Consider the following 57,671-nt stretch of genomic DNA (forward strand, 5'->3'; position numbering starts at 1 on the left):
AATTCTATAATGTCAAAAAAAACCGCCGGCTCAATTGCCGGCGGTATCCTTGCGCTCAGTCGCCGTCCTCTCCGGCCGGGCTAGAATAGCCTGTCGCCTTACCGAGGACGGTAATGCTCGTTGAAATAATGGATCAAAAAGTCGTGGAACAGCCTCACGACAGTCGAAGGCTTCTCGCCGGCCCGCCGGATCAGCGCGATCGTCCGGTTGACGCCGGGCTCCTTCAGCCTGACAATGGCGGGCATGAACGTGCTGGTATGGCTAAGCGCCATCTCGGGAAGCAGGCTCACGCCCATCCCCGCGGCGACGAGGCCGCGGATCGTGTCCGTCTCCTCGCCCTCGAACCCGATCTTCGGGATGAAGCCGGCCGCCCGGCAAGCCTCCCAGACGATCGGGCGGAGCGAATAGCCGCTGCGGAACAGGACGAACGTATCGTCCTTGAGCTGGGCCAGATCGATCTCCGGCTCCTTCGCGAGCGGGTGATTCGCCGGAAGGATCGCGAACAGGTTCTCCGTCAGGACGACTTCCCCGCATACCTGGTCGGTCTTGTCGGGCATCGGCGAGATGAAGGCGAGATCGACTTCGGCTTCGAGCACGTCCCGGATCAACGAGGGGAACATCCCCTGCCGGAAGCGGAACTTGACGTTCGGATGCTTCGCGCGGAATTCGGCGATGACCTGCGGAATGAGGTGGATCCCCAAGCTGTGCGGGAAGCCGAGGCGAATCTCCCCGACCTCCGGATCGAGGAATTCGTGAATCTCGTTCACCGCCCGATCCAGATCCTCCAGAATGCCTTCCGCCCGCTTCAGGAACAGCTGCCCGACCGGCGTCAGTTGCACGTTCCGTCCGCGCTGCATGAACAGCCGGACGCCGAGCTCCTCCTCCAGCCGGTGAATCTGCCGGCTGACGGCGGACTGCGCGACGTGCAGCTCCTCGGCCGCCTTGGTCACATGCTGCATCCTCGCCACGTGAACGAAATATTGCAATTGTCGAAGTTCCACCTCGCCAGACTCCTTCCTCGTCGACTGCCCTTCATTTTCCCGCAAATTCTAATGTTCGCGTTATTCCCTTAGCTTCACCGTAACTCCCTATCGCCGTTCAGGAACTCGCCCATCTGGAGCCGAGAAGCCGGTACAGGACAAATCCCGCAACCAGACCGCCTATATGCGCCATGTAGCCGATGTTCGGCACGACGAAGGAGTAGATCAGCCCCGACGCCAGAATGCCGTAGACGGTCGTTCGCGAGCCCGGATCCAGCCGATGCCTCTGGAACAGGCAGATGTACAGGTAAGCTCCGTAGATGCCGTAAATCGCGCTGGATGCCCCTACGCCGTACCAATAGCCTCCCGCCAGCCAGGCGGACGCCAGGTTGCCCAGAACGCCGGAGACGAGGTAGAAGAGGGCGTAGCGCCAGTGTCCGAATATTCTCTCGAGCGGGGGAGCGAAGACGAACAGCCCGAACAAGTTGAAAATCAGATGCGGCCAGCTTCCGTGAAGGAACAGCGCGGCGAAGTAGCGCCACCATTCGTTGTAGGACGGGTCGCCGACGAACGCTCCCAGACGGTACAGATTGTCCCCGGAGAAGCCGCCGGTTCCAAGCTCGACCGCGAACATGAGCACGCATAATGCGATTAGGATGGTGTTGATCGGATAGAGCCGGACGTACTGCCGCCAGCTCTCGTACCGGACGAAGATCAAGGCTCGTTCCTCCCTGAGGTCGGTAGCCGCGCCGTTGCCGTATATTGGACAATGGCGAACGCTACGGATTATAATAAGTTCGGCAAGCCCATTCCCTGAAGGAGGTAATCCAAGTTATGAGCCAAGAACGCGCTAACGTAGCTACTTTTAAAGGCAATCCCCTGACGTTGATCGGACCCGAACTGAAGGTCGGCGACCAAGCTCCGGACTTCCAGCTGCAGAAGAACCTGCTCGAGACGGCTTCCCTGAAGGACTATGCCGGCAAGGTGAAGCTGATCAGCGTCGTGCCTTCCATCGACACCGGCGTGTGCGACGCTCAGACTCGCCGCTTCAACGAAGAAGCTTCCAAGCTCGGCGATAACGTCGTTATCCTGACCGTCAGCGCCGACCTGCCGTTCGCCCAAGCCCGCTGGTGCGGAGCCGCCGGCGTCGACCGCGTCGTCCTGCTGTCCGACTACAAAGAGAATGCCTTCGGTAAAGCATACGGCGTACTCATCAAAGAGTTTCAGCTCGACATGCGATCCATCTTCGTGCTCGACGCGAACGACAAGATCGCGTACGTCCAAGTCCTGAACGAGATGACCGAGCATCCGGATTACGAAGCGGCCATCAACGCCGTCAAAGCTCTGGTCTAATCAGGCTATATGGCGCCCCAGGCGCAACAAAAGCGAGGCAAGGCGCGCCGCCTTCCTCGCTTTCTTATGTTGGACGGATATTATTGCTTATAAGCGGCGAGCTTCTTATCGAGTACGGCGTAGATCTCCTGAATGACTCGATAATTGGCGCCTAAGTCCCCCAGCGAACCGCGGGAAGCGGAATAGATGTCGACCGCGGAGGATCCGGGACCCGTACCGACGATCTGAACGGTGATGTCCATCGTCCGGCCCGCCATCGTCCTCTTCTCCATCACGATCTCGCCGATCGTCGGAACTTCGTGCAGCACGCGATAACCTTGCATCTTCTTCAGGATCGATCCGACTTCTTCCCACGCCCGGTCTTTCGACAAGCGGTAATAATGGGATTTCAACTTCGGATCCTTCGCCTTGTCGCCCGTGTGTTCCTGGCTGCGAAATAATCCGATGAGCATTCGCTTAAGCAATACACTCTCTCCCTCCGGGTGCCAAATGCGCTATCAACTATCATACCACGCTTGTCCCGGGGATAAAAGCCAATATACAAAGAAAAACCCGCCTATGCCGTTCGACGTGCACGTTTCTGAACCCGCTCTCGCAGGTGGGTGTCCGCAGCGAAGCTTATTGACTTCCCCTTTCGAGGGCGTGCCAGCCGCTTGGCAATGTAGGACTCCCTTTGAAACAGCATTGGTTCAAAACATTATTCGCCGTGACGAACATCGCAGGAGGTAAGACCATTATAAGCATGTCGCGGGCAAAAGTAAACCCGCAAGACGAACCAATATCCGGTTCGCCTCCTCAAGGCTTGCCGGGCTCGTCCTTCGTCGGCGATTCTTCGATCGGAAGGTCTTCGTCCGGGTCCGCGCCGGCCGCCTGGGCCTTGGCCTGCATCTTCTGAATCGTGTGATAGAAGTTGAAGAAGGCGACGACGGCGATGATGCTGCCCATGAAGAACGGTATCAGGAATTGGAACTGGAACACGCTGATGTAAAGCACGAAAGCGCTCACGATCGCCGTCGACAAAGAGCGAAGCGGCCGGCCGATCGTAAGGATGACCGCGTTCTTGAGCAACTGAAGCGTCTTCATATGGAAGTGCGACAGCATCGAGAAGAACTGGAACATCGAGATAAACAGAAGAACCATGAGGGCCAGGAACAGAATCGCCAGCACTCCGAAGCCTTTGAGGTTCTTCAGATATACCTGGTAATCGATGATCAGAACGGCGAACAAGACCGCGTACAGAATACCTCCGACCATCGCTTGCAAGTAATTCTGCTTGTAGCTGCGGAAGAACGTCTTCAGCAGCGGCGCGTCCACTTCGCCCATGACCCATTTCCGGGCGACCGAGAACATGGCCGAGGTCGCCGGAAACAGGGTGAACGGGGACACGATGGAGATCAGGATGATGGAAAAGGTTAGCTGGTTCGTATCTGCCGCCGGCAGCAACGTGGCGAGCACGAGGAACCAGACCGGCAGCGAACACAACACCCAGAGGACGTTGGTCACAGACAACCTCATAATCCATTCGGATATCTTGTAGAAACCGCCCATCATGCCCCGCATTTCCATGGGAAGTCCTCCTAGGTGATGTCGTTATCGACGATTAAATGTTGACGAAATCTTCGTTGTGCGAGCGGGTGCCGCGGGAATCATCCCGGCGGTCTCCGCGCGGCGATCCGCCGCGGTACCCGCCGTCGTCGCGCCGGTCTCCGCGATAGCCGCCGCCTTGGCCGCCTTGGCCGCCGCTATAGCTGCGCCCCTGGCCGCCGTAGCTGCTGCGCCCTTGGCCGCCGCCGCCGTAGCCGCTGCGTCCTTGACCGCCGTAGCCGCCGCGCCCTTGGCCGCCGCCGTTGTAGCCGCCGCGGCGTCCGCCGCCGCCCCCGCGTCCGTCGAACTTGCGGCGCTTCGAGCGGATCGGGTCTTCCGGCGTCAGCTCGACGTTGACGTCCTTCTTGTCGCCCGTCAGCAGCTTCATCGCCGCGGACAGCAATTGAACCGAATCGTACTGCTCGAGCAGCTGGGCCGCCACGTACTTGAACGCCGACGTGTCTTCCTCGCTGCCGACCGCGTCGATGAGACGCTCGGCGAGGACGCGCTGCTTGCCTTCCATCGCTTCGGCCATCGTCGGCAGAGGCTTCTTGGAGATGCGGTGGCGCGTCACCTTCTCGATGAAGTGCAGGTGGTCGATCTCGCGCGGCGTGACGAACGTCCAGGAAGTACCTTCCTTGCCGGCGCGGCCGGTCCGGCCGATCCGGTGAACGTAGCTCTCGGGATCCTGCGGCAGGTCGAAGTTAATGACGTGCGTGACGCCGGAGATATCGAGCCCCCGCGCGGCCACGTCCGTCGCGACGAGCACGTCGATGCTGCCGTCGCGGAACTTGCGCATGACCGCGTCGCGTTGGTTCTGAGACAGATCGCCGTGCAGGCCGTCCGCGGCGTAGCCCCGCTTCATGAGCGCTTCGGACAGCTCCGCCACGCGGCGCTTCGTGCGCCCGAAGATGATGGCCAGCTCCGGCGGCTCCATGTCGAGCAGGCGGCATAGGCCGTCGAACTTCATCCGCTCTTGAACTTCGATGTAGAATTGCTGAATGTTCTTGTTGGTCGTCTGCGTCTTCGGAATCATGGAGATATGTTCCGGTTCCTTCAGGAACTGCTGGGCCAGCTTCTGGATGTTCGGCGGCATCGTCGCCGAGAACAGAAGCGTCTGGCGCTGCTCCGGCACGAGGCTCAGAATCGACTGGATGTCGTCCATGAAGCCCATGTCCAGCATCTCGTCCGCCTCGTCCAGCACGACCGTCTGGACGTCGTCCAGGCGGATCGTCTTGCGGTTGATGTGGTCGAGCAAACGTCCGGGAGTGCCGATGATGATCTGCGGCTTGCGGCGCAGTCCGCGGATCTGGCGGCCGATGTCCTGGCCCCCGTAGATCGGCAGCGAGCGAAGACCCTTGAAGCGTCCCAGCTTCTCGATCTCTTCGGCTACCTGGATCGCGAGCTCGCGGGTCGGCGTCATGATCAGGGTGACGATACGGTCTTCGGAGGCTTGGATCTTGCTGACGAGCGGGATTCCGAACGCCGCAGTCTTGCCGGTGCCCGTCTGGGCCTGGCCGATCATATCTTTACCGCTCAGAGCGACGGGAATCGCGTGAGATTGAATAGGGGTCGGTTCTTCATACCCCAGCTCCGTAATGGCTTGAAGAACGTCGGGCTCCAAGCCGAATTGTGAGAATGTACTCAAATTTTTTTCAAACTCCTTCTGTATTGGGCCTTCAATGTGAACGGCTTCCAAAAAAATATACAGTCCATTATAGCACAAAGGACATTGGAAACTCCAGTCATTCCGACAAGCCCCTTGTGCCAACCCTTCCCTTCCCCGTATGGAGGAGTTTCGCCAGGGTACCCTACTCACGAAAACCGCGAATATTTCGGAATCGAGGTGCGCTCCCGTGAACAAGTGGGTGACCCAGGGACTGTTCTTCCTTCTCATAGCGGGATGTTCCGCCGTCATCGCCGCCGGCTTCCAGCTCCTTCTCATCCCCGAAGGCCTGCTCAGCGGCGGCGTCTCGGGGGTGGCGATGGTCGTCGGATATATCGCCGGCTGGAACATCGGGTGGTTGTATTTTGTCCTGAACGTCCCCATTTTGATGTGGGGGTGGCATGCGCTCGGCAGACGGTTCGTCGTCTACAGCATCGTCTGCGTCGGCTGCACTTCCCTCTTCATGCAGGTGATCCCGACGGCCGACATGACGGACGAACCGCTTCTCGCCGCCGTCTTCGGCGGCGTCCTGGTCGGAACGGGCACCGCCGTCGTCCTGCGGTACGGGGGCTCCTCGGGCGGATTCGACATCGTCGCTTCCATTATTTCCCGGCACCGCGATCTCCCGGTCGGCATTCTTATCTTTATTCTGAATGCGGCGGTGGTGATCGCCCTGTTGTTCTACAATCGGGATTGGGATGCCGCCCTCTATTCTATGCTGTCGATCTTCGTAACGGGAAAAGTAATCGACGCGGTCCACACGCCGCACCGCAAAGTGACCGCGTTCATCGTGACGAACCGGACCGAGGAGCTGGCCGCCCGCCTGCTGCGGATTCCCCGCGGCGCGACGATCCTGAAGACGCGCGGCGCCTTCACGAGCGCGGAGAGGGACATGCTCATGACCGTGACGACCCGCTACGAGCTGGCCGAGCTGCGCAGGATGGTCCGCGACCTCGATCCGAAGGCGTTCGTCAACGTCGTCCAGACCGTCGACGTCATCGGAGAATTCCGCAAACGTCCCGATCGTTAAGCCTTCCCTCCCCTTCCTCTCTCCCCCTTCTCCACCGACTTCATTCCGCAAAATCCTACAAAATACCCCTGTCTCCCCCTGCCTAACTCGTTTATAATCGGGTCAAAGAGCTTATGGGGAGAGAATTCGATGAACGTCCTGCTTGCCTTGTTTCTTCTTCTTCATGCCTCCGGACACGATTCGACCGGGTCCGAAGCCGGGGACGGCGCCGGCCCCGCGCACGCGCGGAAGGCCCCGCTCGAGAACCTCGTGCGCTCCTTCTACATAGCCGCCCACGGGGGACGGCAAGGAACCGGGGCCGCGCCCGGCGGCGCGGAGTCCTCCGCGGACGACGAAGGCTTCTCCGATCCTCAACCCGACGCTCCCGAGGTGAAGGGCATTTACGTAACCGCGTACAGCGCCGGCGGAGCGCGCATGGCGACGCTGCTCGACCTCGTCGACAAGACCGACCTGAACGCCATGGTCATCGACATCAAGGACGACAACGGCTTTATCACATACAAGACCGACAACGAGGAGCTGCGCAAGCTCGGCACGCCGCAGCCGTTCATCAAGGACGTCGGCAAGCTGATGGATACTTTGCAAGCGCATCGGATTTATCCGATCGCCCGCGTCGTCGTCTTCAAGGACACGGTGCTCGCGAAGAAGCGCCCCGACCTGTCGTACGTGACCGGCGACGGCAGCGTATGGAAGAACGGCAAGGGCGACAGCTTCGTGAACCCTTACCGCAAGGAGGTATGGGAGTACAACGTCGCGATCGCCAAGGAAGCCGCCAAGCTCGGATTCAAGGAGATCCAGTTCGATTACGTCCGGTTCCCGGAGGGCTTCGAGAAGAAGGCGGATTACCTCCAGTTCGCGAAGTCGGACGAGTCCCGCGTCGACATCGTCTCCGACTTCGTGAAGTACGCCCGACAGGAGCTCGCTCCGCTCGGCGTCCGGGTGTCCGTCGACATCTTCGGCTACGCCGCATCGGTTCCGGCCGCGGAAGGGATCGGGCAGGACTTCGTCAAGATCTCGGAAGGCGTCGACGTCATCAGCCCGATGATCTACCCGAGCCACTACAGCGCGGGCTGGTTCGACCAGAAGAACCCCGACCTGGCTCCGTACGCGACGATAAAGGGAGCGATGGCGGACACGCACGAGAAGCTGGATCCCCTGGGCGACAAGCAGCCCGTTATCCGCCCCTGGATCCAGGACTTCACGGCGACCTGGCTGGGCAAGGGGCACTACGCGAAATACGGGGCCGCCGAAGTGTCGGCCCAGATCAAGGCGCTCAAGGAATCGGGCGTGACGGAGTTCCTGCTGTGGAACGCGGGCAACAAGTACAGCGCCGGAGCCCAATATACGCAATGACGGCGGCGTGACGAAAAAGCTGCAAGAGACGGGTCCGCGATCGGACCGTTCTCTTGCAGCTTTTTTCGTTCGCGATGGCGGTCTCGTCGACCGCGACCGCGCGTATCCGGCGAAGCCGGATGGAGGGACGGTCCGTTATTGCGCCAGCCGGATGGCCAGATTGTATAAGTCCATGTCGAAGCCCTTCTTCGTGGAGACGACCTTGTCGATATCCGTCGTGACGAGCTCGCCCTTGATGATGCCGCAGCCCTTCGCCGAATCGCCTTCCGTCAGCTTCTGCACCGCGAAGTCGCCGAGCCGGCTTGCCAGGATGCGGTCGTTGTGCGTCGGGGTGCCGCCGCGCTGGATATGGCCGAGAACCGTCACGCGCGGTTCGATGCCGCTGTATTCGGTAATCTCGCGGGAGATGTCCTCGCCCTTGCCGGCTCCCTCCGCCACGATGACGATACTGTGGCGCTTGCCGTTCTGGAAGTTCTCCTTCATGCGGCTGGAGATCTCCTTGATGTCGAACGGCACTTCCGGAACGAGGATCGACTCGGCTCCGCTGGCGAGGCCCGCGTAGAGCGCGATGTCTCCGCAGTGGCGGCCCATGACCTCGACGACGGACGAACGCTCGTGCGACGTCATCGTGTCGCGAAGCTTGTTGATCGCGTCGACGACGATGCTGACCGCCGTGTCGAAGCCGATCGTGAAGTCGGTGAACGGGATGTCGTTATCGATCGTTCCCGGGAGACCCATCGTTTTGATGCCGAGCTTGCTAAGCTTGTTCGCCCCCTGGTAGGAACCGTCGCCGCCGATGACGACGAGGCCGTCGATGCCGTTCTTGCGGAGCACTTCCGCTCCGCGCTGCTGGCCTTCGGGCGTCAGGAATTCCTTGCAGCGCGCCGTCTGCAGAATCGTCCCGCCGCGTTGGATGATGTCGCCGACACTGCGAAGATCCATCTGCCGCAGGTCTTCGTTCAGCAGCCCTTGATAGCCGCGCTGCACTCCGTAAACTTCCAAGCCGCGGAACAGCGCGCTCCGCACGACGGCCCGAACCGCCGCGTTCATCCCTTGGGAATCGCCTCCGCTGGTCAATACGGCAATCTTCTTCACTGCGCTCATGAACCTTACCCCTTTCAGCTGTCTCGTTGCTCCTCGGTTACATCGCCTTGCGTATCCAATTGGTGTTTAACCAGAAAAACACGCGCGTCCAAGGACTGCCCTTCATGAGCAGTCTCGCCGTCCTTCGCACGCTCTGCTGTCCGCGAACCTTCGGATCGGACAAATACAGGGCGACCAGGCCTTCCACGATCATCCGGTGGAACCGGGCGAACGGCAGCCGGTCGGCCGACTCGCGGGCGGCCCGAACCATGCGGAGCATCCGGTCTTCGAGTTCCTCCTGGCTGTCGTAGTAGCTGCAGAAGTTCAAGTCTCCCCCGAGCTCGTCTTCCGCCTGGTCGATCAAGTAATCGAGCAAAATATGAAGCCCGTTGATCGAAGGGAAGTACGACTCCCGGATCGTCCTGCCGCGGGACGGATCCAGCGTCTCGTCGCTCGCCGCCAGGAACAGCATGAACATGCCCAGCGTCGAACCCGTCGCGGCGGCGAATTCGTTCCACTTCAACTCGGGAAAATGGACCGAATGCCGCGACCACCATTCAAGCAGGCGCGCCTCGCGCTCGTTCTTGTCGATGTGCTTATACACCTGCAAATCTCCGTACAGAGAGACCAGATACCGGACTTCCTCTTGAACGAGCGGATAGGAAGGAAGGCGCTCCGCGCAGGACTGGCAACGCTTCACCAGCGCGTGAAGATAACCGCCGTCGTCCTGTTCGTCGCGAAGCTCGTAATAATTGGCGAGCGGCGCTCCGGGAGTGACGGCGTCCAGCATGCTCCGGTGGAGAAGCCGGAAGTCGTCCGGGTCCAGCGAGGTGCTGCGGTCGCACAGGTTGTCCAAGTAATCGCTGATCGTCTGCAACGCCACGATCAGGGGAATGAGCACGTCCCGGCTGCCTAGGTTCGCCGCGGCGTACACGGCTCCGCCCTGGCAATGGAACTCCTTGGCCGTCATGCTGTCCAGCGCCTGCTTCCTCAGCTCGGGATCGGGAATCGATTCCGCCATCTTCCGCCAGCCGCCCAGCTCCTCCCGAACCTCCGGAAGAATATACCTGTAGACCCGAACCATCAGGGAGACGGGTCCGCGGGGCGAACGGCCGGCGAGCAAAGTGTTGTCGGTCAATGCGGTACCTCCGGTTGCTTGCGAGACTTCAGCCGTGCCTGCGAGTCTCTTCTTCGAAATCTTGTTCGGTGCGATACCAAATATTCAAGTCGTTGATTCGGCTGGCCAGCTCCGCGATCTCGGAATTCAAGCGGCACGATTCCGCGAAGTCTTCCTCTTCGAAGAGATCGATCTGCTTCTTCCGGATCCTCTCTTCGAAGACGGCGATCCGGTCGGGAATCCGTCCCCGGATGGTCTCCCACTTCGCCAGAACGGCGGCTTGCTTCTCGCGGCTCAGGCGCTCCCATGGCAAGGTCAGGCGGGGAACGGCGATGCCCAGCCGGCCGTCCAACGCGAATTGACCGTCCGCCCAGCTTCTCTCGTTAACCCATTCTCCCATATTCAGCCCCTGTTCCATACATCATTCTCTAATTTATCATTTCGACAAAGCTAAATCCAGTGAAAAAGTGTTGAAAACAGCCCCCGAGCGTGGCCAGACCTGCTATAATACACGGGTACGCAGAAGGAGATGAAGCCGTTGTCCGCCTCCGCCGAACCCGTCGCCTTGAAGCGGCTGTTTTTCTTTTTTATCCCGCTCGGCTTATCCGCTCTATTAATCAATCTATCGCACGTGGTCATTAACGGGACGCTGGCCCGCGCGGAAGAGCCGGAGCTGATCCTGGCCGGGTACGCGACCGCCATGAGCCTGCTTACCGTAACGGAGAAGCCGGCCGTGCTGTTCCGCGAGACGTGCTCCGCTCTCGTCCGGGACCGGGTGTCCTTCTCGGCCATCCGCCGCGTCGCGTTCGTCGTATTCGGCGGCTCGCTCGTGTTCGGCGGGATGATCGCATACTCGCCGGTCGGGGGATGGATCTTCTCGGGCGCCTACGGAGCCGATCCCGAGGCGGCCGAAGCCGCGACGGACGTCTACCGCGTCCTGATGTTCCTCAGCCTGTTCTCCGGAATCCGCTGCCTCTATCAAGGCGTTATCATCTACCGAATGCGCACCAAATGGCTGACGATCGGCATGATCTTCCGTCTCGGCGGAATGGTCGCGTTGTCTCAATATATATTGCATGCCGGCGTGACCAGCTCCAGGCAAGGAGCCGTCATCTTCGTCTTCGGCATGATGATCGAAGCCGCCGTCAGTTGGCTCGAAGGCCGCAAGCTGGCCAAGGAGCTTCCGAAGCTCGATCCGGAGAGCGAGGTCAAGCGTCCCAAGCAGGTGCTTCGCTTTTACGGCCCCTTGCTTTTCTCGTCGTTCGTCGTCCTCTGGGTGCCTCCGGTTCTGAACGCCCTTCTCGGCCATACCGACCGCGGCACGCTGGCCATCGCTTCCTTCGCCGTCGCGGGAAGCTTCATGAATCTGGTGCTCGGCTTCTTCAATTACTTCCACCAGATCGCTCTGCAATTCTACCGTACCGACCCGATGCAGGTGATTCGCTTCGTCCGGATCATGGCCTTCATTCCGGGGGCGTTGATCGCGTGTATGGCGTTCACGCCGGCCGGGCCGTGGATCTTCGTTCATCTGATCGGCATCGAAGATCGGCTGCTCGATTCCAGCATCCACGCGCTGCGGGCATATCTGCCGTTCGTTCTCGTCTTCCCTTGGCTGGATACGCTGAACGGCATCATTCTGTCGAGCGGGCAGACCAAGCTCATGTTCGGCTCGCAGACGGCCAACGCGCTGACGACCATCGCGCTGATCGCGACGCTGACGCTGGCGCTGCCGGATTGGACCGGAACGCTCGGCGCGCTGGCCCAATCGGGAGGCATCGCGGCCGAGCTCGCGTTGCTCTACGCGCTGTACCGCCGAAGCCGGCGAAGCGGACGAATGGACCGAATCTCGACCATTGCACCAGGGGGATGACTTCAAAATGAACTTCTTGCGAACCGACAACGGACAGATCGCGGTACTTCGGAGCCTGCACTTCATGAACTACGCGACGATGGTTCTTGTCGTTACTTTTTTCCCGCTGTACTTCGACGATCTCGGCTTCTCGAAGCTTCAGATCGGGGCGGTTTATTCGATCGGGCCGATGCTCTCGATCTTCTCCAACCTGCTCGCGGGCTACGCCGCCGACCGGTCGAAAGCGCTTCGCCGCGTGCTGAACCTGATTTTCCTCGGGCAGATTATCGCTCTCGCCCTGCTGCTGCCTCAGAAGGAATTCGCCGTCATCTCCGTCCTGATGGGCGTCTTCTACTTCTTCCAGACGCCGGTCAACTCGATGATGGACAGCCTGACGCTGCTGGCGGCGAGCCGGACGAACCGTTCGTTCCCATCGATCCGGATGTTCGGATCGCTCGGCTACGCGACGTGTGCGCTGGCCTTCGGCTTCCTGCTCAAGTCGACAGGCTCCGACTGGACAATGTGGCTCGGCCTTGCGACAGTTGGCTGCTCCCTCGTCCTCTCGCTCGTGCTCGGCAACTTCCAGGCGAGCCTGAGCAAATTCGATGTCGGCGGGCTGTGGGTCATTCTTCGCCGGAAGGAGACTCTCGTTTTCTTCGGGCTGGTCGCCCTCGTCTCGGTCTCGCACCGCATCAACGAAGGGTTCCTGGCGGTCGCCATGCGCGAGCTCGGCGGCAGCAGCTCGATGATCGGCGCGGCTTCCCTCGCCTCTTCGGTCAGCGAGATCCCGATCTTCTTCCTGCTGGCCCGGTACGGCCACCGCTTCCGCGAGATTCCGCTGCTCGCCGTCGCCAGCCTGATGTACATGGTCCGGCTTTTCCTGCTCAGCATCGCGAATGAGCCGATCGCCTTCGTCTTCCTGCAGATGATGCACAGCGTGACGTTCGGCATCTATTACATCACCGCGCTGCGCTATCTGCAGTCTATCGTTCCCGACGAGTTCCGCTCGTCCGGACAAGCGCTGTTCGGCATGGTGTGGACCGGCGTCGCGGGATTGATCGCCGGCACGCTCGGCGGCTGGCTGTACGACGCCTTCGGCCTGAGCGCGGTGTTCCGGTCGGGCTCGATGTTCGCTCTGGCCGCGGCGGTCGGCTTCCTGTTCGTCCACTTCCGCCGGGCGAACGGATAAGCCTCCGCCGATCGCTGTCGCTGCTGGTTCCGCGACTGTCGTTGCTGCTATCGTTGATGCTGCTATCTCGTTGCTGTTATCGTTGATGCTGCTTTCGTCACTGTTATCGTTGTTACGTCGCCGCGGCCGCGCCTCGCTTCGCATTGAAGCGTGCCGCAGCCCTTTTTGCGCATTTTAGGCATATCCCCATACGTCAGGCGCGTCTTGGCGTCCTGCCTGATTTTTGGGCTTATCCCCATACGTCAGGTATACATACCTCATGAGTTCCCGACTCTTACGGATTCTTAAATCCAATTTTCCGATAAGTCCGCTTATCAAACCGATCCCATCGTCTTATACTCACTATATCTGCGTTTTGGCTGAGAGCGGTGCGGCTGGTCCTCCATCAAGTTTACGAGTACATGCCATAAACGCGTCTGAGCAGCGGGGATAAGACCGGTAGTCGGTGCAAGTCCCTGTGCTGAGCCATGGGGATAAGCCCAAAAAGCGAGGCAATCTCCATACTGAGCAGAAGGGATAAGACCGGTAGTCGGCGCAAGTCCCTATGCTGAGCCATGGGGATAAGCCCAAAAAGCGAGGCAATCTCCATACTGAGCAGCGGGGATAAGACCGGTAGTCGGCGCAAGTCCCCATGCTGAGCCATGGGGATAAGCCCAAAAAGCGAGGCAATCTCCATCCTGAGCAGAAGGGATAAGACCGGTAGTCGGCGCAAGTCCCTATGCTGAGCCGTGGGGATAAGCCCAAAAAGCGAGGCAATCTCTATACTGAGCAGAAGGGATAAGCCCGGTAGTCGGCGCAATCCCCCCATGCTGAGCTATGGGGATGAGCCCATAAACGGTGCAAACTCGATACCGAGCAGAAGGGATAATACCGGCAGTCGCCGCTAAAACGATCAAAAGCTCCGTTCCGCTGCCCGCAGGCAATGGAACGGAGCTTTATTCTCGCAATTGATTACTCTCAGCCGGTCTCCGCCTGAGGCGGCTCCCATTCGTTGGCCTCGTCCCGGATCACCTGGATCCGGGAGATCCGCAAGTGGTCGGTCTCCTCGACGACGAACCGGAACCCTTCCTCGAGCTCGACAGCCTGGTACCGCTTCGGCGGAATCTCGATCTGCGAATACATCCAGCCGCCGATCGTGTCGTAATCCTCCGTTGGGATATCCAGTCCGAAGAAGCTGTTCACTTCCTCGATCAGCATCATGCCGTTGATGGAGTAGGTCGAATCGTCCTTCTTCTCCAGGTTCGGCCGCTCCTCGTCGAATTCGTCCTGAATCTCGCCGACGATCTCTTCCATAATGTCTTCCAGCGTGACGAGGCCGGACGTTCCGCCGTACTCGTCGATCAGGATCGCGATCTGCGACTTCTTCTTCTGCATCAGCTTCAGAAGCGTGCTGATCGGCATGCTCTCCGGCACCGTCGTCAGAGGACGAAGCAGCTGCCGGATGTCCTGCACGGAATTCTCGGGGACTTGGAGCAAATCCCGGATATGGATGAAGCCGATAATGTTGTCCTTGTCGTTCTCGCACACCGGATACCGGGTATGCATCTCCTTCAAGGCGATCTCCTTGTTGGCTTCGAACGATTGATTCGCGTACAGGCAGATCATCTCGGTCCGAGGAATCATGATCTCGTGCGCGTTGGTCTCGGCGAATTCGAAAATATTGTCCACCAGAGTGAGCTCCGTGTTGTCGATGAGGCCGCTCTTGTGGCTCTCCTTCATAAGAATGCGGATCTCTTCTTCCGTATGCGCCGACGAGATCTCGTCAGCGGGCTGAATGCCGACCATCTTCAGAATGAGATTCGCCGTTCCGTTCAGAAGCCAGATGAACGGGCTCATGATCTTGCGGAACACGATCAGCGGCCCGGCCGCCCACAAGGTGACCGTCTCCGATTGCCGGATGGCCAACGTCTTGGGAGCGAGCTCGCCGAGAACGATATGCAAGACCGTAATGAACGAAAAGCCGATGACGAACGAGAGCGGATGAACCCAGCTCTTCGAGAGACCCATGCCTTCGAATACCGGCTCCAGTGCCTTCGCGATCGTCGGTTCGCCGATCCAGCCTAGCCCCAGCGACGCCAGCGTGATGCCAAGCTGGCAAGCCGACAGATAGGCGTCGAGATGGCCTGTCAAATGCGATGCGAGCTTCGCCCGCTTGTTGCCCTCCTGCACCAACGTGTCGATTCGGGTTCCTCGCACTTTGACCATGGCGAATTCGACCGAGACGAAAAATCCGTTCAAAAACACCAACAACATAATCAAGACCAAGTCCACCGCTAGCGGAAACGGGTCATCGCCCAAACGATTCCTATCCTCTGCGGGAGAGGATAGGTACACCTCCTTTATATCGAAAAAGATAAATTATGGAAAATGAACGAGATTAAACTTTATTCTAGCTTAGTCGAAGATGAGCCGGATCGTCAAACGACGGTTCGCCCCGTAAAAGGACGCAGTACCTATCTCTATTCGCGCGTACCCGCCTCTCATGCCGATTTTCCCGGCTCAATCGGTCTATATCCGCCATTACCCGCTCAGATGGCCTCTCTAACCCGCAAGGTTTGGCCGCTTCGGTATTTTTCAGACCTTGCACGGAGCATGAACGACGCGGGAATCTTCGATCTGGACGGTGGCGTGCAAGACGCCGAACCGCTCCTCCAGGAGTCGGAGCGCCTGCTGCAGCAGGCGCTGCCCGTCCGCTAGATCGTCGATTCGCAGATGGCAGCTGATCGAATCCATCCCTGATGTGATCGTCCAGATGTGCAGGTCGTGAACGTCCAGCACGCCGTCCAGGTTCGCGAGCGCCTGCTTGACCTGTTGGTGGTCGATCGAACCGGGAGCCCCTTCCATCAGAACGTGCAGCGTGTTCTTGATGACGCCCCAAGCGCTGCGCAGGATAAGAACGGCCACGACGACGGAGATGATCGGATCCGCGATCGTCCAGCCGAAGGCGTAGATGACGAGCCCGGCTACGATCGCCCCGATCGAGCCGAGCGCGTCACTCAGAACGTGCAGGTACGCGCTTCTCAGGTTGACGTTGTTCTTCACGTCCCCCTTGCTCATTAGAGCCCAAGCGCTTGCCAGGTTGGCGAACAGGCCGACGGCGGCGATCGCCATCATGGGCAGGCTGCTCACTTCCGGCGGCTCGAACATCCGGCCGACCGCCTCCCAAGCGATAAAGCCGGCCACGACGAACAGGGCGACAGCGTTGAGCAGAGCGGCCAATATCTCGAAGCGATGATAACCGTACGTCTTGCTCGGAGAGGCCGGCCGGGTCGCGAAGCGAGCGGCGAGCAGGCTGAGAGCCAAGGCGGTCACGTCGCTCAGCATATGCCCGGAGTCGGACAACAAGGCCAAACTGTTGGTCAGAAGCCCGCCGACGAATTCCAGGATCAGAATTCCCGCGGTGATCGAGAGCGCGATGATGAGCCCGGACCGGTTGCCGGCGGCATCGTAATGATGGTGGTGTCCGTGATGGCCATGGCTGTGACGATGTCCGTCATTGTGATTATGACCATGGTCGTGACCGTGATTGGGGCTGCGACCGTGACTATGGTTATGATCGTGACTTTGGCCGTGATCGTGACTTTGGCCGTGATCGTGACTTTGGCCGTGATCGTGACTATGGTTGTGATTCTTGCCGTGATGATGTTCGCCGTTCATGCGGATTCCTCCTAAGGATGCTCGGAATGGTCGATCGCTTGCTTCAGCAGGGAGATGACGTGGCTGTCGTCGCAGGAATACAGCATCGCGTTCCCCTCTCTCTTATACTTCACCAGCCGAATATTCCGCAGGTAGCTCAATTGGTGCGAGACCGCCGATTGGGACATGTCGAGCACCTCGGAGACGTGGTTAACGGAACACTCTTCTTGGGATAATAAGTACAGAATCCGGATTCGGGTCGGATCTGAGAACGCTTTGAAGATCAACGACACGTTCTCGACCGTTCCCGCGGATAGAAGCCGATGCTCCTCTTCCCTCACGGGCTTCAGCTCCTTAAGTCAACCCTTTAATTATATGAACATATGCTCATATAAGATTATGTTCGAAATTTCTACTGATGTCAACACGGCGAGAAAAGAAAAAAGCAGACGCCGAACGATCGGCGACTGCTCTCTTTCGTTATTCTTTTCCCATTCCCCTGCCCGTCCTGCGCCGAAGCCCTTGGTTGTGCCGGATCTTGTCCTCCATTCCCTGCTCGCTCGCTTCGTAGAAGAAGCGATCCCGAATTGGGTCGGGCAAGTATTGCTGGTCCACGTAATGCCCGGGAAAATCGTGCGGGTACTTGTAGCCGACATGCCCCAGCTTCTTGGCCCCGCTGTAATGGGCGTCCCGCAGATGAAGCGGGACTTCCGCCGACTTCAGGGAGTCGAACGATTCCATGATCCGGCCGATCGCTACGGCGATGGAGTTCGACTTCGGACTCTCCACGGCGAACAGAATGGCCTGGGCGACGATATATTTGGCTTCCGGCCAACCGATCCGGTGGTACGCCTCCATCGCGCTGACCGCTTGAACCATCGCTTGCGGATTGGCGAGGCCGATGTCCTCGCTGCACGCGACCGTCAATCGCCGGAGGAAAACCATCGGGTCCATGCCCAGCTTCTCCACGGCATAGAGGAACCAGAACAGCGCGGCGTCGCTCGAGCCGCGCACGCTCTTATGGAAGGCGGACAACACGTCGTACTGCGTCGACTCGTCCGCCTGGACGGTCGGCTGCCGGATCGATTCCTCCGCCACCTCGAGCGTGACGCGCACGGTGCCGTCCGGCTCGGAAGGCGTCGTGACGGCCGCCAGCTCCAGCGCCGTCAGCGCGCGGCGAATATCTCCGTTGGCCATGGCCGCGATATGCTCCAGCGCCTCTTCGTCCACGCTCAGCTTCATGAAGCCGAGCCCCTTCGCCGAATCGGCGAGCGCTCTTCGCATCGCCAGCATCGAGTGTTCCTTCGTCAGCGGCTGCAGCCGGAACAGCGTGGAGCGCGAAAGCAGCGCGCCGTTCACCGAATGGTACGGGTTCTCGGTCGTCGCCCCGATGAAAATAATGGTGCCCTTCTCGACGGCGGGCAGCAGGGCGTCCTGGCGCGCGCTGTTGAAGCGGTGCACCTCGTCGAGGAACAGGATCGTCTTGCGTCCGTACATGTTCTTGTTGCTCTCCGCCTGCTCGATCACCTCGCGGACGTCCTTCACCGAGGCGTCGACCGCGTTCAGCCGGACGAAGTCTCCTTCGGTCCGCTTCGAGATAATGTGGGCCAGCGTCGTCTTGCCGCAGCCCGGGGGACCGAACAGCACGATCGAAGAGACCGCGTCGCCCTCGATCGCCCGCCGCAGCAGCTTGCCCGGTCCCACGATATGCTCCTGCCCGATATATTCCTCGAGCGTCTCCGGCCTCATGCGGTCGGCCAGAAGCCTGGCCCGAGGCTCGGTCTCCGCCCGGAAGCTGAACAAATCCATCGCTCTCCCGCCTTTCTACTCTTCCATCATAGCAGAACGCCTGCTCGATCGGAAGACGAACGGGAACGGGCGTTCCTCAGGGAGCGGCTACATTTTCCGAATCGCCGACGAGACCAGGGAGCGCCTCTCCCGGATGTAATCGCGAATGATATCGGCCTCGCCCAGGAACTCCCCGTACGACCAGCGGCGCATGCGGTCTTCCCGAATGTAAGGGGCCAGCTTCGAGATCATCTCGTCGACGACGGGCATAATCTTCCGTTCCGTGAACGGCCCCTGAAGCGCCCGGCCCAAAATCGCTTTATAGCGAGCCCGGAACGAATCGTGCTCCAGCAGCTTGCGGGTCAGGTGGTTGTAGCCCGTCACTTCGACCAACCCGCTGGACACGAGACGGCCGTAACAATTGCGCCCCCATGTCCCTTCGTAGTCCCAAGGGATGATCCGAAATTTGCCCGTCTTGCGGCTTCGGTACAGGGCGTAATTTTGCTCGAAGCCGTCGTAATTGCCGGTGAGCACCGCCCCCGCCAACCAGCGCAAGTAGTTGTCTACGTCCAGTCTCTTGTTCAGGAATGCCGCCGCGCGGCTGCCGGTGCGTTCGTTCAAGCCTCGGATAAAGGCCGTTAACCGGGTTCTCTCGCGTGCATCCCCCGCCCGATGCTCGTAACCGGACATCAGAGACGACTTGTTCCGGTTCGTCTCGGGATTCCGGATCCCGAAGTCGGCGTTGTTGTTCACCGCATAGAATAACGAAGAGTAACCGATCCCCCTGCGACGGAAAAACTTGCGCTCCACCCCCTCGATCTCCAAATAGACGCCTAGCGGCTCCCCGTTGCGGGTCAGCCGCACGTGCTTCGTGCGGGGGCTGGGTACCCCGATCTCCGAGAAGAACCGGAAGGACAACGCGTTGCGGATCATGGAGGGGTCGTCGAATTCCGCGTTGTAATGGAAGGATTGGCCTTGGCGGACCACTTCGTACGACCGCTTCGGATATCCGCGGGTATGGCCTCCCCGGTATCGAACCGATATCGGAACGGATCGTCCGTTCGTATGCATGACAGCGGGAACGAACCGGTCGTTCCATAAATTCCGCTCCAGCTCTTCGCTCTCGGACTCCCCGAGTTGCAGCGCTCGCACCGGTAATGACATGCCGTCTCCGCCTTTCCTTGGGCAGGGCTAACGTTCCTGTATAAGGTATGAGTACCGGTCATACGCGGAAACGGCGTTCGTCTAGTTCGGAGGCGCGAGCCGAACGCGGAGATCGACGAATCGAACGATAGCAGAAAAAACCGCCCCGGGAACCGAGGCGGTTAATCGCTTTACGATTTTTTCTCGTTATCGCTTGCCGGAGCGGCCTCCCGAACGCTTGCCGGAGCGACCTCCCGAACGTCCGCTGGAGTGGCCTCCCGAGCGCCCGCTGGAGTGGCCTCCCGAACGTCCGCTGGAGTGGCCCCCCGAACGCCCGCTGGAGTGGCCTCCCGAACGTCCGCCAGAGCGGCCTCCCGAACGTCCGCCGGAGCGGCCTCCCGAACGCCCGCCGGAGCGGCCTCCCGAACGTCCGCCGGAGCGGCCTCCCGAACGTCCGCCGGAGCGGCCTCCCGAACGTCCGCCGGAGCGGCCTCCCGAACGCCCGCCGGAACGGCCTCCCGAGCGTCCCCCAGAGCGCCCGCCGGAACGGCCTCCCGAGCGTCCCTCAGAGCGCCCGCCGGAGCGGCCTCCCAAAGTCTCCGCGTCCCAAGCGCCCCAGCTGAGATCGGAAGCCGCTGCCCCATTGCCAAGTTCGTTGCTCATTTAAGAAACACCTCCTAATCGTTAGGATGGTTCAGTCTATGAACAACCCGTCCCCCCCGATAGAGACAAGCGCAGAAGCGACGGCAAAAGGGGCATTCTTTCCCTATCATTTCGTGGAATTTCGCGTGGAATCGGACAACCAACCGTATCTCATCGATTCCGGTACACATAGGAATAGATTACAAATACACTTCCTGCACAGGTTCAAAGGAGGGATAAATCCAAGAAGAACAGATGCCTCTCCATCGGTATAACAGCGTCTTGTCGTCAAGCCGCAGGCCTATCGGGCATCCACCCAGCGGCGACAGCTTGCGAGAATCTCAACTATTGGAAGGAGAATGATCTATGTATATGGGATTCTATCCGGTTCAAAGACAAAACGCGGGGTATTATCCTGTACAAAATCAGACGAGCGGCGGCCAACACGCTCGGCGGAGCGGCGGCAACCGCACTCACCGCAGCGGGGCCCAAGCCCAGCAAGCGGCCAACCTGGTCGGCCACCATGTCAAAATTAACCGGGGCGGTCCGGACAGCGTCGAAGGAACTCTCATCGCCGTTCCTGGCGACTATCTGGTTCTCTCCGGCGCCGACGGAGTCGTCTATGTCAATGGAAGCCACGTCAAGAGCATCACGGAAGGGAACCGCTCGCAGAACCGCAGCCGTTCCGTCGACTTCGTCTCCGCCTCGAGCTTCCAGTCGCTGCTGAGCAAACTTCGGCTGCAATTCGTTCAGATCAACCGCGGCGGACCCGAGAAAACCGAAGGCTTCCTCGCCGAGATCAACTCGGACTTCCTGCTGCTGATCGTCGGGCGTGAATTCGTCCGCGTCCCGCTGTTCCATATCAAAACCATCAGCGTGACGAGCAACAAAAGCGGCAACAACAAAAGCGGTAGTAACAATAATAACAAAAGCGGAGGCAATAAAAGCGGCGGCAACAAGAGCGGAAGCAACAAGAGCGGCAATAAATCCGGCAACAGAAGCGGCGGTCGCAGCGGCGGAAAAAGCGGCAGCGGGGGTCGCAGCGGCGGAGGCCGTTCCGGCGGTCGCGGCGGCAGCGGACGAAGCGGCCGGTAAGTTAGCACCTCCTGTGCATCCGAACGAGAGGGGTTGACCAATCGGGATGAGTCCACAATAAAGGAGGTGCCCCCGCGAAGCTCATGGACACTTATTTGAATAAACCCGTCGTCATGACGGTATCCGGCAAAAGAATCCCTATCAAGGGCACGCTGATCGACATCGGCACGGATATCCTAGTCCTGCACAACGGCTTCCAATTTCTATACGTCCCTCTGATCCACATGCAGCAATTGACGCGGCTTCCCGCCTTCGATTCCGACTTCGGAATCGCGCCGGAGCCGCCGCTCGACCCGACGACGGAGCTGTCGTACCGCAAAGTTCTGCTGAATGCCAAGGGCATGTTCTCGGAACTGTATATCGTCGGCAATCACGCCGTTCACGGCTACGTCACCAGCATCATGAACGATTTTTTTGTCTTCTACTCGCCCATGTTCCGATCCCTCTACGTCTCGATGCGCCACCTCAAGACCCTGATTCCCTACGACCCCGAGACGACGCCGTACGCGCTGGAGCAGGAGAAGTTCCCGGTCAATCCGTCGCCTACGTCCTTAGCCCGCACGTTCGACCAACAGCTCAAGAAGTTCGAGGGCGAATTCGTCGTGCTCGATCTTGGGGAACATCCGGGCAAGATCGGGCTGCTGAAGTCGGTCAAGGGCAATCTGATCGAGCTGGTGTCCGCCGACGGCTACAGCACGTTCATTCACCTCGATCACGTCAAAACGATTCATCGTCCCTAGTCGCCGACCCCGCCGCGGGAGCCGAACCGGCTTCCGCGGCGCTTGGCGTCTGCCAACATTTACTTGCCGGCGGCTCTTGTCCTATAATAGGGCATGGAGGTGATCGCCATGATCAGCCAAGCATTGATCGACAAACTGAACGATCAAATGAACTACGAATTTTACTCGTCCCAGGTCTACCTGGCCATGGCCGCCTATTGCTCTTCCGAGAGCTACGACGGGTTCGCGAACTTCTTCATCGTGCAATCCGAGGAAGAGAAGTTCCACGCGATGAAGATCTTCCACTTCATCAACCGTCTGGGCAAGCGCGCGATCGTCAGCGGAATGGAACATCCGCAGAACGAATACTCTTCCCTGCTGGAGACGTTCGAACACGCGTATTCCCACGAGCAGACCGTCACGAAGCGGATCTACGAGCTGTCCGACGCCGCATGGGCGGAGAGGGAGCACGCGACGATCAACTTCCTCCAATGGTTCATCGACGAACAGGTCGAAGAGGAATCGACCTTCGACGGCATCATCCAGAAGCTGAGAAGGATCGACAGCGACAGCAACGCCTTCTACATGCTGGATGCCGAGCTCGCGAAGCGCACCTTCTCCCCGGAAGCGGAGGAGTAAGGCAAGAGCATCCCGCAACGAAGACAAGGGTTGGAAGGGGAGACCGTCTCCCCTCCAACCCTTGTTTGGCGTTGCGTAACGAGCTCAAGCCTTGTCCGAAGGACGCTTCAAGCCCAACGCGAGCTTATCGACCGTCTTCTCGATCCGGCTAGCCCGGGTCTCGGCCCGCTTCGCTTCCGTCACCCATTGGATATATTCCTTGCGATGGGAAGGAGCCAGCTTGGCGAAGACGGCCTCGGCGGCCGGATGCTCCCGGAGCGCCCGCTCCAGGTCTTCCGGCACGGGCAGAGGCTCGGCGGACGCGGCCGGCTTCGCCTGGCGCCGTTCGGCCGGGGTCGGACGCGGCTGCGACTCTTCGCCGCGCGGACGGAACCGCATCGCCGACCAGGTGTCGTCGACGGAGATGAGAGAGACGCCTTCCCAGCCGCCGCCGTCACGACGTCCCAGCCCTTGTCCCGGTTCAGGTCCGTCTTCAGCTTGGAGGTGCCCTTCGGATAACAGAGCCAGAGCAGGCCGTCCGGCTTCGCCGCCCGGATCGCTGCCGGCGCCAGGCTCTCGACGTCGGCGACGCCGCTCGCGAACAGCTGCACGAAGTCGTACGAGCCCGACTCCGCCGCTTCGTCCAGCCGCGTCTCTCCCTCCGTCCGTCCGATCTTCTCCGCGTACCCTTCCGGCGCCAGGAGAAGGGCGACTTTGCCTTCCGCCGGCACCCTCAGCTTGCGAACGAGAGCCTCATCCATTGGCCTCGCGCTCCTTCTTCCCCTTCTCGAGCAGCTCCCGGAACACGACGCTCACCATGATCAGCCCCGCCACCGGCGGCACGAAAGCGTTGCTCGAAGGCGGCTGCTGCGCCTTGCGGATCTCCTTCGGCGCCGTATCCGGAACGATCCGCTGCGTGACGTCCTCCAGCGGCTTGATCGGCTCCTCCTTCGAGAAGACGACCTTGACGCCCTTCTTGATGCCTTCCTTGCGCAGCTTCTGACGAACGACGCGGGCGATCGGGTCGACGCTCGTCTTCGAGATGTCCGCCACCTCGAACCGGGACGGATCCATCTTGTTGGCGGCTCCCATGCTGGAGATGACCGGAATGTCCCGCTTGAGGCATTCCTTGATCAGGTGGATCTTGTAGGAGATCGTGTCGGAGGCGTCGATGACGTAATCGAGCTCGTACTTGAACAGCTCCTCGTACGTCTCCTCCGTATAGAACATCTTGAGGGCGATAGCGTCGCATTCCGGATTGATCAGCTTGATGCGGTCGCGCATGAGATCGGCCTTCGGCTGGCCTACGGTCGTCGTCAGCGCGTGAATTTGCCGGTTGATGTTGGTGATATCCACGACGTCCTTGTCGATAAGAATAAGCCGGCCGACGCCGGATCGGGCGAGCGCTTCGGCCGCGATCGCGCCGACGCCGCCGATGCCGAGCACGGCGACGGTGCAGCCCTTCAGAATATCGAGCCCCTCCGGGCCGATCGCGAGTTCGGTTCTCGAGAATTGATGTAGCATGCTTCGTGTCAGCTCCTTCTCCATAGGCAGGAAAGACGCCGCGCCCCGTCTAGGGACGGGAAACGCGGCGCTTCCTGCGATTAGGGACTGTCCTTAAGCTTGGCCGGCCGTCTCGGCTTCGGCATCGGCGGGCGCCGCCGACTTCGCTTGGGCGGCGAGCGCCTTGCCCGCGAGCCGGATGTGCAGATCGTCGAGCTGGCGGTCGGCGACGGCGGACGGAGCCTCGCAGAGCAGGTCGGTCGCGCTGGCCGTCTTCGGGAAGGCGATCGTCTCGCGCAGGTTCGTCCGGCCGGCGAGCAGCATGACGAGGCGGTCCAGGCCGAACGCGATGCCGCCGTGCGGCGGAGTGCCGTATTCGAAGGCGTCGAGGAAGTAGCCGAACTCCTTCTTCGCTTCCTCCGGCGAGAAGCCGAGCGCCGCGAACATCTTCTCCTGCACGTCGCGGCGATAGATCCGCATCGAGCCGCCGCCGACTTCGTAGCCGTTCAGCACGATGTCGTACGCTTGCGCGCGGATCGCGCCCGGGTCGGTGTCGAACAGATGCAGATCTTCGTCGTGCGGACGGGTGAACGGGTGGTGCAGAGCGACGTAGCGCTTCGCCTCTTCGTCCCATTCCAGCAGCGGGAAGTCGACGACCCACAGAAATTTGTACTGGCTGTTGTCGATCAGACCGAGCTCGCGGCCGACCTTCAGGCGAAGGTTGCCCATGACGTCGGCGGCCGTCTTCAGCTTGTCGGCGGAGAAGGTGAGCAGGTCGCCTTCTTCGACGTTCAGCCGCTCGGTCAGCGCCGCGATCTCTTCCGGCTTGAAGAACTTGACGATCGGGCCGCGCCATTCGCCGTCCTTGACGGTAATCCACGCGATGCCCTTGCCGCCGTAGCGGGCGGCGAACGGCTGCAGATCGTCGAGCTCCTTGCGGCTCCAGCTCGCGCAGCCCTTGGCGTTAAGCGCCTTGACGACGCCGCCGGAAGCGGCGACGGACGCGAACACCTTCACGTCGCTGTTCTTGACGATGTCGGTCACGTCTTCGATCTCGAGGCCGAAGCGCAGGTCCGGCTTGTCGGAGCCGTACTTGTGGATGGCATCGTGATACGTCAGCCGCTGGAACGGAGTCGGAATCTCGACGCCGATCGTCTCGCGGAACAGCTTCGCCGTCAGCTCTTCCATCATGCCGAGAAGCTGGTCCTGAGACAGGAACGACGTCTCGATGTCCACCTGCGTGAACTCCGGCTGGCGGTCGGCGCGCAGGTCCTCGTCGCGGAAGCAGCGGGCCACTTGGTAGTAGCGCTCGATGCCGCCGATCATGAGCAGCTGCTTGAACTGCTGCGGGGATTGCGGCAGGGCGTAGAATTCGCCCGGATGCACGCGGCTCGGCACCAGGTAGTCGCGCGCGCCTTCCGGCGTGCTCTTCGTCAGAATCGGCGTCTCGACGTCGATGAAGCCGTTGTCGTCGAGGTAGTCGCGGAATACCTTCGTCGCCTTCGAACGGAGCCGCAGCGTCTTCTGCATCTCCGGCCGGCGCAGGTCGAGGTACCGGTACTTCAGGCGGAGCGCCTCGTCCACCTCGACGCCGTCCTCGATCGGGAACGGAGGCGTCTTCGCGCTGTTGACGACTTCGACTTCATGCACTTGAATCTCGATCTCGCCGGTGGCGAGGTTCGGGTTGAACGTCTCGGGATCGCGCTCGACGACTTTGCCCTTGACCGCGAGAACGTATTCGTTCCGCGCCCGGCTGCCGATGTCGAGAGCCTGTCCGGAGAATTCCGGGTTGAAGACGATCTGGACGATGCCCGTCCGATCGCGCAGGTCGATGAACAGAATGCCGCCGAAGTCGCGCCAGCCTTGGACCCAGCCGTTCAGAACGACCGTCTCTCCTACGTGTTGTTTCGTTAACGTGCCGCAATCTCGGTTTTTGAGCATCATGATTGACGTTCCCCTTTTCCTATTCCGTAATAATGGACTTGATCGTCTCCGCCAGTCCGCTGAGCGGAACTTGCCGCTGCTCCTGCGCGGCCATGTTCTTCAAGGCGATCTCGCCGCGGTCCAGCTCGTCGTCGCCGAGAATGGCCGCGAACTTCGCGCCCGCGCGGTCCGCCGCCTTGAACAGCGCCTTCGTCTTGCGGCCCTGGTAATCCCGCTCGACCGCGAGCCCCGCTTCGCGCAGCCGGTGCACGATGCCCGGCGCTTCGCGCTCGGCGCGTTCGCCCATCGCGATGAAGTAGACGTCGACCCCGGAGCCCGCGTCCGGCTTGACGCCCTGGCTCTCGAGCAGCATCAGCGTGCGCTCGAGCCCGATGCCGAGACCGACGCCGGGGCGGTCGTCCCCGCCGACCTCGGCGACGAGGCCGTTGTAGCGCCCGCCGCCGCCCACCGTGTCGATGGCGCCGATGCCTTGCGCCTTATACTCGAACGCGGTGTGCGTGTAGTAGTCGAGCCCCCGCACGAGACGCGGATTGATCGCGTACGGGATCCCCATCGCGTCGAGGCACTCCCGCACGCGGGCGAAGTGCGCCTCGCACTCCTCGTCGAGGCTGTCGAGAATCGAAGGCGCGCCTTCGAACTTCGCCTGGTCGACCTTGCAGTCGAGCACGCGCAGCGGATTGCGCTCCATGCGCGACTGGCAATCCTTGCACAGACTGTCCTTCATCGGCGTCAGGAAGTCCAGCAGCTTCGCCCGGAACGCCGCCCGCACCTCGGGCGTGCCGACGGAGTTGATCTCGACCGTGACGCCGCTAAGCCCCAGGTCCTTATAGAAGCTGAAGCCGAGGGCGATCACTTCGGCGTCGAGCGCCGGATCGGCGGAGCCGATCGCCTCGACCCCGAATTGGTGGAACTGGCGGTAACGCCCGGCCTGGGCGCGCTCGTAGCGGAACATCGGGCCGATGTAATACAGCTTCGCGATGTCCGGCTCGCCGTACAGCTTGTTCTCCACGTAGGAGCGGACGACGCCCGCCGTTCCTTCGGGCCTCAGCGTCATGCTGCGGTCGCCGCGGTCCGTGAACGTGTACATCTCCTTCTCGACGATGTCGGTCGTCTCGCCGACGCCGCGCTGGAACAGCTCCGTCGTCTCGAAGATCGGCGTGCGGATCTCCCGGAAGCGGAAGCGCCGGCACAGCTCTCTCGCGGTCTTCTCCACGAATTGCCATGTCTCGGAGTTGCCGGGCAGCACGTCCTGCGTGCCCGGCGGTTTCTGGAACGCCATGTTGAATCACCCTTCCTTCGTCTTGCCTGCAACCGTAGGCGCGTCCGCCGCACTAAAAAAGCTCCCGTCCCCGGCATGCGATAGAAGCATGTCAGGGACGGAAGCCTTCGATTCGTCTTCCGCGGTGCCACCCGTCGTTCGACGCCGTTCTCCGCGACTAAGGGTTCCCCATCGTCCGGAGCGGCCATCGCTCTCGTCCGGTTAACGCCCGGCCGCGCCTCCGCGCTACTGATGCGGCCGCCCAGGGGCGGCTGCCGTTCGCGCGAGGTTCTCGGGGAGGTCGTTCGTCCGGTCATCAACGGAGAGCTTGCAGCCGAAGGCTCTCTTCTCTGGAGATGTGGGGCCGGAGTACTGATTCCCGTCATCGAATCATGGCTAGATACAGTTGAGTCCTATTCTAATCCATCGGCAGGAGACCTGTCAACTTGCGCTTGCCCGTCTTGCGCTTGCCCGTCTCCCCCGATGGGCAGCGCTTCCAATTCCGGGACGGTGTGCTATAATACGGGGCAAACGCTTCCATCGCGAGGGAGAAGATGCGACCGTGTCCTCCGTTCAAGCCGCGCGCGTCCCCAAAGTCCGGTCCCTGCGCCGGACGCTGGTCGCGTACCTGATGATCGGCTGCCTCATTCCGCTTCTGTTCGTCTGCCTGCTCACCTACTCCTCCATCTCCTCGATCTTGACCGGCAAGATCCAGACCGGCATCGGAGCCGGCCTGAAGCAGGAGGCCGACCGGCTCGAGAACGCCCTGAACAACCTCGACTTCGCCTCGAAGCAATTCGCTCTCGACGGCCAGATCGTGGACGAGCTGTCGGCGTATCTGCAGGAGAGGAAGATCTACCGGAAGTCGCAGCTGATGGATTCCATCAACGCGAAGATGAACCTCGTCAATTTCACCAATCCGTACCTCGGCCTGACCGCTTACATCCTCCCGGACGCCTCGGATTCCGTCCTGTTCTCGAACCTGAGCATGGAACGGAGCTTCGACGCCGGCAAGCTCCCCCTCTTCGTCGAGAAGAACGGCGCCAAGTATTACGGCCCGCACAAGACGATGTACTACAACAGCAACAACCTCGTCTTCTCCGAGATCCGGAGCGTCCAGGTGCAGGGCGAACGGCAAGCCTACATTTACCTCGAGACCAATTACGATCTGTTCGTCAAGGTGCTGAGCCGCCAATCCTACGGCATGAACGTCGTTCACCTGCTCGTGAGCCAGCAGGGCACCGTGACCGCCGTCGAGAACGAGCGCCTTCCGGACTCGGTGCTCGAAGCCGTTCGCGCCGAGCGGACCCGAAGCCTGTTCCGGGCCGGAGACTACCACCTGTTCCGCTACGTCAGCCCCCAGGGCTGGCAGCTCGTCGCGGCCGTGCCGGAATCGTCGTTCAACGGGGAGATCTACTCCTGGATCCGGAAGATGATCGTCCTCGGCCTGTCCACTCTCGTCTTCGCCGCCCTGCTCGCGTTCCTCATCTGGAAGCAGGTGTACCGCCCGCTGCGGAAGGTGAACGTGGAGATCGTGCGGCTCGCCGAGAACCGGACGTCCCCCGTGGCGTTCACGCAGGTCGAGGAATTCGACTTCGTGCTCAGCAACTTCCAGACGATGAAGGACAAAGTCAACGAGCTGATCGCCGCCGTCGCGCGCAACGAGAAGCAGAAGAGCCGATTCGAGATCGAGAAGCTGCTGAGCCAGATCAACCCCCATTTTCTGCACAATACCTTGAACACCGTCCAGTGGCTCGCGCGGATGAACGGCCAGAAGGAGATCGACAAGCTCGTCACGCTGCTCGTCAAGGTGCTGCATTACAACCTGGGGAAAACGAGCCTGATCGTAACCGTGCGCGACGAGATCGACGCGATGAGCAATTACATGGAGCTGCAGCGCATTCGCTACGACTACGAGTTCGAATTCCATGTCATCGCCGAGGAGGAGATCCTCCGGATGCCGGTGCCCCGCTTCCTGCTTCAGCCTCTCGTCGAGAACGCGATCTATCACGGGCTGAGCGAGCGCAACGGCCGCATCGAAGTGTCCGTCGTCCCGTCCGGTCCGGACCATGCCCTGCTCAAGGTCGAAGACAACGGAGCGGGTCTCGATCCGCAGGAGATCGCGCGGCTGCTGTCGGAGGAGAACGAAGGCGTCAAGCGTCGCGGCATGGGCATCGGCCTCTCGTACGTGAACGGCATGCTCCGCCGGTTCTACGGGGAAGGAACGAGGCTCATGATCGAGAGCGAGCCCGGCCGCGGGACGTCCGTCTCCATCCGGATCCCGAGACGGATCGCCGACGACCTCGAGGAGGAGCGGCTGTCCGGGTAGAAAACGGTTCGATCCGAAGAGACTTTGGTTCGACAGAAGCAGACAGCCCTCCTTCGACGGAGGGCTGTTTTCGCTCTCGGCGGGGGCGGGGCCAGGGGTACAATGTAAACGCATTCGAATCCCGCAGTTAGGAGAGACCCCTATGGCCGCAACGTCCGGCAAGCTCGAGCTGGAAGCCCAAGCCCCTTACTTCCGCCGAGGCTTGCCCAACAAGTACAAGCTGTTCCTCATGGCGTTCCCGTTCCTCGTCGTCACGTTTCTCTTCTTCTACCTGCCGATCTACGGCTGGATCTACGCGTTCTACGACTACTTCCCCGGAATCCCGTTGTCCAAGACGCCGTTCGTCGGCTTCAAGTGGTTCCGGACGATCGCCTCCAACCCGATCCAGACCGAAGAAGTGCTGCGCGTCATGAAGAACACGCTCGCCATGAGCGGGCTCGGCATCGCCACCTCCTTCTTCCCCGTCGTCTTCGCGATCCTGCTCACCGAGGTGAGGACCGGCTGGTTCCGCAAGATCGTCCAGACGCTGACGACGATTCCGAACTTCATCAGCTGGATTCTCGTCTACTCGATCGCCTTCACCCTGCTCTCGGTCGACAACGGCCTCGTCAACACGCTGCTCGTGAAGCTCGGCATCGTAGACCAGGGAATCAATTTTCTCGCATCCAATTCGAACGTATGGGGTCCGATGATTCTGTGGTATTGGTGGAAATCGCTCGGCTGGACCGCGATCATCTACCTGGCCGCCATCGCCGGCATCGACCAGGAGCTCTACGAAGCCGCCGAAGTCGACGGGGCGTCCCGCTTCCGCAAGATCTGGCACATCACCGTCCCGAGCCTCGTGCCGACCTTCTTCGTGCTGCTGCTGCTCGCCATCGGCAATCTCGTCAACAACGGCATCGAGCAATACTTCGCGTTCCAGAACGCGATGAACAAGGACACGATCGAGGTGCTCGACCTGTACGTGTACAACATCGCCTTCAGCAACAACTTCCCGTTCGCCACCGTCGTCAGCATGCTGAAGTCGATCATCAGCGTATTTCTACTGTTCCTCGCGAACGGCCTGTCCAAATGGGTTCGCGGCGAATCGATCCTGTAAGCGGAGGTGCGGCCGTCCGATGAGATCCTCGCGGCTCAGCGCGGGAAGCGCTGTTTTTCAAGTCGTCAATTACACGTTCCTCGGTCTCTTCACTCTGTCCTGCGTGTTCCCGTTCTATTACCTGTTCATTAACACGATCAGCGACAACAGCTTGTCTTCCACCGGCTATATTACGTTCTATCCGCGCGGCGTTCACTTCAACAATTACATCGACGTGCTCAAGATCAGCGGACTCGGGCAGGCCGCGCTCGTCTCGCTGTACCGGACCGTCGTCGGCACGCTGCTGACGGTCGGGGCTTCCGCCTTCCTCGGCTACCTGTTCACGAAGCGGGAGATGTGGGGGCGCACCCTCTCGTACCGCGGCGTCATCGTGACGCTCTATTTCAGCGCGGGGCTTATCCCCTGGTACCTGACGATGCACAATCTGCACCTGACCAACAACTATCTCGCCTACGTGCTGCCTTCGATCATCTCTCCGTTCAACATCATCCTGGTGAAAACGTACGTCGAATCGCTTCCGGCTTCGCTCGAAGAATCGGCGGCGATCGACGGCGCGGGCTACCTCCGGATCTTCGGCAGCATCGTGTTCCCGCTCTGCATGCCGATTCTCGCGACGATCACGATCTTCTCCGCCGTCTATCAGTGGAACGCGTTCGTGGACACGGCCTTCCTCATGACGGACACGAAGTATTACACGCTTCAGTATTTGCTGTACCGGTACCTCAACGAGGCGAGCTCGCTCGCGAACCTCATCAAGAACTCGTCGGACTTGTCCGCCGTCAACGTGCAGAGCATGCAGACGCCGACTTCGATCCGGATGACCGTCACGATGATCGTCGTGCTGCCGATCCTGCTCGTCTACCCGTTTTTCCAGCGGTTCTTCGTGAAGGGCATTCTGCTCGGCGCCGTGAAGGGCTGACAAGCTTTCCCATTCCGGGAATCCGGAAGTGGGAATCCGAAAGCGGGAGTCCGGAAATTCGACTATCGGGTCGTTCCCCGTTACCGGCGGGGTGGACTAATAAATGATCAAGGGGTTAACACCACAAGGGAGGCAACGAATCGATGAAATTCAGAACTATCGCGGCTTCGCTGCTCGCGATCAGCCTGGCCGGGGCGATGACCGCATGCAGCGGGAGCGGAAACGGAAGCGGAGGCGGCAAGAATGGGGCTTCTTCCGGAGGCAAGGAGCCGGCCGCCGCGACGGCGACCGCTTCGGGATCGGGCTCGCCGGAGACTTCGGCTTCCGGGCTCGACCGTTCGAAGGAGCTCAAGCTGACCGTCTTCTCGACGACGGCCAACTACGCGGGCGAACAGACCGGCTGGTTCGCCAAGATCATCAAGGACAAGTTCAACATCAAGCTGAACATCATCGCCTCCAACCTGGACGGCGGCGACAACAAGATCGCGGCCATGATGGCCTCCGGCGACATGGGAGACATCATCGTGTTCGGGGACGACAAGGGCAACTACCCGAACGCGATCAAGGCGGGACTGCTGCTCGACTGGACGAAGGACGGCCTGCTCGACAAGTACGGGCAGGACATCGTCAAGAGCTTCCCCAAGGCGATCGAGAAGGCGAAGATCTCGTTCGGCGGCGGCAGCGCGGTATACGGCATCGGCAACAACGTGGCGACCAACCAGCCGGGGCCTTCCGAAGGCAAGGACATGACGTGGGGGCCGGATCTGCGCTGGGATCTGTATCAGAAGATAGGCGCGCCTCCGATCGATTCGATCGAGGACTACCTCCCCGTTCTGAAGAAGATGCAGGAGCTCGAGCCGACCAACGAGCAAGGCAAGAAGACGTACGCCTTCTCCCTCTGGTCGGACTGGGACGGCAACTACAAGTTGACGCTCGCCAAGCAGTTCGCGAACATGTACGGCTACGACGAGATCGTCGACACGGCCGTGTACGTCAAGGCCGACGAGCCGAAGTACTACGACTTCCTCTCCGACGAGAGCTGGTACATGAAGTCCCTCAAGCTCTACTTCGACGCCAACCAGATGGGGCTCGTCGACCCGGACTCCCTGTCCCAGAAGTTCGACGAGGTGACGGCCAAGTACAAGGACGGCCGCCTGTTGTTCTCCTGGTTCCCGTGGCTGGGCGCGGCCAATTACAACACGCCGGAACGCACCGCCCAAGGCAAAGGCTTCGCGCTCGTTCCGTTCAAGGGCGAGAAGGTCTGGTCCACCGGCTTCAACCAATACGGGGGCAACGGCATCCTCTCCATCGGCGCGAAGGCGAAGGATCCGGAGCGGATCATGGAATTCATCAACTGGTTCTATACGCCGGAAGGGGCCATGATCTCGGCGGGCGGAGGCACCTCGATCCCGAACGGCCCGAAGGGACTGCTCTGGGATATCGGCTCCGACGGCAAGCCCTACGTGACCGACCTCGGCTGGCAAGCCTACCAGGATCAGAAAGGAACGCAGATGCCGCAGGAGTACGGAGGCGGCAGCTTCGACAACGGCATGAACAAGATCAACTTCTCGTTCGTCGTTCCGTCGCTCACCAATCCCGAGACGGGCGAGCCTTACGACCATAACCTGTGGGAGACGTCTCTGAAGCGCAATCCGACAAAGCTGGACAGCGACTGGCGCGAGAAGATGGGCGCCCTGACGGCGAAGGAATACTTCGTCAAGAACGATATGGTCGCCGTCGCTCCCCAAGGCTTCACCGGCAAGGAGCCGCTGCAGATGGATCAGGCGCTTCTGCAGAAGAACAAGCAGATCGGCACCGTCATCCAGCAATATTCCTGGAAGATGGTGTTCGCCAAGAACGAAGCGGAGTACGAGAAGCTCAAGGCCGAGATGCTCAAGAAGGTCAAGGGACTCGGCTACGACGAGGTCATGGCGTTCTCGGTCAAGAAGGCCGAGGAATTGTTCGAAGCCCGCAAAAGCGTAAGTCCGTAAGCCGCCGGCGCCCGACGGCGAGCAGCCGCTCGTTATCTTCGGATAACGGGCGGTTTTCGACCTTTATCCGCTTTTATTTATGTTATAATCCAAATATATCCATCCCCATATCCGCCTAAGGAGGCAGCTGACGATGATTAGAGCCGTCGTTGTCGACGACGAGAGATTGGTTCGCAAAGGCTTCATCTCCCTGATCGATTGGTCCGCGCACGGCATCGCGATCGTCGGAGAAGCCGGCGACGGCAAGTCCGCCCTGGACTTGCTGGATACCGTCGAGGCCGATCTGCTGTTCACCGACATCACGATGCCGCACATGTCGGGCTTCGAGCTCATCAAGGCGGTGCGGAGTCTTCACCCCCGGATCCGATCGGTCGTGCTCACCTGCCATCACGAATTCGATTACGTCCACGAAGCGCTAAGGCTCGGCGCCATCGACTACATCGTGAAGACGCTGCTCGAGCTGGAGAACGCCGACGACGTCATCCGCCGCATTCTCGAGCGCTTCGACTGGGAGGAAGCGAGCCGGGCCGCCGGCCTCGCCGCCGATTCCCGCAAGCGCATCGCGGCCTCCTCCGCCCTCCTGTTCGTCCCCCGCTCCCGGGAGGAAGCCGGCGGGGACCTGCTTCGGCTCCCTTCCGTTCGCCGCAACGCCCTTCTCGATCTCGGCCGCATGTGGCTGTCCCCGCTCGTTCATCCCGTCCGCCCCGAAGAGGCGGCCCGCGAGGCGGCGGGCGAATGGGGAGACCGCTGGCGGATCGTCTCGCTCTCCCGCGTCGGAGACGAGCCGCTGGACGAAGTCTCGTCCGTCCTCGAAGCGGCTGTTCCCGGGCTGCTCTTCTACTCCCGCGCGAAGCCCGGCGAGGCCGTTCGCGCCGATTATCGGGAGCTGGCGCGGCCCGCCGGCGCCGTCCGCGGGGCGGACGCCTGCCCCGAGCTCGACCCGGAGCGCGATCCCGATCTGAGATGGGCCTTCTGCGCGGAGGACCGGGAGCGGCTGCTGAGGCGGATCGCGGAGAAGAAGCCCCCGAAGGAGGCGATCGAGGAATTCGGAGCGCGGCTGTGCAGGGAATGGGAGCCGCTCCTGCTTCGCCCCGCGGAGGCGGAGCGGCTTCGCGAGGAGACGGAGCGGAACGTCTCGTGGGCCGACTGGGAGAATTGGCTCGGCCGGTTCTCGGACAAGGCCAAAGGCCGCATGGCGGAGCTCGGCCTGTCGAAGGAAGTGATGCTCTGCCTGCTGCGGGCCGTTCAGTTCATGCGCCGGCACGCGGGGAACAAGATCAACCAGAACGACGTCGCCGCCCACGTCAGCATGAGCCGGAGCTACTTCAGCCAATGCTTCGCCCGGTTCGCGGGCCAGTCGTTCGGCGACCTGCTGCGGACGATGCGCCTCGAGAGGGCGAAGTCGCTGCTTCTCACGACTTCGATCCCCGTCTACGAGATCGCCGCTGCCGCCGGCTTCGAGGACGACAAGTACTTCAGCAAGCTGTTCCGCGACAAGGTCGGCAAGCTTCCGACCGAATTCCGCGCCTGCGGCGGCGAGCGGGACAACGGTTCGAACCGGGGGGAAAACGGATGACAAACCGCGAACCGTCTTCGCGCGGGAGAAGCCGATTTTCTCTCTGAATCGACTGCTCGGAACGATTATTATGTAAGCGCAACCATTGTTAAGGATGGCGCGCTTCGAAACGGAGGCCCACATGCAAGCGAATCGGATGTTCCTGCCGGCGATGGCTGCGGCGATGCTGCTCGGAAGCGGCGCGTTGGGAGGCTGCGCATTCGGCGTCGGCGGAGACGGAGACGGTGCCGCGTCGGACCGGACGGGCGAAGCCGGCGATCCTGCCTACGCGAAGTTCGAGGAGCCGGTCGTGCTTCGCATCGGCTTCAAAATCCCGGACGCGAGGCTTACGACCGGCGACACGAACGACAACAATCCGATGTCGCGCTACCTCGAGCGGATGACCAACGTCAAGGTCGTCCACTCCTGGGAAGCCAAGGGGGACGACGCCTTCTGGCAGCAGGCCGAGCTGGCCGTCGCCTCGAGCGATCTGCCGGACGCGCTCGTCGTCAACCGGGAGCTGCTCGACAGGCTTGTCAGCCGCGGGCTCGTCGAAGATCTTGGCGCGACGTTCGAACGCTACGGGTCCCGGCTCGTCAAGGACTTGTACGACTCCACCGGCGGGAAGGCCCTCGCGGAAGCCACCTTCGGCGGCAAGCTGTACGGCCTGCCGAACGTCGCCATCGAGGCGGACGCGATGTCGCTGCTGTGGGTCCGCCAGGATTGGCTCGATCGTCTCGGCCTGGCGGCTCCCGCCACTCCGGACGATATCGGCCGCGTCGCCCGCGCGTTCGTCGAACGCGATCCGGACGGCAACGGCAAGCGGGACACGGTGGGCCTCGCCGGCTTCAAGGGCGTCGTCTACGGGCAGAAGCCGAACGTCGGCGGGTTCGACTCCGTCTTCGGCGCCTACCGCGCCTTCCCGAAGAACTGGATCCGCGGCGCCGACGGACGTCTCGTCTACGGGTCGATCGCGCCCGAGAACAAGGAAGCGCTCGCCAAGCTGGCCGAGTGGTACAAGCTCGGGCTGATCGATCCGCGGTTCGCCCTGTACAAGGAACCGCAGGAGCCGATCGTCACGAACCGGGCCGGCTTGTTTTTCGGTCCGTGGTGGATGCCCTATTGGCCGCTGTCGGAAGCGGTGGCGACCGACACGAAGGCGGAATGGCGGGCCTACGCGGCTCCCGTCGACGCGGCCGGCAAGTTCGCGACGCATCTGGCTCCCGTCACCGACCGCTATCTCGTCGTGCGCCGGGGCTACGAGCATCCGGAGGCCGTCGTGAAGCTGCTTAACTTTTTTACCCGGCTCGAGCGGCGCCAGGATCCCAATGCCGAGGAGGTCAAGCTGATCGACGAATTCGCCGCCCGGACCGGCATCCAGCCCCGCGCCTACTATCCCTTCGACCTGCTGATCGACGACGCGGACGCGATCATGCGGCGGTACGAAGGCGTCCAGAGCGCGCTCCGCGGCAAGCTGACGCCGGATCGGCTCGATCCCGACACGCGCAAGGTATACGAGTCGACGATCGAGGAAGAAGCGAACCCGAAGAAGGACCTCGACGGCTGGAAGGAAGCCCAGGCTTACAAGTACGGGGTCGGGGCGTTGATCGAGGCGCCGATGGTCAAGGTGCGAAGCGAGTTCTACGGGACTACGGAGACGATGAAGGCGAAGTGGGCCGAGCTCGAGAAGCTCGAGAACGAGACGTTCCTGAACATCATCGTGGGCGACTTGCCGGTCGGCGCCTTCGACGGATTCGTCGAAGAGTGGATGCGGCTCGGCGGCGAGCGGATCACCCGCGAGGTCGAGCTTGCGATTGCGGCCGATCCGATGCCATGAAGGGAGGTGACGTACGGGCCGAGGCCCGCGCACGGGCGAGCGGCGACACGTCGGCGCCGCGCCAGCGTTGCCAGATTCGAGCAATTTATCTCTCGAGGAGGTATCGTAATGTTAGTCCATTGGCGAAAAAGAGCAAGCGCGGCGTTCCTGGCCGCCGCTATCGTCGTCTCGGGGGTCCCGTTCGCGGGTCAAGCCCCTTCGGCCCACGCGGCCGGAAGCGAAGCCTACGATTGGCGCAACGTCGTGACCGGCGCGGGCGGCGGCTTCGTTCCCGGCATTATTTTCAACGAGAGCGAACCGAACCTGATCTACGCCCGAACCGATATCGGTGGCGCCTACCGGTGGAACGAGGCGACAAGCAGCTGGACCCCCATCTCCGATTCGGTCGGGTGGGAGGATTGGAACAAGAACGGCGTCGACGCGCTCGCCACCGACCCCGTCGATCCGGACCGGGTCTACATGGCGACGGGCACGTATACGAACGATTGGGACACGAACGGACAGATCATGCGGTCGACCGACCGGGGCGAGACTTGGGAGTCGACTCCCCTGCCGTTCAAGGTCGGCGGCAACATGCCCGGGCGCTCGATGGGCGAGCGGCTCGTCATCGACCCGAACAAGAACAACATTTTGTTCTTCGGGGCAAGAAGCGGCAACGGCCTGTGGAAAAGCACCGATTACGGCGTCACCTGGAGCAAGGTGACCAGCTTCCCGAATCCGGGCACGTACATTCAGTTTCCGGGGCAGGAATACGGCAGCGACATCGTCGGCCTCTCCTGGATCACGTTCGACAAGTCGACGGGCTCTCCCGGCAGCGCCACGCAGACGATCTACGTCGGCGTCGCCGACAAGGAGGGGAACAACGTCTACCGGAGCACGGACGGCGGCGCCACTTGGGCGGCCGTTCCGGGGCAGCCGACCGGCTTCCTGCCGCATCACGGCGTGCTCTCCTCCACCGGCAAGCTGTACATCTCCTATAGCGACGGCGTCGGTCCGTACGACGGAGCGAAGGGCGAAGTGTGGAAGCTGGACACGGCGACGGGCGTCTGGACGGACATCAGCCCCGTTCCGAGCAGCAGCGCCGACGATTACTTCGGCTACGGCGGACTCGCTGTCGACGCCCAGCATCCAGACACGGTCATGGTCGCGACCCTGAACTCCTGGTGGCCGGACGCGAATATCTACCGCAGCACGAACGGCGGCGCGAACTGGACGAAGATCTGGGACTGGAACGGATACCCGAGCCGGACGCTTCGGTATACGCAGGACATTACGGCCGCTCCTTGGCTCACGTTCGGCAAGAACGCGAATCCGCCGGAGCCCGAGCTTAAGCTCGGCTGGATGATCGGAGATCTCGAGATCGACCCGTTCAACTCCGACCGGATGATGTACGGAACCGGCGCGACGATCTACGGCACCAACAACCTGACGGCTTGGGACAACGGAGGAACGGTGAACTTGAAGGTCATGGCCAAGGGAGTCGAGGAGATGGCCGTGCTCGGCCTCGTCAGCCCTCCCTCCGGCGCCCATCTGCTCAGCGCCATCGGCGACGTCTCCGGCTTCCGCCACGACGACTTGACGACCGCGCCGACCAAGTACCAGACGAACCCGCGTTGGGCGACGTCGTACGGCATCGACTTCGCGGAGTCGAACCCGAGCTTCGTCGTCCGCGTCGGGATGGCGGATTACAACGACACGACCGAACCGAATCCGCGGTCCATCGGCATCTCGAACGACGGCGGCACCAACTGGTACAAGGCGAACTCCGAGCCGTCCGGCACGGCGGGAGGCGGCCAGGTCGCCGTCGCCGCGGACGGAAGCTCGATCCTGTGGAGCACGTCCGACAAAGGCGTCTTCTTCTCGAAGACCGGCGGCAATTCGTGGACCGCGAGCGCGGGCGTTCCGTCGAACGCGAAGATCGCCTCCGACCGCGTCAACAAGAACAAGTTCTACGCGTTCTACGCCGGAACGTTCTACGTGAGCACCGACGGCGGGGCGACCTTCACCGCGACCGCGGCGACCGGGCTGCCGACGAACAACGTCGGCGGGCTGCTGCCTAACGAAGCGCAGATCAGCCTCAAGGCGGTTCCCGGCATCGAAGGCGACGTCTGGTTCGCGGGCGGCAATCGGACCGAAGGCGTCTATGGCTTGTGGCACTCCACGAATTCCGGCGCTTCGTTCACGAAGCTCTCGAATGTGCAGGAAGCCGATCTGATCGGCTTCGGCAAGGCCGCACCCGGACAGAACTACATGGCTCTCTACACCGTGGCGATGATCGACGGCGTGCGCGGAGTGTTCCGCTCCGACGACATGGGCGCCTCCTGGGTGCGAATCAATGACGACGAACACCAATACGCCCGCATCAACATGGCGATTACGGGCGACCCGCGCATCTACGGCCGCGTCTACCTGGGCACGAACGGCCGGGGCATTCTCGTCGCCGACCCGGTGAACACGCCGGTTCCGAACTCGACGATCAGCCCGACGACCGCCGCCTTCGACAAGAAGACCGCGAATCAGGCCGACGTGAACGTAACGCTCACCTTGAACGGCAACACGCTGACGGGGATTAAAAACGGAACGACGACTCTCGTCTCCGGGACGGACTATACGGTGTCGGGAACGGCCGTCACGATCAAGAAGGCTTATCTTGCCTCCCGGCCGATCGGCACGACGACGCTGACGTTCGCCTTCAGCGCTGGCGCCGCGGCTACGCTCGCGGTCAACGTCGTCGATACGACCTCGACGGCGAACAATTCCACGATCAGCCCGACGACCGCTTCCTTCGACAAGAAGACCGCGAACCAGGCCGATATCGGAGTGACGTTGACTTTGAACGGTAACACGCTGACGGGGATTAAAAACGGAACGGCGACTCTCGTCTCCGGGACGGACTATACGGTGTCGGGGACGGCCGTCGCGATCAAGAAGGCGTATCTCGCCGCCCAGCCGGTCGGCACGACGACGCTGACGTTCAACTTCAGCGCCGGAGCCCCCGCGACTCTCGCCGTCAACGTCGTCGATACGACCTCGTCCGGGGGCGGCTCCGTCAAGCTGCAAATGTACAACGGCTCCACGACCGCGTCGACCAACACGCTGAACCCCAAGTTCAAGCTGGTCAATACCGGGACGACGGCCGTGAACCTGTCAGACGTGAAGATTCGCTATTACTACACGATTGACGGCGAGAAGGCGCAGAACTTCTTCTGCGACTGGTCTAGCGCAGGCACCGCGAACGTGACCGGCACGTTCACGAAGCTGGCCGCGGCCAAGACGGGCGCGGATTACGTGCTGGAGATCGGGTTCACGAGCGCCGCCGGCACCTTGGCCGCGGGCGCTAACGTCGAGATTCAGACGCGGATCTCGAAGACGGACTGGACCAATTACACGCAGACGGGAGACTACTCCTTCGACGCGACCGATACCGCATACGCCGATTGGACCAAAGCTCCGGTCTACGTCTCCGGCAGCCTCGCTTGGGGCGTAGAGCCTTAATTTCGGAACGGATATGAAGAACGGGCGGCTTCCTCTTCGGAGGAGGCCGTCCTTTTTATGCCGCATGCGCGCTTCGTTTCGTCGATGGAGTCATGAGAGCGGCTAACGTTAGATTTTCAAAATGAGCTTTTACGGCCAAATAGCGACTCCTGAGTCCGTTAGAGCGCTGGCCCGCGAACCTGCAAACAAAGAAAATAACCTGCCGACAAATCCGACAGGTTCAGGTTGAATATATATTGAAAAAAGGGGGTCACCTTGTATAATAGAGAACTTCTTTTAAGAAACGATGATAACAAGGTTACAGTTGTGTTACAAAAAAGGAAGCGCTTATCGCGGCCGTCTCTTATTCCACCGAGAATTCTGCCTGCTTATAGTTCGTATAGGACGTGCCTTTCTGGATTACCACGTACAAGTAGTACGCCCCCGGCTGCAATTCCTCCTCGATGGTAAACGACGGTTGTTCAGAAGACACATCCTTCCTCCCGTGCGGGAAGTTCAAAATGGCTTCTGCACGAACCACGTTTAGAGGCTCGCCGCCGTGCAATAAATAATAGGCTTGAGATTCGCCTTCCGGCAATCCTTCCAGATTTACCGTCGCCGTTCTGCCGTCTACGTCGACGTTCACTCCATCGAACGGGAAATCCCCTTGAAATTCGGTAGGCAAGCTAAGGTACTCTTGCACTTCGCTCGTCCGTTCCCCGCTCACACCCACGATATAAACCTTATAGGATTGGTTCTGGAATAACTGATCGATCGTGAGCGTCGTCGGAATGAATGGGTTGGGGTCGACGTCCTTCTTCCCCAATGCCTTAAAGCCTTCCACTCCATCGACATTCTGCGACACGATCTGTTCCTTAGACGGTGCAGGAGCGTCCGCGTTCAACAGCATGTAGTACACCGTATCAGCTCCGTCGGTGCGCGTAACGACCGTTAGCTGATCGCCCTGTCCCGCGTTCGGGAATCTGAACGTTCCGCTTTGTTCTACTCTCACCGTCGGAGGAAGCTCCGTAGAGTCCGACAGCGTATGGAAGGTGACGGAGACGATCTCGGATTGTTTGTCCGACGCCGTCGCGAAGACGTACAGAGTATATCCGGTGCTCGCCAATAATCCCGTCAGATCGAGAGTCTTCGGATTCGGACCGATCTCCGTCGAGCCGAATCGAACCGCGTTAGCGCCTCCTCGGATATCATCCGCGTTCGGTATGGACGTTCCTGGCCCATACACCGCGTAATACAAAGTGCCCGATTGGGTCGACGATACTTTGTAATGAGCCGCGGTCGTGCCGATCTCTCCGCTGCTCGTATCGATGGTCGCAACTGGGACCTGAACTTCGAGAGGCTTCGTGCTGAACGTGACCGAGTCGATCTCCGATGTTTTATCCGCTGCCGTTACAACCGCGTACAGCTTATACTCGGTGTTCGGGCTCAGATCGAAAAGATCGATCGCATCCGCTTCCGTTCCGATCGGCTTATTATCGTATCGAACCGCTTCAATGCCATTCCGAATATCGTCCAAGCTGGGTTCTGCAGCCCCCGGCCCATACAATGCGTAGTACAATGTGCCTGGCTTGGTCGACTTCACGCTGTAATGAGCCGTAATCGTGCTGATCTCTCCGCTGCTCGTATCAATGGTCACGATCGGGGCCGACGCTTCGGCCGGTTTCGTCGTGAACGAGACGGAGACGACAGCCGATTGTTTATCCGACGCCGTCGCAAAGACGTACAGGGTATATCCGGTGTTCGCCGATAATCCCGTCAGATCCAGAGTCTTCGGATTCGGGCCGATCTCCGTCGAGCCGAATTGTTCCGCGTTCGCGCCTCCTCGGATATCCTCCGCGCTTGGAATGGCGGTTCCTGGCCTATACAACGCGTAATACAAGGTACCGGATTGCGTCGACGACACTTTGTAATGGGCCGCGATCGTGCCGATCTCTTCGCTGCTCGTATCGATGGTCGCGACCGGCGCCGGAACCTCGACCGGCTTCGTCGAGAACGATACCGAGACGATCTCGGATTGTGCCGCAGACGCCGACGCGAAGACGTAGAGGGTATATGCGGTGCTCGCCGTCAAGTCGCTCAGCTCGATAGCCTTCGGATTCGGGCCGATCTCCGTCGAGCCTGCTGTTACCGCCCCCGTGCCGCTGCGGATAGTATCGGCGCTCGGCGCGGACGCCTCCTTCGGATACACGGCGTAATACAGGGTGCCCGATTGGGTCGATGCCGCTTTATAACGAGCCCAGGTCGTACCGATCTCTCCGCTGCTCGTATCGATGGTCGCGACCGGCGCCGGAACCTCGACCGGCTTCGTCGAGAAAGATACCGAGACGATCTCCGACGTCATATCCGACGCTACCGAGAAAACGTAAAGCTTGTAGCCGGTGTTCGCCGCGAGCCCTTGCAGATGAATAGCCTTCGGATTCGGGCCGATCTCCGTCGAGCCTGCCGCAATCGCTCCCGTGCCGCTGCGAATAGCGTCCGCGCTCGGCGCGGCTGCTTCCGCCGGATACGCGGCGTAGTACAGAGTTCCCGATCGGGTGGACGATACGTTGTATTGAGCCGCGGTCGTGCCGATCTCCACGCCATTCGTATCGATCGTCACCACCGGAGCCGGTACGGCGACGGCTTGCGTCTTGAACGACACGGAGACGATGTCCGATTGACGTGACGTTGCGACCGCGTAAGCGTATAGCACGTAACCCGTATCCGCCGTCAGCCCCGCGAGATCGAGAGTCTTCGGATTCGAGCCGATCTCCGTCGAACCGAACTTCACGGCTCCTTTCCCCTCTTTGATCTCCGCGGCGCTCGGTTTGGCCGTTCCGGCCGGGTACAGCGCGTAATACAAGGTCCCCGAGCGGCTCGAAGAGATGCCGTAACGGGCCGATTCCGTCCCGATCTCGCCATGGGCATCGTCGATCGTTACCTTCGGAGCGGGAATCGGCGTCGAGGACGAGTTAGAAGGCGGCTGCGGAGCTGGAGGAGGCACGGTGACCGACACCGGGATCGGAGCTTCCCCGCCGCCGCCCTTCACGTCGGTGCCGAACAGCGACTTTACCCCGTCCACCTCGATGACCGGCGTCTTGGACGAATCCAGGGTAAATCCCGACCCGAGGATAATCGTGATCGTTTTCTTATCATCGGACAAAACGAACTTATCCCGATTCGGATCAAGCGGGACTCCGTTGATCGTAATCTTGGACAGGTCGATCGTCGAGCCGTCGATCCCCGCCGTCATCGCGATCACCAGCCGGTTGTCGGAAGCGAAGTCGGCTCCCGACACTTTGACGGGGGACGACGATTCAATCTGCTTCTTGGTCTCATAAGAGCCTAGTACTAACAAATTCCGCGTGGCTTGCGTTTGACCGCTGAACTGACCGTCGGCGCCCGAGCTTAGCAGCTTCAATTGAAGTGCCGTTGCGACATACTGCTTAGCCCATGGGGAGACGGTTGGATCCTGAAGCGTTGGAGAGCTTGCATTCGCCTCCTGGCCAAGGACTCGAACCAAAAAGGTAGCAAGCTGCTCCTTCGTCACCGTTCCGCCCGGATTGAAATTGCCGTCTCCGACTCCTTCCGTAATGCCGGCTTGTTTGAGCGCTTCGATGTACGGCAGAGCGTACCCGCCCGAGGAATCCGTCGTAACGTCTTTGAAAGACGACGTTTTCAGATCCTTGTCCACTTCCAAGCCCATGATCAGAGCCGCGACTTTGGCGAATTGAGCCCGGTCCATCTTCTCATTAAAACCGAACGTTCCGTCCGTCATGCCGTCGAAGATGCCCGACTCGATGAGCGCGTCGTACTTCGCCTTCGTCGCCGCGTCCAGTTCCTTCAAATCCGTGAAGTCGCTTGACGTGAGCGCGGCCGCATTCGCGGCGGGCAATCCCAACAATAACGACGACGCGAGAAGCATGGCCTTCTTGTTCATTGAATGAATCCCCCCAATTCATATTGGTTTCCGCTACCATTTTATATCGGATACAATTAAACTTTGTATGACCCTTCGCGCAAAAAAACTTCGAAAGACCATTTCGCTAACAGTCTTCTTGGGATAAGGAGATATGAAAGTCTCGTTCATCGTTGCAATCGGAATCGGAATTACAGGATCGCGTTCATAGTTCACGTTCTCTAACGAAACCCAGGAAACGCTATTTGCGTCAAAAAGCCCATTCTGAAGCTCTAACGAATCCCAGCGAACTTATTTAGGGCCACACGGGGGAAAAAGGAGCTTCCAGCATGAATTAGCGTCTATACGATTCGTTAGAATTGAAAATCCACGATTTTCAGCGAAATAACGTCTCCTCGATTCGTTAGCCTCTTCCCCCAATCGAAACGGGAACCAGACAAAAAGATAGAAGCTCAACCCGATACGATCTCCACAGCCGTCGAAAAAAAATAGCGCGGGAGTCCGCGCCGATTCACTGCGACTAAGCCTGTCGTCTCGATTCGTTCCACTTCTCCAACGCTTCCAGCTTGTCGTCGATATATTTCTCGTACGTGTCGATGTAGGCTTTCGGCTCCTTCGGATTCGCGAGCCGCGTGATGGCCCCCGTCACGGGGTCGACCCACTTGCTCGTCGCGCCGCAGCCGAGCCCGACGATGGACTGCATCTCCTCGATAATGAGAATGTTATAGAGGCTCTCCATGCCGGGGAACGAATAGCCCACGTTCTCCAGGTTGCCGAGGATGTTTTTCTGACGATACAGATAGTAGGGCGCATACCCGCGCCGATCCGTCCAACGGACGGCCTCGTCCATCATCTCGCCGATCTCCTCGCGCGTCGCCACCTTGTACTTGGCCTCTCCTCGATGCTGGGTCATCTCGGAAGCCCGCTTGAACGACAGCGTATGGACCGTCAGCGATTCGGGCAGCAACTTGTCGGTCTCCGCGAGAGTATGCCGGAACTGCTCCGGCCCTTCGCCAGGCAGGCCGATGATCAGGTCCATGTTGATGTTGGTCATGCCCATGCCGCCCGACAGATGGAACTTCTCGATCGTCTCTTCCACCGAATGGTGCCGGCCGATCAAATCGAGCGTCTCCTGGATGTAAGATTGCGGATTGATGCTGATCCGGTCGATGTTCCACTTGTTCAGGACGGCCAGCTTCTCGGGCGTGATCGTGTCCGGGCGGCCCGCTTCCACCGTAATCTCCCGCACCGTGCCAAGATCCGGGAACGAGGCGGCCATCTCCGCGTACAGCGCGTCCATCTCCTCGGCCGTGATGCTCGTCGGCGTGCCGCCGCCGTAGTAGATCGTCGTCACCTTGACGTCGTGATCGCGCAGCCACTTGCCGATGACGCGGATCTCGTGATGGAGCCCGTGCAGGAAGCCGTTGACCGAGCCTTGGCGGCCGTTGATATCGTAGGCGGGAAAAGTGCAATACGCGCACTTGGTCGGACAGAACGGGATGCCGATGTAGACGCTCACTTCCTTGCGCAGGTCGTACAAATCCGGCAAGGCGTGAAGCTGGCGCTCCACGATCCGCTCCATGAGCGCGATTTTGGCATCCGAGACGAGGTAGTCCTCCCGCAGCGTCCGCCGGACCTCCTCGCGCTCGACTCCTCGGCGAAGCCCGTCGTGCATCAGCTTCGTCGGACGGACTCCGGTCAGGACGCCCCACGGCTGCACGATCCCCGTCTCCCGCTGCAGCACGTCCACGAGCGCCCGGCTCATCGTCTGCTTCAGAAGCTTGCGTCTCTCCTCGTAGGGCGCGGCGGCGGGAACCGCGGTCTCGTGGCGGACGTCCCGCTCCGGAGAAGGGAGCGTCCCTTCGTCGCCGGGCATGCTCTCGCCGGCCGCAGCCGGGATAAGCGCGCGCTTCGCCAGCGTCGCGCGGACGAGAATGCGGCTCTCGTCCTCGGACGCGTCCAGCGCGATGTTCAGGTCCGCCTCCGGATCGGGCTCGGCGGAGAACGTCACTCTCGGATTCTCGTAGAAAAGCGGAACAATGTGAGAAAGCGACCGTTCGTACGAGGAATCGGCCGCGGATAAATGAATATGCATGTGAATTCGATCCCTTCCGGCATGAGAATGAGGAGCGCCTCTCGCGAGCGCGGATGGGCGCGGTCGCGGGGGTGGGCCGGCGAGATGCGGCGGCGACCGACGGCGACCGGCGGCGACCCGGCCTGCCGCGTCCGCCGCATTCCCGGCCGGTCGGCTGTGCACGTCGCATTCCCGGCCGCCCCGGCCGCCCGCCGACGCCTCCGCCGCCCTATCGCTCGGCCGCATTCCCCCGCCCGCCGCATTCCCCGTCCGGCAGATTCCCCGTCCGGCAGATTCCCCGTCCGGCAGATTCCCCGCTCGGCAGATTCCCCCGCCGGGTCGTCAGCCCCGCGTCATCGGCGGATGGCGCCGGCCGTAGCCGCCGCCGGCGCGCGCCTCGTGCCCGAGCTCGTCGGCGAACTCCGAGCCGGCCTGCCGCGCCAGCGCCTCGCGCCGTTCGATCGGCGCCCCTTCTCTCATCGCCCTTTGCACTTTCGCTTCTTTGGCGGATTGCCTCACTCTGTCGACTTCCTTTCCAATCCAGGGATCGACATGTAGTGTTGCCATCCGCCGCCCGGTTCAACCGGGCTTATCCAATCGGGCCGCCGCTTAAGAGCCGCCCGGGCTGTCCAAAATCAGCGTAACCGGACCGTCGTTGACGAGAGACACTTCCATCATGGCGCCGAACAAGCCGGTCTCCACCCGGATCCCTTTGCCCCGCAGGAGCTCATTGAACCGGTCGTACAGCTCCGACGCCTTCTCCGGCCGCGCCGCCGCCATGAAGTTCGGACGCCTTCCCTTGCGGCAATCTCCGTACAACGTGAACTGCGACACCGACAGAATCGCTCCCCCGGTATCCTCCAGCGACAAATTCATCTTGCCTTCCGCGTCCTCGAACACGCGCAGCCCCGCCACCTTGTCCGCCATCCAGGCCAGATCCGCTTCCGAATCCTCGTGCCCGATGCCGACCAGCAGCAGGAAGCCGGCCCCGATCTCTCCCGCAACCGCCCCATCCACCCGGACGGACGCACTCGATACTCGCTGCAATACGACTCTCACTTCTCGACTCTACCTCCGGCCTTCTCTCTATTGCATCATCCGCTGAACGGAGAAAATATCCTTCACCCGCTTGATCTTCTCGACGACCGATTGCAGGTGCTCCTTGTTGCGGATGAGGATGGTCAAATGCATGATCGCCACCTTGTTGCGGTCCGAACGGCCCGACACGGCGGCTATGTTCGTCTTGCTCTCCGACACGGCCTGGAGCACCTCGTTCAACAATCCTCGCCGATCGTGGCCGAGAATCTCGATCTCGACGCTGTAGCTCGCTTCGCTCGTCTCTTCCCACTCGACCTCGATGACGCGAGCCGCCTCCTCCCCTTCCGTCGTCTGCGGCAGGTTCGGGCAGTCGGTCCGGTGCACGGACACGCCGCGGCCGCGCGTGATGTACCCGACGATGTCGTCGCCGGGAACCGGGTTGCAGCAGCGCGCGAAGCGGACGAGCAGATTGTCGACGCCCTTCACCTTGACGCCGTGCGAGGCGCGAGTCTTCTTCTCCGCCGGAGCCGGCTTCACTTCCTTCATGACTTCGCTGGTGAGCTGGATCTGCTGCGCTTCCTCGGCTTCCTTGCGCAGCTTCTCCGTCAGACGGGTGCAGATCTGCGCGGCGGTGATGCCTCCGAACCCGACGGCGGACATCATGTCTTCGATATCGTTAAAAGTAAACTTGCGCGCGACCTCGATCAGCTTGTCGTCGGTCATCCACTCGGACGGCTCGAGGCCGATCCGGCGCAGCTCCCGCTCGAGCGATTCCCAGCCCTTCTCGACGTTCTCCTCGCGCTTCTCCTTCTTGAACCACTGCCGGATCTTGCTCCGCGCGTGGGACGATTGCGCGATCTTGAGCCAGTCCTGGCTCGGCCCGTAAGAGTGCTTGGAGGTGAGAATCTCGACGATGTCGCCCGTCTTCAGCTTATGATCGAGCGGAACGATGCGCCCGTTCACCTTCGCGCCGATTGTCCGGTTGCCGACCTCGGTGTGGACGCGGTACGCGAAATCGAGCGGCACGGAGCCGGCCGGCAGCTCGAACACTTCGCCCTTCGGCGTGAAGACGAAGACCAGGTCGGTGAAGAAATCCATTTTCAGAGATTCCATGAACTCCGCCGCGTCCCGCGTCTCCTGCTGCAGCTCGATGATCTCGCGGAACCAGTTCATCTTGTCGCCGAACGAGCCCTGGACGACTCCCGTCTCCTTGCCTTCCTTGTACGCCCAGTGGGCCGCGATCCCGAACTCGCTCGTCCGGTGCATCTCCCACGTGCGGATCTGAACCTCGGTCGGCTCTCCCGTCGGCCCGACGACGGTCGTGTGGAGCGACTGGTACATGTTCGCCTTCGGCATCGCGATATAATCCTTGAACCGTCCCGGCATCGGCTTCCATAACGTATGAATGATCCCCAAGGTGGCGTAGCAGTCCTTGACGTTGTCGACCAGAATCCGGATCGCGAGCAGGTCGTAAATCTCGTTGAACTGCTTGTTGCGAGTCGTCATCTTCTTGAAGACGCTGAAAATATGCTTGGGACGGCCGGAGATATCCCCCTGGATGCCCATCTCCTCGAGCTTCTCGCGGATCTTCGCGATCAGGTCGGAGATGTACTGCTCCCGCTCCGTCCTCTTCTTCTTCATCAGGTTGGCGATACGGTAATATTGCTGGGGGTTGAGGAAGCGGAGCGCGATATCCTCCATCTCCCACTTGATGGCGCTGATCCCGAGGCGGTGCGCGATCGGGCAGTAGATCTCCATCGTCTCGTGGGCGATGCGCCGCTGACTCTCTTCGGATTGGTATTTGAGCGTCCGCATGTTGTGCAGGCGGTCGGCGAGCTTGATCAGAATGACCCGGATGTCGTTGGCCATCGCCACGAACATCTTCCGGTAGTTCTCGTTCTGCTGCTCCTCCTTCGAGCGGAACTGGATCTTCTCCAGCTTCGTCAGCCCGTCGACGAGCCCGGCGATCGTCTCGCCAAACCGCTCCTTCACGTCCTCGACCGTGACGTTCGTGTCTTCGACGACGTCGTGAAGAAGCGCGGCCATGACGGTGACGACATCCATCTGCATATTGACCAAGATTTCGGCAACGGCCAGCGGATGAAGAATATAAGGCTCGCCGGACTTGCGCACCTGCCCGCGGTGAGCTTCGTCGGCGTACTCGTAGGCTTCGCGGATGCGCTGCAAGTCCTGGTCTCTCATATAGTTGGAAGCTTTCTCGAGCAGTTGCTCCATGCCCATGCGATGTTCCTTTCCATAGGCGGTAGGCGCCGCCGGATTCCCATGAAGTGATTCCTTTCATTATGCCTCTAGCCGACGGGAATCGTCAACCGAGCGGCCTATCGGCGGGAATCCGGGCACTGGCGAGCGGGATATCCGGGACGCGGGAGTCCGGGCCGGCCCTCTTAATCCGGCGAACGGCGCGGGACGTTCGGACGGTGCGAAGGGGACGGATCCACGACCGGAAGCTCGAACGAGAAGCGGGACCCTTCGCCCGGACGGCTCTCCACGACCGCGCTCGTTCCGTGCTTCGCCAGCACGTTCTGCACGATGGAGAGGCCGAGACCGCTGCCGGAATGGGCGGAGCGGGCTTTGTCGGACTTGTAGAATCGCTGCCAGATGCGTTCGAGATGGCTCTCGGAGATGCCCACTCCTTCGTCTCGGACGCTGACGACCGCCTTATCGCCCTTGCGGGCGACGGACACTTCGATGGACTTGCCGTTCGGGGTGAACTGGATCGCGTTCAGCAGCAGGTTGTTCAGCACCTGGTCGATCCGGTGCGGGTCGGCGAGCACCCAGACGTCTTCCGGGTCGCCGGTCAGCTCGAAGCGGAGCGATCTGCGGGCGAACTCGGGATCGAGCCCGGCGAGCAGTCTCCGCACCCATTCCGTCAGGTTATAGGGGACGGGAGAGATGTCGAGCTGCCCCGCCTCGATCCGCGCCATCTCGAGCAGATCGCCCACGAGCCGGTTCATCCGCCGCGTCTGCTCCCGGATAAGGCCGAGGTACGCTTCCCTGCGGTCGTCCGGCACCGCGCCGTCGATCATCGCTTCCACGTAGCCCCCGATCGAGGTAAGCGGGGACCTGAGGTCGTGCGAGACGTTCGCCAGGAACTCCCTTCGCATTCTATCCAATCCGGCCAGCTCCTGCGACATCCGGTTGAGCGATTCCGCCAGCTCGCCGATCTCGTCGCGCGGGCGGACGTTCAGCCGAACGTCGAATTGGCCCTTCGCGATCCGGCTGGCCGCGTCCTTCATTCGCCTTAGCCGCGCCGTCATCCGCCCGGAGACGAAGAAGACGATGACGACGGAAGTGACGAGGGTCGTGATCATGACGTTGCGGAAAATGCCGGTAAACCAATTAAGGTCCCGCTTGAACTCCCGCGAGACGATGACGACGGCCTGCGCGGCGTTGCCCTCCGGCCCGCCGACCGGGGCGGCCGATACCCGCGGCGAGCCCTCTCCCTCCAGCTCCGCGGCGATCGTCGTCTTGCCCCGGGTCAGCGCGTCCCGAACCGGAGCTTCGCTCGCCGAAGGGAGGGGAGTGTCGGACGGAGGTCCCGCCTTGATCAGAACCTGTCCCGAGCGGTCCACCACGTAGAGGGAGCGGTTCCCCGGCCCGGTCGCCATCTGCAGGGCGGAGCGCAGCATCTCGCGGTCCCACTTCTCCCGGTACGCGCTGCGGACGAGCGCCGCCGCCACGCTGAGCTGCTCCTCCTCGAAGCGGTTGTTGCGGTGCCCGAGCTCGGAGCGGACGACCCAGTACGAGATCGCGGCGGTGACCGAGAAGGAGATGACCAGAACGGCGAAAAAGGCGAGCAGCAGCTTGACGGTGATGCCGTTCCACCGGATCATGCTCCGCTCACCTCGAATTTGTAGCCTACTCCCCGGATCGTCTCGATCCGGTAGTGGGCCGAGGAACCGATTTTCTCCCGGATTCTCTTGATATGCACGTCCACCGTCCGCGGGTCCCCCTCGAAGTCGAAGCCCCACACCCGATCGAGCAGCTGCTCCCGCGTCAGCACCCGGTTGGGCGTCGAGGCCAGCGCGTGCAGCAGCTCCATCTCCTTGGGCGGAAGCGTCAGCTCGGCGCCGCCGCAGACGACGACGTACCGGTCGAGGTCGACGACCAGATCCGGCAGCTTGACCGGCTCCCGGGCGAAGCCCGGCTTCGTCCGGCGCAGGACGGCCTTCACCCGGGCCATCAGCTCCTTCGGGTCGAACGGCTTGACGAGATAATCGTCCGCGCCGAGCTCGAAGCCCTTCAGCTTGTCGTAGCTCTCGCCCTTGCCCGTCAGGATGATGATCGGAGTCGACCTCTCGGCCCGGATTCGCCTGCAGACGGTCCATCCGTCGTAGCCCGGCAGCATCAGGTCGAGAATGACGAGATCGGGCGGGTCGGAGAGGAACTGGTCGATGCCGTCCTCCCCGTCTCCGGCGATCGAGAACGGATACCCTTCCCGCTTCAGGTATAGACCGATCAGGTCGCTGATATATGGATCGTCCTCGATGACGAGGATGTTGGCTTCGGCCATGGCGGTCCGCCCTCCTCTTCGGTTGCTCTCGCTGTCTCTCGCGCAGCTTCCCCCATTATTGACGCAGCGCGTCGACCGGATTCAGCTTGGACGCTCTTCTCGCCGGGAGGAAGCCGAACAGCACGCCGACCCCCATCGAGAAGATCAGAGCCAGAATCATGATGTCGGCCGACGGGGCGGCCGGCGAATCCATCAGCTTGCCGGCGAACTTCGACCCGCTCGCGCCGACGACGACCCCGACAAGCCCGCCCAAGCCGCCGATCATCGCCGCTTCCACGAGGAATTGGAACAGAATGTCCCTCTGCTTCGCCCCGAGCGACTTGCGGATGCCGATCTCCTTCGTTCTCTCCGTGACCGACGTCAGCATCATGTTCATGATGCCGATCCCGCCGACGAGCAGCGAGATCGCGGCCACGTACGTAAGCATCGTCGACATCGAAGTCGACACCGCCGTTATCGTCTCCAGAAGATCCGCCTGGTTGAACACGGTGTAGGCATTCTCGTCGTTGCGGAAGAACTTCTGAAGATTGAATTCGAGCATCGTCTGGACGAAGTCCACCTTGTCGCTGCTCTCGACCTGCACGTAGATCGTGCGGATCGCGTCCGTCTTCAGCGCCACCCGGGCGGTCTGGATCGGGATGATGACGACGTTGTCGTTCGAGCCGGCCGAGGAGCTTCCCTTCGAGGCGAGCACCCCGACGATCGTGTACGAGGTGCCGTTCAGGCCGATCTTCTGCCCGACCGGATTGTCGATGGACAGCTCTTCGGCGACCTCGGAGCCGATGACGGCGACCTTCTGCGAGAACGCGCCGTCGATGTCCTTGATAAACCGGCCCTGGGCGACGCTGTATTCGCGCACGTCCGCGAAGGCGGCGGTCGTCGCCTGCACGGAGGCGCTGTAGGTCGAGGTGCCGTATTTGGCCGTGACGCTGCCGGAGATGACGGGCGCGTACGTCTCCACGCCGTCGATGTCCGTCAGCTGCTCGGCGTCGGCGAGCGTGATGCTCGTCACCGCGCCGCGCCCGACGACGTTGGCCGTCAGCATGTTCGTGCCGAGCCCCTGCATCTGGCTCTTCACCTGCTCCGCGGTGCCGTTGCCGATCGCCACCATGATCGTGACGGAGGCGACCCCGATCATGATGCCGAGCACGGTCAGCAGCGTCCTCAGCTTCTGGGTGCTCACGCTATGCCAAGCCATTCGGATGCCTTGCGACAGCTTCACGAAGCTTCATTCCTTTCCTCGGTCAACTGCCCGTCCTGGATCCGGACGACCCGCTTCGCCTGTTCGGCGACCTTCGGGTCGTGCGTGATGAGGACGATCGTGTTGCCTTCCTCGTTCAATTCCTTGAGCAGCCCCATGACGTCGCGGCTCGTCTTGCTGTCCAGCGCGCCCGTCGGCTCGTCGGCGAGCAGCAGCGGGGGAACTCCCGCCAGCGCCCGCGCGATCGCCACGCGCTGCTGCTGGCCGCCCGACAGCTGGTTCGGGACGTGGTCCATTTTCTCCCCGAGGCCGACCTTCGTCAGGGCTTCCTTCGCCCGGCTGCGGCGTTCGCTCGCCGACATGCCCCGATAGACGAGCGGCAGCTCGACGTTCTCGATCGCCTTCAGCTTGGGGAGCAGGTGGAAGCTCTGGAAAATGAAGCCGATCTTCGTATTGCGAATGACGGCCAGCTTGCCTTCGCTCAGCTCCTCGACTTCGCTGCCGTCGAGGAAGTATTTGCCGCTCGTCGGCGTATCGAGGCATCCCAGCACGTTCATCAGCGTGGACTTGCCCGAGCCGGACGGCCCGATGATGGCCATGAAGTCTCCCTTGTTCACGGTGAGGGAGATGCCGTCCAAGGCGTTGAACGTCTCCCCGGCGAGCGTGTATTGCTTATAGATGTTTTCCAGCCGGATCAGTGGAGGTTGCCCGTTGTCGCTCATCCGCGTCCGCCTCCGCCGCCGCCCGTGCCGCCCGCGCGTACCATGCCGCCGCCTCCGCCGAAGTTGCCGCCTCCGCCTGCGAAGCCGCCTCCGCCGAAGCCGCCTCCGCCCGGGAAACCGCCGGCTCCGAAGCCGCCCATCTGGGTCGTCTGGCTCGACGTGTTGACGACGACCGGGATGAGCACGGTCGCTCCTTCGCTGAGGCCGCTCAGCACTTCGACCTGCGAATCCGTCGTGATGCCGACCGTGATCTCTTGCATCTTGAACTGGCCGTTCGCCTGGTTCATCATGGCCATGCGCCCCGCTCCGCGTTGACCGGCCTGGCCAGTCTGGCCGGCTTGGCCGCTCTGGCCGGCTAGGCCGCTCTGGCCGCCGCGGGTCCAGCCGCCTTGCTGCGAGCCGCCTTGCGCCGTGCCGCCGGATGCGGCGCCGTTCGGCTGCGCCCCGCCTTGTTGCGCTCCTCCTGGTGCGGCGCCGCCTTGTTGCGCTTCTCCGGCTGCGGTGCCGCCTTGTTGCGTTCCGCCTTGCGCATTGCCGCCGGACGCGGCGCCATTCGGCTGTGCCCCGCCTTGTTGCGTTCCTCCTGGTGCGGAGCTGCCTTGTTGCGTTCCGCCTTGCGCATTGTCGCCGGACGCGGCGCCATTGGGCTGCGCTCCGCCTTGTTGCGCCCCTCCTGGTGCGGAGCTGCCTTGTTGCGTTCCGCCTTGCGCATTGCCGCCGGACGCGGCGCCATTCGGCCGTGCCCCGCCTTGTTGCGTTCCTCCGACTGCGACTCCGCCTTGTTGCGTTTCGCCTGGCGCCGCATTGTCCTGAGGCGCTCCGCCAGGAGCCGCTCCGCTTTGCGGCGCTTCTCCGACTGCCGCGCCGCCTTGTTGCTCTCCGCCCGCCGCGGCTCCCCCTTGTTGCGCCCCGCTCGGCTCGGCCCCTCCGGAGCCGGCCGAAGAGCCTGTTTTCGCGGAAGAACCACCGTTGCCGGATGTCGTCGCCGCGTCGTTCGGGACGCGCACGAAGTACTTGCCGCCGATCGTCTCCACTGCGTCCACCGGCACGATCAGCGCGTTCTCCTTCTGCTCGATGATGATGTCCACGTCCGCGGACATGCCCGGCAGCACATTCTCGATCTCGTTCAGCGTGACGATGACCGGGAACGTGGCGACCCCGTTGGACGACGTTCCGTCCTTGGAGATCTCCGTCACCGTACCCGTGATCTTTTGACCGCTCAGCGCGTCGATGGACACGTCCGCCGTTTGGCCGACCTTCAGCTTCGTGATGTCCAGCTCGTCCGCGGAGATGCTAACTTCCAGCTTGTCATAGTTCACGAGCGTAAAAGCCGACAGGCGCGCCTGCACCTCGTCCCCCGCCTTGACGTTCACCACGGTCACCGTACCGTCGATCGGCGCCACAATGGGATCGGGAGCCTTCGCCTTCTCCTCGTAGTCCTGAATCTCGAGCTTCGTCTGCTCGATGTTCAGCTGGGCCGACTTGATGCTCATCTCGGCGGCCTGAATATCTTCCTCGGTGCCTCCGGAGATTTGGAGGTTCTTCCATTTCTCCTGCGCCTGCTCGAGCGACATCTGCTGCTGCTGCAAGCTCAGCTTCGCTTTATTCAAGGAGAGGGTCACGTCTTCCCCTTCGAAGGTCGCGAGCACGTCGCCTTTCTTGACGACATCCCCTTTCTCGACCTTGACGCTGTCTACCGTTCCCTGCTCCGACACGATCGCTTCCTCCGTCTCGCTGACCGCGACCGAACCCGATCCGGAGACGGCTTGAGTAATCGTGCCCTTCGTCACTCTGGCTTGCTGGAACGTCGGAGCGGCCGCCACCGCGTCGTCCTTCGTGTACCACCAGTAACCGGCTCCCCCGCCCGCGCCCAGCACGCAGATGACGACGATCCATGTGATCCATTTCTTTATACGTTTCTTCTTCATCCCGCGAAAGCCTCCCAATATCGTTTCTTTCTATGTAACAAATATTAACTGCAATACTAGCACTGCTGGATGAACGGATGATGAACGGGGCCTTAATCGAAGCTGAAAACGGAGATTCTTCCCAAGCTCGTCTGAAGATCCGGGAACGGCGTTCTTGAGACGACAGGCTTGGTTTAGCGAATGGCGGGATCTATCGGCTGGGATCTATCGGCGGAGAGCTATTGGCGGCTGGGACGAAGGCACTTTTTGTGCCCTGAGAGCACCCGGTGGCGGGGGCTGGGGGATGCCGGAGGTGTCTTGTTCTAAATTTTCGATCATCTCGGGTCATGGAGAGGTGTTCGAGGGGCCGTTGTTCTATATTTTCGATTATCTCGGGGCTCGGAGGGGTGCTCGAAGGGCCGTTGTTCTATATTTTCGATTATCTCGGGTCAAGGAAGGGGGTTCGAGGGGCCGTTGTTCTAAGTTTTCGATTATCTCGAGCCACGCAGAGGTGTTCGAGGGGCCGTTGTTCTAAATTTTCGATTATCTCGGGTCATGAAGAGGTGTTGAGGGTCCGTTGTTCTAAGTTTTCGATTATCTCGAGCCACGTAGGGGTGTCCGATGAAGAGGGATGTTTGTTTTTACTTTGGCGGTATACGGCGGGGCAGAACGAACTCGCGGATAAACGGCGAAGGACCGCCCTCGGGTTCCATGTAACCCGAAGAACGGTCCTTCGCAAGCGCAGACGGCTGCGTGCGGGCCCATTCGATCAATATTGGATCAGCGAACGAATCTCGATGCCGGGCAGCTTGGCGCGGCCGTCGAGATAGCCGAGCTCGATCAGGAACGCGGCGCCGACGACCTCGCCGCCGAGCTGGCGAACGAGCTGCGTCGTCGTCGCGATCGTGCCGCCGGTCGCGAGCAGGTCGTCCGCGATCAGCACCTTCTGGCCCGGCTGGATCGAATCCTTATGGACGGCCAGCTTGTCTTTGCCGTACTCGAGGTCATATGCCGCCTCGACCGTCTCTCCGGGCAGCTTGCCGCTCTTGCGGATCGGCACGAAGCCGACTCCGAGCGCGAGCGCAAGCGGGGCTCCGATGACGAAGCCGCGCGCTTCGGGCCCGGCGACGACGTCGATCTCCAGGCCCTGCACCGCTTCCTTCAGAGCGTCGATGGCCGCCCGGTACGCCGCGCCGTCCTTCAGCAGCGTCGTAATGTCCTTGAAGCGGATACCCGGCTGCGGGAAATCGGGAATGACCCGAATATAATCCTTGAAATTGAAACTCATGCCTCAATCGGCCCCTCTCTATTCGCTACTCGAGTAGCATTATACACCGCCGCGACCCGGCTGGCTATCGGCGCGCTCCGGCCATTCGGCGGATCCACGCCCGAAGCTCCGCCGTCTCCGCCCGGCCCAGCATCATCAGCTCCGCGTTCTCCTTCGCCTTCCGGTACCGCTGCGATTGCTCCAGCTCCTTGCGCGCGGGCGAGGCGACGACTTTGACGTTCGATCGATCAATCG

Annotated in this window: 45 protein-coding genes and 1 other RNA gene (1 of these 46 running past the window's edge); 15 read left to right on the top strand and 31 right to left on the bottom strand. The window is 61.3% G+C overall.

Annotated features, from left to right (window positions below; translation table 11 throughout):
• Positions 1-98: 98 nt before the first annotated feature.
• Positions 99-1,001, bottom strand: coding sequence for a glutamate biosynthesis transcriptional regulator GltC (gene gltC / locus H7B90_RS07805; protein ID WP_185135296.1), 903 nt, complete (start codon positions 999-1,001; stop codon positions 99-101).
• A 97-nt stretch (positions 1,002-1,098) separates the two neighbouring features.
• Positions 1,099-1,698 (bottom strand): rhomboid family intramembrane serine protease, encoded by a 600-nt coding sequence (locus H7B90_RS07810; protein WP_185135297.1) that lies wholly within the window; start codon positions 1,696-1,698, stop codon positions 1,099-1,101.
• Between the two features lie 116 nt (positions 1,699-1,814).
• Between H7B90_RS07810 and tpx the strand changes: the two genes are divergently transcribed.
• Positions 1,815-2,333, top strand: a complete 519-nt coding sequence (gene tpx, locus H7B90_RS07815) for a thiol peroxidase (protein WP_185135298.1) — start codon at positions 1,815-1,817, stop codon at positions 2,331-2,333.
• Positions 2,334-2,413: 80 nt separating this feature from the next.
• On the opposite strand, the gene H7B90_RS07820 is transcribed toward tpx, so the two are convergent.
• The 4 genes from H7B90_RS07820 to cshA all read right to left on the bottom strand — a co-directional run bounded on the left by H7B90_RS07820 (position 2,414) and on the right by cshA (position 5,565).
• Positions 2,414-2,797, bottom strand: coding sequence for a DUF1499 domain-containing protein (locus H7B90_RS07820; RefSeq protein ID WP_185135299.1), 384 nt, complete (start codon positions 2,795-2,797; stop codon positions 2,414-2,416).
• 81 nt (positions 2,798-2,878) lie between these two features.
• A non-coding RNA gene (ssrS, locus tag H7B90_RS07825) (6S RNA) lies at positions 2,879-3,061 on the bottom strand.
• Between the two features lie 67 nt (positions 3,062-3,128).
• Positions 3,129-3,899 (bottom strand): YesL family protein, encoded by a 771-nt coding sequence (locus H7B90_RS07830; protein WP_185135300.1) that lies wholly within the window; start codon positions 3,897-3,899, stop codon positions 3,129-3,131.
• Positions 3,900-3,933: 34 nt separating this feature from the next.
• A complete protein-coding gene (gene cshA / locus H7B90_RS07835) occupies positions 3,934-5,565 on the bottom strand; it encodes a degradosome RNA helicase CshA (RefSeq protein WP_185135301.1) in 1,632 nt (543 codons plus the stop codon).
• A gap of 208 nt (positions 5,566-5,773) precedes the next feature.
• Here cshA and H7B90_RS07840 point away from each other — a divergent pair, with 208 nt between their 5' ends.
• A complete protein-coding gene (locus H7B90_RS07840; protein WP_311772699.1) occupies positions 5,774-6,613 on the top strand; it encodes a YitT family protein in 840 nt (279 codons plus the stop codon).
• A 129-nt stretch (positions 6,614-6,742) separates the two neighbouring features.
• Positions 6,743-7,966: a putative glycoside hydrolase gene (locus H7B90_RS07845; protein WP_185135303.1), complete on the top strand. Its 1,224-nt coding sequence runs from the start codon at positions 6,743-6,745 to the stop codon at positions 7,964-7,966.
• Positions 7,967-8,101: 135 nt separating this feature from the next.
• Here the strand turns inward: H7B90_RS07845 and pfkA are convergent, their stop codons facing one another.
• From pfkA to H7B90_RS07860, 3 genes are all read right to left on the bottom strand, one after another.
• Entirely contained in the window at positions 8,102-9,070 is a 969-nt protein-coding gene (gene pfkA, locus H7B90_RS07850) for a 6-phosphofructokinase (RefSeq protein WP_185135304.1), read from the bottom strand.
• Between the two features lie 37 nt (positions 9,071-9,107).
• Positions 9,108-10,133, bottom strand: coding sequence for a tetraprenyl-beta-curcumene synthase family protein (locus H7B90_RS07855; RefSeq protein ID WP_185135347.1), 1,026 nt, complete (start codon positions 10,131-10,133; stop codon positions 9,108-9,110).
• Positions 10,134-10,215: 82 nt separating this feature from the next.
• Positions 10,216-10,566 carry a hypothetical protein gene (locus H7B90_RS07860; RefSeq protein WP_185135305.1) on the bottom strand — a complete coding sequence of 117 codons (351 nt, stop codon included), beginning with the start codon at positions 10,564-10,566 and terminating at the stop codon, positions 10,216-10,218.
• A 129-nt stretch (positions 10,567-10,695) separates the two neighbouring features.
• On the opposite strand from H7B90_RS07860, the gene H7B90_RS07865 reads away from it, so the two are divergent.
• Both H7B90_RS07865 and H7B90_RS07870 read left to right on the top strand, forming a co-directional pair.
• Entirely contained in the window at positions 10,696-12,036 is a 1,341-nt protein-coding gene (locus tag H7B90_RS07865) for a multi antimicrobial extrusion protein MatE (protein WP_185135306.1), read from the top strand.
• Between the two features lie 7 nt (positions 12,037-12,043).
• Positions 12,044-13,204, top strand: coding sequence for an MFS transporter (locus H7B90_RS07870; protein ID WP_185135307.1), 1,161 nt, complete (start codon positions 12,044-12,046; stop codon positions 13,202-13,204).
• A gap of 957 nt (positions 13,205-14,161) precedes the next feature.
• Here the strand turns inward: H7B90_RS07870 and H7B90_RS07875 are convergent.
• From H7B90_RS07875 to H7B90_RS07900, 6 genes are all read right to left on the bottom strand, one after another.
• On the bottom strand, positions 14,162-15,457 hold the full coding sequence (locus H7B90_RS07875; protein WP_185135348.1) for a hemolysin family protein: 1,296 nt from the start codon (positions 15,455-15,457) through the stop codon (positions 14,162-14,164).
• Positions 15,458-15,778: 321 nt separating this feature from the next.
• Entirely contained in the window at positions 15,779-16,861 is a 1,083-nt protein-coding gene (locus H7B90_RS07880; protein ID WP_185135308.1) for a cation diffusion facilitator family transporter, read from the bottom strand.
• Between the two features lie 11 nt (positions 16,862-16,872).
• On the bottom strand, positions 16,873-17,181 hold the full coding sequence (locus H7B90_RS07885; protein ID WP_185135309.1) for an ArsR/SmtB family transcription factor: 309 nt from the start codon (positions 17,179-17,181) through the stop codon (positions 16,873-16,875).
• A gap of 139 nt (positions 17,182-17,320) precedes the next feature.
• Positions 17,321-18,649: a replication-associated recombination protein A gene (locus tag H7B90_RS07890; RefSeq protein WP_185135310.1), complete on the bottom strand. Its 1,329-nt coding sequence runs from the start codon at positions 18,647-18,649 to the stop codon at positions 17,321-17,323.
• Positions 18,650-18,736: 87 nt separating this feature from the next.
• Complete coding sequence (locus tag H7B90_RS07895) at positions 18,737-19,792, bottom strand: CotH kinase family protein (protein WP_185135311.1); 1,056 nt, start codon at positions 19,790-19,792, stop codon at positions 18,737-18,739.
• A gap of 170 nt (positions 19,793-19,962) precedes the next feature.
• The gene (locus H7B90_RS07900; protein WP_185135312.1) at positions 19,963-20,421 is read right to left on the bottom strand and encodes a hypothetical protein; all 459 of its coding nucleotides are present in this window, start codon (positions 20,419-20,421) and stop codon (positions 19,963-19,965) included.
• Between the two features lie 358 nt (positions 20,422-20,779).
• Here H7B90_RS07900 and H7B90_RS07905 point away from each other — a divergent pair, with 358 nt between their 5' ends.
• The 3 genes from H7B90_RS07905 to H7B90_RS07915 all read left to right on the top strand — a co-directional run bounded on the left by H7B90_RS07905 (position 20,780) and on the right by H7B90_RS07915 (position 22,866).
• The gene (locus H7B90_RS07905) at positions 20,780-21,508 is read left to right on the top strand and encodes a hypothetical protein (RefSeq protein ID WP_185135313.1); all 729 of its coding nucleotides are present in this window, start codon (positions 20,780-20,782) and stop codon (positions 21,506-21,508) included.
• Between the two features lie 83 nt (positions 21,509-21,591).
• Complete coding sequence (locus tag H7B90_RS07910; RefSeq protein ID WP_185135314.1) at positions 21,592-22,248, top strand: YwrJ family protein; 657 nt, start codon at positions 21,592-21,594, stop codon at positions 22,246-22,248.
• A gap of 108 nt (positions 22,249-22,356) precedes the next feature.
• Positions 22,357-22,866 carry a ferritin gene (locus H7B90_RS07915; RefSeq protein ID WP_185135315.1) on the top strand — a complete coding sequence of 170 codons (510 nt, stop codon included), beginning with the start codon at positions 22,357-22,359 and terminating at the stop codon, positions 22,864-22,866.
• 84 nt (positions 22,867-22,950) lie between these two features.
• Here H7B90_RS07915 and H7B90_RS07920 read toward each other — a convergent pair whose 3' ends face one another.
• The 4 genes from H7B90_RS07920 to hisS form a co-directional block, all read right to left on the bottom strand.
• Positions 22,951-23,244 (bottom strand): YdeI/OmpD-associated family protein, encoded by a 294-nt coding sequence (locus H7B90_RS07920; protein WP_260410851.1) that lies wholly within the window; start codon positions 23,242-23,244, stop codon positions 22,951-22,953.
• Between the two features lie 354 nt (positions 23,245-23,598).
• Positions 23,599-24,369 (bottom strand): tRNA threonylcarbamoyladenosine dehydratase, encoded by a 771-nt coding sequence (locus H7B90_RS07925; protein WP_185135317.1) that lies wholly within the window; start codon positions 24,367-24,369, stop codon positions 23,599-23,601.
• Between the two features lie 93 nt (positions 24,370-24,462).
• A complete protein-coding gene (gene aspS / locus H7B90_RS07930; protein WP_185135318.1) occupies positions 24,463-26,292 on the bottom strand; it encodes an aspartate--tRNA ligase in 1,830 nt (609 codons plus the stop codon).
• Positions 26,293-26,311: 19 nt separating this feature from the next.
• Positions 26,312-27,571, bottom strand: coding sequence for a histidine--tRNA ligase (gene hisS, locus H7B90_RS07935; protein ID WP_185135319.1), 1,260 nt, complete (start codon positions 27,569-27,571; stop codon positions 26,312-26,314).
• Between the two features lie 541 nt (positions 27,572-28,112).
• Here hisS and H7B90_RS33340 point away from each other — a divergent pair.
• From H7B90_RS33340 to H7B90_RS07970, 7 genes are all read left to right on the top strand, one after another.
• Positions 28,113-29,879: a sensor histidine kinase gene (locus tag H7B90_RS33340; protein WP_185135320.1), complete on the top strand. Its 1,767-nt coding sequence runs from the start codon at positions 28,113-28,115 to the stop codon at positions 29,877-29,879.
• A gap of 142 nt (positions 29,880-30,021) precedes the next feature.
• Complete coding sequence (locus tag H7B90_RS07945; RefSeq protein ID WP_185135321.1) at positions 30,022-30,978, top strand: ABC transporter permease; 957 nt, start codon at positions 30,022-30,024, stop codon at positions 30,976-30,978.
• 19 nt (positions 30,979-30,997) lie between these two features.
• Positions 30,998-31,897: a carbohydrate ABC transporter permease gene (locus tag H7B90_RS07950; RefSeq protein ID WP_185135322.1), complete on the top strand. Its 900-nt coding sequence runs from the start codon at positions 30,998-31,000 to the stop codon at positions 31,895-31,897.
• Positions 31,898-32,040: 143 nt separating this feature from the next.
• Positions 32,041-33,888: a type 2 periplasmic-binding domain-containing protein gene (locus H7B90_RS07955; RefSeq protein ID WP_185135323.1), complete on the top strand. Its 1,848-nt coding sequence runs from the start codon at positions 32,041-32,043 to the stop codon at positions 33,886-33,888.
• Positions 33,889-34,021: 133 nt separating this feature from the next.
• A complete protein-coding gene (locus H7B90_RS07960) occupies positions 34,022-35,464 on the top strand; it encodes a response regulator transcription factor (RefSeq protein ID WP_185135324.1) in 1,443 nt (480 codons plus the stop codon).
• Between the two features lie 121 nt (positions 35,465-35,585).
• Positions 35,586-37,280 carry a type 2 periplasmic-binding domain-containing protein gene (locus tag H7B90_RS07965; RefSeq protein ID WP_185135325.1) on the top strand — a complete coding sequence of 565 codons (1,695 nt, stop codon included), beginning with the start codon at positions 35,586-35,588 and terminating at the stop codon, positions 37,278-37,280.
• Between the two features lie 108 nt (positions 37,281-37,388).
• Positions 37,389-40,775, top strand: a complete 3,387-nt coding sequence (locus H7B90_RS07970) for a X2-like carbohydrate binding domain-containing protein (RefSeq protein ID WP_185135326.1) — start codon at positions 37,389-37,391, stop codon at positions 40,773-40,775.
• A gap of 343 nt (positions 40,776-41,118) precedes the next feature.
• Here H7B90_RS07970 and H7B90_RS07975 read toward each other — a convergent pair whose 3' ends face one another.
• From H7B90_RS07975 to recJ, 12 genes are all read right to left on the bottom strand, one after another.
• Entirely contained in the window at positions 41,119-44,694 is a 3,576-nt protein-coding gene (locus H7B90_RS07975; RefSeq protein WP_185135327.1) for an S-layer homology domain-containing protein, read from the bottom strand.
• Positions 44,695-45,193: 499 nt separating this feature from the next.
• Entirely contained in the window at positions 45,194-46,768 is a 1,575-nt protein-coding gene (locus H7B90_RS07980; RefSeq protein WP_185135328.1) for a coproporphyrinogen III oxidase, read from the bottom strand.
• Between the two features lie 321 nt (positions 46,769-47,089).
• Positions 47,090-47,266, bottom strand: coding sequence for a hypothetical protein (locus H7B90_RS07985; protein ID WP_185135329.1), 177 nt, complete (start codon positions 47,264-47,266; stop codon positions 47,090-47,092).
• Positions 47,267-47,356: 90 nt separating this feature from the next.
• Entirely contained in the window at positions 47,357-47,806 is a 450-nt protein-coding gene (gene dtd, locus H7B90_RS07990) for a D-aminoacyl-tRNA deacylase (protein WP_185135330.1), read from the bottom strand.
• A 27-nt stretch (positions 47,807-47,833) separates the two neighbouring features.
• The gene (locus H7B90_RS07995) at positions 47,834-50,026 is read right to left on the bottom strand and encodes a RelA/SpoT family protein (RefSeq protein ID WP_185135331.1); all 2,193 of its coding nucleotides are present in this window, start codon (positions 50,024-50,026) and stop codon (positions 47,834-47,836) included.
• A gap of 164 nt (positions 50,027-50,190) precedes the next feature.
• Complete coding sequence (locus H7B90_RS08000; protein ID WP_185135332.1) at positions 50,191-51,639, bottom strand: sensor histidine kinase; 1,449 nt, start codon at positions 51,637-51,639, stop codon at positions 50,191-50,193.
• Positions 51,636-52,319, bottom strand: coding sequence for a response regulator transcription factor (locus H7B90_RS08005; protein ID WP_185135333.1), 684 nt, complete (start codon positions 52,317-52,319; stop codon positions 51,636-51,638). Before H7B90_RS08005 ends, H7B90_RS08000 begins: the two co-directional genes overlap by 4 nt.
• 55 nt (positions 52,320-52,374) lie before the next feature.
• A complete protein-coding gene (locus H7B90_RS08010) occupies positions 52,375-53,541 on the bottom strand; it encodes an ABC transporter permease (protein ID WP_185135334.1) in 1,167 nt (388 codons plus the stop codon).
• Positions 53,538-54,242 carry an ABC transporter ATP-binding protein gene (locus tag H7B90_RS08015; RefSeq protein WP_281421317.1) on the bottom strand — a complete coding sequence of 235 codons (705 nt, stop codon included), beginning with the start codon at positions 54,240-54,242 and terminating at the stop codon, positions 53,538-53,540. Before H7B90_RS08015 ends, H7B90_RS08010 begins: the two co-directional genes overlap by 4 nt.
• The gene (locus tag H7B90_RS33345; protein WP_185135335.1) at positions 54,239-56,170 is read right to left on the bottom strand and encodes an efflux RND transporter periplasmic adaptor subunit; all 1,932 of its coding nucleotides are present in this window, start codon (positions 56,168-56,170) and stop codon (positions 54,239-54,241) included. The genes H7B90_RS08015 and H7B90_RS33345 overlap by 4 nt, the downstream gene beginning before the upstream one ends.
• A gap of 748 nt (positions 56,171-56,918) precedes the next feature.
• On the bottom strand, positions 56,919-57,437 hold the full coding sequence (locus H7B90_RS08025) for an adenine phosphoribosyltransferase (RefSeq protein WP_185135336.1): 519 nt from the start codon (positions 57,435-57,437) through the stop codon (positions 56,919-56,921).
• A 64-nt stretch (positions 57,438-57,501) separates the two neighbouring features.
• A protein-coding gene (recJ, locus tag H7B90_RS08030; protein ID WP_185135337.1) for a single-stranded-DNA-specific exonuclease RecJ crosses the window boundary here: on the bottom strand, positions 57,502-57,671 show its end. Its footprint extends 2,323 nt past the window's final position; the window shows 170 of its 2,493 coding nt (coding positions 2,324-2,493); its start codon lies beyond the right edge, outside the window; the stop codon is at positions 57,502-57,504.

The organism is Cohnella xylanilytica (genome assembly GCF_014212175.1).
Classification (GTDB): domain Bacteria; phylum Bacillota; class Bacilli; order Paenibacillales; family Paenibacillaceae; genus Cohnella; species Cohnella xylanilytica.

Bases quoted from the DNA above. Each gene is read 5' to 3' on its own strand.
- tpx (WP_185135298.1), top strand. From the start codon at position 1,815: ATGAGCCAAGAACGCGCTAACGTAGCTACTTTTAAAGGCAATCCCCTG.
- H7B90_RS07830 (WP_185135300.1), bottom strand. From the start codon at position 3,899: ATGGAAATGCGGGGCATGATGGGCGGTTTCTACAAGATATCCGAATGG.
- H7B90_RS07845 (WP_185135303.1), top strand. From the start codon at position 6,743: ATGAACGTCCTGCTTGCCTTGTTTCTTCTTCTTCATGCCTCCGGACAC.
- pfkA (WP_185135304.1), bottom strand. From the start codon at position 9,070: ATGAGCGCAGTGAAGAAGATTGCCGTATTGACCAGCGGAGGCGATTCC.
- H7B90_RS07855 (WP_185135347.1), bottom strand. From the start codon at position 10,133: ATGGTTCGGGTCTACAGGTATATTCTTCCGGAGGTTCGGGAGGAGCTG.
- H7B90_RS07860 (WP_185135305.1), bottom strand. From the start codon at position 10,566: ATGGGAGAATGGGTTAACGAGAGAAGCTGGGCGGACGGTCAATTCGCG.
- H7B90_RS07865 (WP_185135306.1), top strand. From the start codon at position 10,696: ATGAAGCCGTTGTCCGCCTCCGCCGAACCCGTCGCCTTGAAGCGGCTG.
- H7B90_RS07870 (WP_185135307.1), top strand. From the start codon at position 12,044: ATGAACTTCTTGCGAACCGACAACGGACAGATCGCGGTACTTCGGAGC.
- H7B90_RS07875 (WP_185135348.1), bottom strand. From the start codon at position 15,457: ATGTTGTTGGTGTTTTTGAACGGATTTTTCGTCTCGGTCGAATTCGCC.
- H7B90_RS07880 (WP_185135308.1), bottom strand. From the start codon at position 16,861: ATGAACGGCGAACATCATCACGGCAAGAATCACAACCATAGTCACGAT.
- H7B90_RS07890 (WP_185135310.1), bottom strand. From the start codon at position 18,649: ATGGATTTGTTCAGCTTCCGGGCGGAGACCGAGCCTCGGGCCAGGCTT.
- H7B90_RS07895 (WP_185135311.1), bottom strand. From the start codon at position 19,792: ATGTCATTACCGGTGCGAGCGCTGCAACTCGGGGAGTCCGAGAGCGAA.
- H7B90_RS07905 (WP_185135313.1), top strand. From the start codon at position 20,780: ATGTATATGGGATTCTATCCGGTTCAAAGACAAAACGCGGGGTATTAT.
- H7B90_RS07910 (WP_185135314.1), top strand. From the start codon at position 21,592: ATGGACACTTATTTGAATAAACCCGTCGTCATGACGGTATCCGGCAAA.
- H7B90_RS07915 (WP_185135315.1), top strand. From the start codon at position 22,357: ATGATCAGCCAAGCATTGATCGACAAACTGAACGATCAAATGAACTAC.
- H7B90_RS07920 (WP_260410851.1), bottom strand. From the start codon at position 23,244: ATGCGGTTCCGTCCGCGCGGCGAAGAGTCGCAGCCGCGTCCGACCCCG.
- H7B90_RS07925 (WP_185135317.1), bottom strand. From the start codon at position 24,369: ATGCTACATCAATTCTCGAGAACCGAACTCGCGATCGGCCCGGAGGGG.
- aspS (WP_185135318.1), bottom strand. From the start codon at position 26,292: ATGATGCTCAAAAACCGAGATTGCGGCACGTTAACGAAACAACACGTA.
- hisS (WP_185135319.1), bottom strand. From the start codon at position 27,571: ATGGCGTTCCAGAAACCGCCGGGCACGCAGGACGTGCTGCCCGGCAAC.
- H7B90_RS07945 (WP_185135321.1), top strand. From the start codon at position 30,022: ATGGCCGCAACGTCCGGCAAGCTCGAGCTGGAAGCCCAAGCCCCTTAC.
- H7B90_RS07950 (WP_185135322.1), top strand. From the start codon at position 30,998: ATGAGATCCTCGCGGCTCAGCGCGGGAAGCGCTGTTTTTCAAGTCGTC.
- H7B90_RS07955 (WP_185135323.1), top strand. From the start codon at position 32,041: ATGAAATTCAGAACTATCGCGGCTTCGCTGCTCGCGATCAGCCTGGCC.
- H7B90_RS07960 (WP_185135324.1), top strand. From the start codon at position 34,022: ATGATTAGAGCCGTCGTTGTCGACGACGAGAGATTGGTTCGCAAAGGC.
- H7B90_RS07965 (WP_185135325.1), top strand. From the start codon at position 35,586: ATGCAAGCGAATCGGATGTTCCTGCCGGCGATGGCTGCGGCGATGCTG.
- H7B90_RS07970 (WP_185135326.1), top strand. From the start codon at position 37,389: ATGTTAGTCCATTGGCGAAAAAGAGCAAGCGCGGCGTTCCTGGCCGCC.
- H7B90_RS07975 (WP_185135327.1), bottom strand. From the start codon at position 44,694: ATGAACAAGAAGGCCATGCTTCTCGCGTCGTCGTTATTGTTGGGATTG.
- H7B90_RS07980 (WP_185135328.1), bottom strand. From the start codon at position 46,768: ATGCATATTCATTTATCCGCGGCCGATTCCTCGTACGAACGGTCGCTT.
- H7B90_RS07995 (WP_185135331.1), bottom strand. From the start codon at position 50,026: ATGGGCATGGAGCAACTGCTCGAGAAAGCTTCCAACTATATGAGAGAC.
- H7B90_RS08000 (WP_185135332.1), bottom strand. From the start codon at position 51,639: ATGATCCGGTGGAACGGCATCACCGTCAAGCTGCTGCTCGCCTTTTTC.
- H7B90_RS08005 (WP_185135333.1), bottom strand. From the start codon at position 52,319: ATGGCCGAAGCCAACATCCTCGTCATCGAGGACGATCCATATATCAGC.
- H7B90_RS08015 (WP_281421317.1), bottom strand. From the start codon at position 54,242: ATGAGCGACAACGGGCAACCTCCACTGATCCGGCTGGAAAACATCTAT.
- H7B90_RS33345 (WP_185135335.1), bottom strand. From the start codon at position 56,170: ATGAAGAAGAAACGTATAAAGAAATGGATCACATGGATCGTCGTCATC.
- H7B90_RS08025 (WP_185135336.1), bottom strand. From the start codon at position 57,437: ATGAGTTTCAATTTCAAGGATTATATTCGGGTCATTCCCGATTTCCCG.